This window comes from Kribbella sp. NPDC054772, assembly GCF_053611945.1.
Genome location: NZ_JBSHBJ010000001.1, coordinates 1 through 57,108 on the forward strand (window position 1 = coordinate 1; position 57,108 = coordinate 57,108).

At 68.0% G+C, this 57,108-nt stretch carries 52 protein-coding genes and 1 pseudogene (1 of these 53 only partly in view); 36 read left to right on the forward strand and 17 right to left on the reverse strand.

The window, feature by feature from the left end; translation table 11 throughout:
* Positions 1–45 precede the first annotated feature (45 nt).
* From ACWGID_RS00005 to purD, 6 genes are all read left to right on the forward strand, one after another.
* A complete protein-coding gene (locus ACWGID_RS00005; protein WP_452192865.1) occupies positions 46–1,998 on the forward strand; it encodes a type I restriction-modification system subunit M in 1,953 nt (650 codons plus the stop codon).
* Positions 1,995–3,290, forward strand: coding sequence for a restriction endonuclease subunit S (locus tag ACWGID_RS00010; RefSeq protein ID WP_452192866.1), 1,296 nt, complete (start codon positions 1,995–1,997; stop codon positions 3,288–3,290). The genes ACWGID_RS00005 and ACWGID_RS00010 overlap by 4 nt, the downstream gene beginning before the upstream one ends.
* A 38-nt stretch (positions 3,291–3,328) precedes the next feature.
* Positions 3,329–6,412, forward strand: coding sequence for a type I restriction endonuclease subunit R (locus ACWGID_RS00015; RefSeq protein ID WP_452192868.1), 3,084 nt, complete (start codon positions 3,329–3,331; stop codon positions 6,410–6,412).
* Positions 6,405–7,958, forward strand: a complete 1,554-nt coding sequence (locus ACWGID_RS00020; RefSeq protein ID WP_452192870.1) for a protein kinase domain-containing protein — start codon at positions 6,405–6,407, stop codon at positions 7,956–7,958. The genes ACWGID_RS00015 and ACWGID_RS00020 overlap by 8 nt, the downstream gene beginning before the upstream one ends.
* 189 nt (positions 7,959–8,147) lie before the next feature.
* Positions 8,148–10,127: an AIPR family protein gene (locus ACWGID_RS00025; protein ID WP_452192872.1), complete on the forward strand. Its 1,980-nt coding sequence runs from the start codon at positions 8,148–8,150 to the stop codon at positions 10,125–10,127.
* 83 nt (positions 10,128–10,210) lie between these two features.
* Positions 10,211–11,488, forward strand: coding sequence for a phosphoribosylamine--glycine ligase (gene purD, locus ACWGID_RS00030; RefSeq protein ID WP_452192874.1), 1,278 nt, complete (start codon positions 10,211–10,213; stop codon positions 11,486–11,488).
* A 30-nt stretch (positions 11,489–11,518) separates the two neighbouring features.
* Here purD and ACWGID_RS00035 read toward each other — a convergent pair whose 3' ends face one another.
* On the reverse strand, positions 11,519–12,031 hold the full coding sequence (locus ACWGID_RS00035) for a TIGR04222 domain-containing membrane protein (protein ID WP_452192876.1): 513 nt from the start codon (positions 12,029–12,031) through the stop codon (positions 11,519–11,521).
* Positions 12,032–12,104: 73 nt separating this feature from the next.
* On the opposite strand from ACWGID_RS00035, the gene ACWGID_RS00040 reads away from it, so the two are divergent.
* The 3 genes from ACWGID_RS00040 to purB are packed head-to-tail and all read left to right on the forward strand — an operon-like array spanning position 12,105 to position 14,659.
* Entirely contained in the window at positions 12,105–12,593 is a 489-nt protein-coding gene (locus ACWGID_RS00040; protein WP_452192878.1) for a SigE family RNA polymerase sigma factor, read from the forward strand.
* Positions 12,586–13,197 carry a hypothetical protein gene (locus ACWGID_RS00045; protein ID WP_452192880.1) on the forward strand — a complete coding sequence of 204 codons (612 nt, stop codon included), beginning with the start codon at positions 12,586–12,588 and terminating at the stop codon, positions 13,195–13,197. Before ACWGID_RS00040 ends, ACWGID_RS00045 begins: the two co-directional genes overlap by 8 nt.
* Before the next feature lie 25 nt (positions 13,198–13,222).
* On the forward strand, positions 13,223–14,659 hold the full coding sequence (gene purB / locus ACWGID_RS00050) for an adenylosuccinate lyase (RefSeq protein WP_452192881.1): 1,437 nt from the start codon (positions 13,223–13,225) through the stop codon (positions 14,657–14,659).
* Positions 14,660–14,666: 7 nt separating this feature from the next.
* Here purB and ACWGID_RS00055 read toward each other — a convergent pair whose 3' ends face one another.
* Positions 14,667–15,233, reverse strand: coding sequence for a hypothetical protein (locus tag ACWGID_RS00055; protein WP_452192883.1), 567 nt, complete (start codon positions 15,231–15,233; stop codon positions 14,667–14,669).
* 93 nt (positions 15,234–15,326) lie between these two features.
* Here ACWGID_RS00055 and ACWGID_RS00060 point away from each other — a divergent pair, with 93 nt between their 5' ends.
* The 6 genes from ACWGID_RS00060 to ACWGID_RS00085 all read left to right on the forward strand — a co-directional run bounded on the left by ACWGID_RS00060 (position 15,327) and on the right by ACWGID_RS00085 (position 20,491).
* Positions 15,327–15,683: a hypothetical protein gene (locus tag ACWGID_RS00060; protein WP_452192885.1), complete on the forward strand. Its 357-nt coding sequence runs from the start codon at positions 15,327–15,329 to the stop codon at positions 15,681–15,683.
* A 1-nt stretch (position 15,684) separates the two neighbouring features.
* Complete coding sequence (locus ACWGID_RS00065) at positions 15,685–16,077, forward strand: hypothetical protein (protein ID WP_452192887.1); 393 nt, start codon at positions 15,685–15,687, stop codon at positions 16,075–16,077.
* A gap of 63 nt (positions 16,078–16,140) precedes the next feature.
* Positions 16,141–17,373 carry a glycosyltransferase gene (locus ACWGID_RS00070; RefSeq protein ID WP_452192889.1) on the forward strand — a complete coding sequence of 411 codons (1,233 nt, stop codon included), beginning with the start codon at positions 16,141–16,143 and terminating at the stop codon, positions 17,371–17,373.
* Positions 17,373–19,409: a glycosyltransferase family 39 protein gene (locus ACWGID_RS00075; RefSeq protein WP_452192891.1), complete on the forward strand. Its 2,037-nt coding sequence runs from the start codon at positions 17,373–17,375 to the stop codon at positions 19,407–19,409. Before ACWGID_RS00070 ends, ACWGID_RS00075 begins: the two co-directional genes overlap by 1 nt.
* A 2-nt stretch (positions 19,410–19,411) precedes the next feature.
* A complete protein-coding gene (locus ACWGID_RS00080) occupies positions 19,412–19,930 on the forward strand; it encodes a hypothetical protein (protein WP_452192893.1) in 519 nt (172 codons plus the stop codon).
* 138 nt (positions 19,931–20,068) lie between these two features.
* Positions 20,069–20,491, forward strand: a complete 423-nt coding sequence (locus ACWGID_RS00085; protein WP_452192895.1) for a hypothetical protein — start codon at positions 20,069–20,071, stop codon at positions 20,489–20,491.
* Here ACWGID_RS00085 and ACWGID_RS00090 read toward each other — a convergent pair.
* Positions 20,475–21,053, reverse strand: a complete 579-nt coding sequence (locus tag ACWGID_RS00090; RefSeq protein ID WP_452192896.1) for a TetR/AcrR family transcriptional regulator — start codon at positions 21,051–21,053, stop codon at positions 20,475–20,477. The genes ACWGID_RS00085 and ACWGID_RS00090 overlap by 17 nt on opposite strands.
* A gap of 53 nt (positions 21,054–21,106) precedes the next feature.
* Here ACWGID_RS00090 and ACWGID_RS00095 point away from each other — a divergent pair, with 53 nt between their 5' ends.
* On the forward strand, positions 21,107–22,177 hold the full coding sequence (locus ACWGID_RS00095) for an FAD-dependent monooxygenase (RefSeq protein ID WP_452192898.1): 1,071 nt from the start codon (positions 21,107–21,109) through the stop codon (positions 22,175–22,177).
* Between the two features lie 137 nt (positions 22,178–22,314).
* A complete protein-coding gene (locus ACWGID_RS00100) occupies positions 22,315–23,190 on the forward strand; it encodes a phosphoribosylaminoimidazolesuccinocarboxamide synthase (RefSeq protein WP_452192900.1) in 876 nt (291 codons plus the stop codon).
* A 7-nt stretch (positions 23,191–23,197) separates the two neighbouring features.
* On the opposite strand, the gene ACWGID_RS00105 is transcribed toward ACWGID_RS00100, so the two are convergent.
* Positions 23,198–23,686 carry a hypothetical protein gene (locus tag ACWGID_RS00105; protein WP_452192901.1) on the reverse strand — a complete coding sequence of 163 codons (489 nt, stop codon included), beginning with the start codon at positions 23,684–23,686 and terminating at the stop codon, positions 23,198–23,200.
* A gap of 175 nt (positions 23,687–23,861) precedes the next feature.
* On the opposite strand from ACWGID_RS00105, the gene purS reads away from it, so the two are divergent.
* The 5 genes from purS (at position 23,862) to ACWGID_RS00130 (ending at position 29,723) form a co-directional block, all read left to right on the forward strand.
* Positions 23,862–24,113, forward strand: a complete 252-nt coding sequence (gene purS, locus ACWGID_RS00110; RefSeq protein WP_452192903.1) for a phosphoribosylformylglycinamidine synthase subunit PurS — start codon at positions 23,862–23,864, stop codon at positions 24,111–24,113.
* Positions 24,113–24,784, forward strand: coding sequence for a phosphoribosylformylglycinamidine synthase subunit PurQ (gene purQ, locus ACWGID_RS00115; protein WP_452192905.1), 672 nt, complete (start codon positions 24,113–24,115; stop codon positions 24,782–24,784). The genes purS and purQ overlap by 1 nt, the downstream gene beginning before the upstream one ends.
* 14 nt (positions 24,785–24,798) lie before the next feature.
* The gene (locus ACWGID_RS00120; protein WP_452192907.1) at positions 24,799–26,841 is read left to right on the forward strand and encodes a hypothetical protein; all 2,043 of its coding nucleotides are present in this window, start codon (positions 24,799–24,801) and stop codon (positions 26,839–26,841) included.
* A gap of 1 nt (position 26,842) precedes the next feature.
* Positions 26,843–29,104 (forward strand): phosphoribosylformylglycinamidine synthase subunit PurL, encoded by a 2,262-nt coding sequence (purL, locus tag ACWGID_RS00125; protein WP_452192909.1) that lies wholly within the window; start codon positions 26,843–26,845, stop codon positions 29,102–29,104.
* Between the two features lie 124 nt (positions 29,105–29,228).
* The gene (locus ACWGID_RS00130; RefSeq protein ID WP_452192911.1) at positions 29,229–29,723 is read left to right on the forward strand and encodes a DUF1707 SHOCT-like domain-containing protein; all 495 of its coding nucleotides are present in this window, start codon (positions 29,229–29,231) and stop codon (positions 29,721–29,723) included.
* On the opposite strand, the gene ACWGID_RS00135 is transcribed toward ACWGID_RS00130, so the two are convergent.
* Positions 29,712–30,683, reverse strand: coding sequence for a LacI family DNA-binding transcriptional regulator (locus tag ACWGID_RS00135; protein WP_452192913.1), 972 nt, complete (start codon positions 30,681–30,683; stop codon positions 29,712–29,714). The genes ACWGID_RS00130 and ACWGID_RS00135 overlap by 12 nt on opposite strands.
* Before the next feature lie 187 nt (positions 30,684–30,870).
* Between ACWGID_RS00135 and ACWGID_RS00140 the strand changes: the two genes are divergently transcribed.
* A complete protein-coding gene (locus ACWGID_RS00140; protein ID WP_452192914.1) occupies positions 30,871–33,306 on the forward strand; it encodes a beta-L-arabinofuranosidase domain-containing protein in 2,436 nt (811 codons plus the stop codon).
* On the opposite strand, the gene ACWGID_RS00145 is transcribed toward ACWGID_RS00140, so the two are convergent.
* Both ACWGID_RS00145 and ACWGID_RS00150 read right to left on the reverse strand, forming a co-directional pair.
* Positions 33,299–34,132, reverse strand: a complete 834-nt coding sequence (locus tag ACWGID_RS00145; protein WP_452192915.1) for a hypothetical protein — start codon at positions 34,130–34,132, stop codon at positions 33,299–33,301. The two genes, ACWGID_RS00140 and ACWGID_RS00145, sit on opposite strands and share 8 nt — an antisense overlap.
* On the reverse strand, positions 34,119–34,685 hold the full coding sequence (locus ACWGID_RS00150; RefSeq protein ID WP_452192917.1) for an RNA polymerase sigma factor: 567 nt from the start codon (positions 34,683–34,685) through the stop codon (positions 34,119–34,121). Before ACWGID_RS00150 ends, ACWGID_RS00145 begins: the two co-directional genes overlap by 14 nt.
* Positions 34,686–34,853: 168 nt before the next feature.
* Between ACWGID_RS00150 and ACWGID_RS00155 the strand changes: the two genes are divergently transcribed.
* The 3 genes from ACWGID_RS00155 to ACWGID_RS00165 are packed head-to-tail and all read left to right on the forward strand — an operon-like array spanning position 34,854 to position 36,829.
* Positions 34,854–35,618 carry a DUF1707 domain-containing protein gene (locus ACWGID_RS00155; protein WP_452192919.1) on the forward strand — a complete coding sequence of 255 codons (765 nt, stop codon included), beginning with the start codon at positions 34,854–34,856 and terminating at the stop codon, positions 35,616–35,618.
* Positions 35,619–35,627: 9 nt separating this feature from the next.
* Positions 35,628–36,176: a GNAT family N-acetyltransferase gene (locus ACWGID_RS00160; protein WP_452192921.1), complete on the forward strand. Its 549-nt coding sequence runs from the start codon at positions 35,628–35,630 to the stop codon at positions 36,174–36,176.
* Entirely contained in the window at positions 36,173–36,829 is a 657-nt protein-coding gene (locus ACWGID_RS00165) for a hypothetical protein (protein WP_452192923.1), read from the forward strand. Before ACWGID_RS00160 ends, ACWGID_RS00165 begins: the two co-directional genes overlap by 4 nt.
* On the opposite strand, the gene ACWGID_RS00170 is transcribed toward ACWGID_RS00165, so the two are convergent.
* The 6 genes and pseudogenes from ACWGID_RS00170 to ACWGID_RS00195 all read right to left on the reverse strand — a co-directional run bounded on the left by ACWGID_RS00170 (position 36,808) and on the right by ACWGID_RS00195 (position 42,358).
* Complete coding sequence (locus ACWGID_RS00170) at positions 36,808–38,712, reverse strand: HPr family phosphocarrier protein (RefSeq protein ID WP_452193785.1); 1,905 nt, start codon at positions 38,710–38,712, stop codon at positions 36,808–36,810. The two genes, ACWGID_RS00165 and ACWGID_RS00170, sit on opposite strands and share 22 nt — an antisense overlap.
* 18 nt (positions 38,713–38,730) lie before the next feature.
* A pseudogene (gene dhaM, locus ACWGID_RS00175) lies at positions 38,731–39,141 on the reverse strand (dihydroxyacetone kinase phosphoryl donor subunit DhaM); the annotation flags it as partial.
* Positions 39,138–39,773: a dihydroxyacetone kinase subunit DhaL gene (gene dhaL / locus ACWGID_RS00180; RefSeq protein ID WP_452193787.1), complete on the reverse strand. Its 636-nt coding sequence runs from the start codon at positions 39,771–39,773 to the stop codon at positions 39,138–39,140. The pseudogene dhaM and the gene dhaL, both read right to left, overlap by 4 nt.
* Positions 39,774–39,775: 2 nt before the next feature.
* Positions 39,776–40,780 (reverse strand): dihydroxyacetone kinase subunit DhaK, encoded by a 1,005-nt coding sequence (dhaK, locus tag ACWGID_RS00185; RefSeq protein ID WP_452192925.1) that lies wholly within the window; start codon positions 40,778–40,780, stop codon positions 39,776–39,778.
* Positions 40,781–40,825: 45 nt separating this feature from the next.
* Positions 40,826–41,734 (reverse strand): MFS transporter, encoded by a 909-nt coding sequence (locus tag ACWGID_RS00190; RefSeq protein ID WP_452192926.1) that lies wholly within the window; start codon positions 41,732–41,734, stop codon positions 40,826–40,828.
* A gap of 63 nt (positions 41,735–41,797) precedes the next feature.
* Positions 41,798–42,358: an RNA polymerase sigma factor gene (locus tag ACWGID_RS00195; RefSeq protein ID WP_452192928.1), complete on the reverse strand. Its 561-nt coding sequence runs from the start codon at positions 42,356–42,358 to the stop codon at positions 41,798–41,800.
* Between the two features lie 61 nt (positions 42,359–42,419).
* On the opposite strand from ACWGID_RS00195, the gene ACWGID_RS00200 reads away from it, so the two are divergent.
* The gene (locus ACWGID_RS00200; protein WP_452192930.1) at positions 42,420–44,039 is read left to right on the forward strand and encodes a serine/threonine-protein kinase; all 1,620 of its coding nucleotides are present in this window, start codon (positions 42,420–42,422) and stop codon (positions 44,037–44,039) included.
* A 132-nt stretch (positions 44,040–44,171) separates the two neighbouring features.
* On the opposite strand, the gene ACWGID_RS00205 is transcribed toward ACWGID_RS00200, so the two are convergent.
* The gene (locus tag ACWGID_RS00205; protein ID WP_452192932.1) at positions 44,172–45,311 is read right to left on the reverse strand and encodes an MFS transporter; all 1,140 of its coding nucleotides are present in this window, start codon (positions 45,309–45,311) and stop codon (positions 44,172–44,174) included.
* A gap of 66 nt (positions 45,312–45,377) precedes the next feature.
* Here ACWGID_RS00205 and ACWGID_RS00210 point away from each other — a divergent pair, with 66 nt between their 5' ends.
* The gene (locus tag ACWGID_RS00210; protein ID WP_452192934.1) at positions 45,378–46,124 is read left to right on the forward strand and encodes an ArsR/SmtB family transcription factor; all 747 of its coding nucleotides are present in this window, start codon (positions 45,378–45,380) and stop codon (positions 46,122–46,124) included.
* Here ACWGID_RS00210 and ACWGID_RS00215 read toward each other — a convergent pair.
* Both ACWGID_RS00215 and ACWGID_RS00220 read right to left on the reverse strand, forming a co-directional pair.
* Positions 46,121–46,828 (reverse strand): hypothetical protein, encoded by a 708-nt coding sequence (locus tag ACWGID_RS00215; RefSeq protein ID WP_452192936.1) that lies wholly within the window; start codon positions 46,826–46,828, stop codon positions 46,121–46,123. The two genes, ACWGID_RS00210 and ACWGID_RS00215, sit on opposite strands and share 4 nt — an antisense overlap.
* An 88-nt stretch (positions 46,829–46,916) precedes the next feature.
* Entirely contained in the window at positions 46,917–47,636 is a 720-nt protein-coding gene (locus tag ACWGID_RS00220) for a hypothetical protein (protein WP_452192938.1), read from the reverse strand.
* Between the two features lie 294 nt (positions 47,637–47,930).
* Here ACWGID_RS00220 and ACWGID_RS00225 point away from each other — a divergent pair, with 294 nt between their 5' ends.
* The 3 genes from ACWGID_RS00225 to ACWGID_RS00235 are packed head-to-tail and all read left to right on the forward strand — an operon-like array spanning position 47,931 to position 50,970.
* Positions 47,931–49,217: an ABC transporter substrate-binding protein gene (locus ACWGID_RS00225; RefSeq protein ID WP_452192940.1), complete on the forward strand. Its 1,287-nt coding sequence runs from the start codon at positions 47,931–47,933 to the stop codon at positions 49,215–49,217.
* Positions 49,214–50,152 (forward strand): carbohydrate ABC transporter permease, encoded by a 939-nt coding sequence (locus ACWGID_RS00230; protein WP_452192942.1) that lies wholly within the window; start codon positions 49,214–49,216, stop codon positions 50,150–50,152. Before ACWGID_RS00225 ends, ACWGID_RS00230 begins: the two co-directional genes overlap by 4 nt.
* Complete coding sequence (locus ACWGID_RS00235) at positions 50,149–50,970, forward strand: carbohydrate ABC transporter permease (RefSeq protein ID WP_452192943.1); 822 nt, start codon at positions 50,149–50,151, stop codon at positions 50,968–50,970. Before ACWGID_RS00230 ends, ACWGID_RS00235 begins: the two co-directional genes overlap by 4 nt.
* 1 nt (position 50,971) lies before the next feature.
* Here ACWGID_RS00235 and ACWGID_RS00240 read toward each other — a convergent pair whose 3' ends face one another.
* A complete protein-coding gene (locus ACWGID_RS00240) occupies positions 50,972–52,408 on the reverse strand; it encodes a family 43 glycosylhydrolase (RefSeq protein ID WP_452192945.1) in 1,437 nt (478 codons plus the stop codon).
* 119 nt (positions 52,409–52,527) lie between these two features.
* On the opposite strand from ACWGID_RS00240, the gene ACWGID_RS00245 reads away from it, so the two are divergent.
* From ACWGID_RS00245 to ACWGID_RS00265, 5 genes are all read left to right on the forward strand, one after another.
* The gene (locus tag ACWGID_RS00245; protein ID WP_452192946.1) at positions 52,528–52,749 is read left to right on the forward strand and encodes a hypothetical protein; all 222 of its coding nucleotides are present in this window, start codon (positions 52,528–52,530) and stop codon (positions 52,747–52,749) included.
* A 26-nt stretch (positions 52,750–52,775) separates the two neighbouring features.
* Positions 52,776–53,183 (forward strand): hypothetical protein, encoded by a 408-nt coding sequence (locus ACWGID_RS00250; RefSeq protein ID WP_452192948.1) that lies wholly within the window; start codon positions 52,776–52,778, stop codon positions 53,181–53,183.
* Positions 53,123–55,426 carry a hypothetical protein gene (locus ACWGID_RS00255; protein ID WP_452192950.1) on the forward strand — a complete coding sequence of 768 codons (2,304 nt, stop codon included), beginning with the start codon at positions 53,123–53,125 and terminating at the stop codon, positions 55,424–55,426. The genes ACWGID_RS00250 and ACWGID_RS00255 overlap by 61 nt, the downstream gene beginning before the upstream one ends.
* A 295-nt stretch (positions 55,427–55,721) precedes the next feature.
* Complete coding sequence (locus ACWGID_RS00260; protein WP_452192952.1) at positions 55,722–55,955, forward strand: hypothetical protein; 234 nt, start codon at positions 55,722–55,724, stop codon at positions 55,953–55,955.
* A 146-nt stretch (positions 55,956–56,101) separates the two neighbouring features.
* Positions 56,102–57,108, forward strand: partial view of an FGGY-family carbohydrate kinase gene (locus ACWGID_RS00265; RefSeq protein ID WP_452192953.1) — the 5' portion only. 343 nt of this gene lie beyond the right edge of the window; the window shows 1,007 of its 1,350 coding nt (coding positions 1–1,007); its start codon is at positions 56,102–56,104; its stop codon lies beyond the right edge, outside the window.

The window sequence follows — 57,108 nt, forward strand, 5'->3', positions numbered from 1 at the left end:
AGATGAGAAGAGAGAGCTGTGACCTCAGGACCTACACATTCCCAGATGGCGAACCACATCTGGTCCGTCGCCGATCTGCTACGCGGCGACTACAAGCGCCATGAGTATGGGCAGGTCATCCTCCCGTTCACACTGCTGCGTCGTCTGGATGCCGTGATGGACCCGACCCGCGACGCGGTACGGCGGCGGAACAGCCAACTGGACATGCGGAACAAGCAGCGTCTTCTGGAGAACGCTGCGAAGCTGCCGTTCTACAACACTTCGGAGCAGAACTTCGAGTTGATCGTGCAGGATCCTGACGGTGCGCAGGTCCTGAAGAACATGCGCGACTACGTCAACGGCTTCTCCGAGAACGTCGGGCGGATCCTGGCCCGCTTCGATCTGGACAATCAGATCGTCCGGCTGTCGGATGCCAAGCTGCTGTACTCGGTTGTTGGCAGGTTCGCCGGTATGCGCGACTTGGACAAGCTCACGAACCACGACATGGGGTATGTCTATGAGCATCTGATCCGGAGATTCGCCGAAGATTCCAACGAGACAGCCGGTGAGCACTTCACCCCGCGCGAGGTGATCAAGCTGATGGTCAACCTCGTGATCGCGCCGGATGCCGATACCGTCGCCGGCGCCGGTCAGGTGATCAATATCCTCGATCCCGCGTGTGGCACCGGCGGAATGTTGACCGCGGCGGAGGACCACATCAAGTCCATCAACCCGGGGGCCGAGGTATATCTATTCGGGCAGGAGATCAACGGGGAGGCGTGGGCGACCTGTGAGGCCGACATGCTGATGCGGCATCAGCGAGGTCACATCGCGTTCGGCAACTCGTTCTCCGAGGATGGGTATTCGGACCGTAAGTTCGATTATATGATGTCAAACCCCCCGTTCGGGGTGGAGTGGAAGAAGGTCAAGGACTTCGTCGAGGACGAGGCCGAGCTCGGTCACGGCGGCCGGTTCGGTGCGGGCCTGCCGCGGATCAACGACGGGTCGCTCTTGTTCCTGCAGAACATGATCGCCAAGATGGAGCCGGTCGAGGGCAAGGGAGCCCGGCTGGCGATCGTGTTCAACGGCTCACCGCTGTTCACTGGCGCCGCTGGATCCGGCGAGTCGAACATCCGGCAGTGGATCCTCGAGAACGACCTCTTGGAAGGTATCGTCGCATTGCCGGACCAGCTGTTCTACAACACCGGTATCTCGACCTACTTCTGGGTCTTGTCCAATCGCAAGCACCAACGTCTGCAGGGCAAGGTGATCCTGCTCGATGGCCGGGATCAGTGGGAGAAGATGCCCAAGTCCCTGGGGGACAAGCGCAAGCGGATCAGCGACGCGCAGATCGACCACATCACGAAGCTGTACGTCGATGCTGTCCAGGTTGCTGCCGATGTCGATCACCCCGATCACGGCAGGCTGAAGATCTTCCGGACGCGCGACTTCGGCTACCGGCGGATCACCGTCGAGCGCCCGCTTAAGCAACGCTTCGAGATCACCGAGGACACTCTCGATGCGCTGCAGACGTCCAAGAAGCTGGCGAAGTGGGACGGCCTGCACGGGCTGGTTGATGCGCTGCGCGGCTCGGTGGGTTCTGTGTGGTGGAAAAAGAAGGAAGCCGGCAGCGCCCTGCGACCGGTGATCAGGGAGGCTGGAGGGGTATGGCCGGGCACTGCGGCCCTATTGAAGGCTTTCTGGGCCGTTGTAGCGGTTTCGGACCCCGATGGCGAAGTCCAGCGGGACAAGGACGGCAACGTGCTACCGGACCCCGACCTGCGTGACTACGAGAATGTGCCGCTGGATGAGGACGTCGACACCTACCTGGCCCGCGAAGTCACACCGCATGTCCCGGACGCCTGGATCGATCACGAAAAGACTAAGGTCGGGTACGAGATCCCATTCACCCGACACTTCTACGTCTACACCCCGCCACGCCCACTTGCCGAGATCGACTCCGAACTGCGCGAACTGGAGAAGCAGATCCAAAAGCTGCTGGCGGAGGTGGCAGGATGACGCCTCCGCCCGCCTGGAGGCAAACACGCCTCGATCGAGTCGCGTCCGTCAACGCCCGGATCGGCTGGAAGGCGCTGACGGCCAGCGAATATCAGCCTGACGGATACGTATTCCTCGCCACTCCGAATATCAAGTCGGAGTCGATCGACTTCCAGAGCGTCAACTATATTAGTGAAGACAGGTACGAGGAATCACCGGAGCTGAAGCTTCGGTCCGGTGATGTGTTACTCGCCAAGGACGGCAGCACGCTCGGAATTACCAACGTCATCCACAGTCTGCCGAGGCCGGCAACCGTCAACGGGTCGATCGCGGTACTACGCTCGTTCGATGTGGAGCCGCGGTTCCTGAGGTATTCCCTCGAGAGCAGCCCGATCCAAGGCTTGATCGAGGCATTGAAGGGTGGGATGGGTGTACCCCACCTCTTCCAATGGGACATCAAGAGATTGCCACTGTCTCTTCCGTCCCTCGCCGAGCAGCGCCGCATCGCGGACTTCTTAGACGCTGAGACGGCTCAGATCGGGCGTATGGCTTCAGTCCAAGAGAGTGCTCGAAAGGTTCTGAACGAGAGGCGAGAAGCCGCGATTTTCGATGCCGTCACAGGCCGTCCTGTCAGCGAACGGCGCCCATCGAGGCTGGCATGGGTCGACACTCTCCCGGCCCGATGGCAGGACGCCAAGCTGTCTCATGTTGCGCGAATGGGGACTGGCCACACTCCGAGTCGGAACAAGCCAGAATGGTGGGTCGACTGCACGATTCCGTGGGTGACGACGGGTGATGTCGCTCGAATGCGCTCCGATCGGATCGAGGTGCTTGCCGACTCTCGCGAGAAGATCAGCAAAGTTGGTATGCTGAACAGCTCCGCCGAGATACATCCACAGAACACTGTCGTGCTCTGCCGGACGGCGTCCGCCGGATACTCGGCAGTTATGGGGCAAGATATGGCGACCAGTCAGGATTTTGCGACGTGGACCTGTGGGCCGAGGTTGGATCCCTTCTTCCTGCTTTGGTGTCTACGTGCAATGCGCACCGATCTGCTGGATCGACTGGCGATGGGATCGACTCACAAGACAATTTATATGCCGGATCTTCAGGGGCTGCGGATCCCGTTGCCCAATACCGACGAGCAGGCGGCGATTGTTGGTGAGATCAGGAAGAGCAACGCCGCGATCGATGCCGCGAAGGATGCGATCGAGCGCCAGCTCGAGCTACTCTCCGAGCGTCGGCGAGCCTTGATCACCGCGGCGGTGACTGGCCAGTTCGACGTTGCCACGACGCGCGGAGTAGCGGTATGAGTTCTTCGGCTTACGCCGAGCTTCCATTCGAAGAGCGAGTGGAGGAAGAGCTGCTCGCGAACGGCTGGGAGAGGGCGCCTGGGACCTTTGATGATGAGCTGGGCATCGACAAGGCGGAGATGTATCGATTCATCGGGGCGACCCAGGGGGAGAACTGGGACCGGCTGATCGAACTGTACGGCGGCCAGGATGCTGCGCAGCGTCAGTTCGGGCAGCGGGTCGCTGCCGAGCTCGACTCGCGCGGAGTGCTCGACGTTCTGCGCCGTGGCGTTCGCGACAGGGGGGTCCAGATTGACCTGGCCTACTTTCGACCGGGGCACACCCTTGCGGCTGATGCGCTCGCCGGGTACCACAAGAACGTTCTGACGGTTGCTCGGCAGCTCCACTTCAGCACCCGCAGCCCGGAGATGTCGGTCGACATGGCGCTGTTCGTCAACGGGCTGCCGGTCGCGACCGTCGAGCTGAAGAACCCGATCACCGGGCAACGCGCCGATCACGCCATTGCGCAGTACCGGAAGCGAGACCCGAACGAGCTCTTCTTCGCCAAGCGGGCGCTCGTACACTTCGCAGTCGACCCCGACCGGGCCTTCGTTGCCACCCGCTTGACCGGCAACGACACCGAGTTCCTGCCGTTCAACACGGGCTCGAACGGCCCAGGTGTTTCAGGTGCATCAGGTAACCCGCCAGGGCAGGCCGACAGGTATGGTGTGGCCTACCTGTGGGAGGACATCTGGCAGCGCGACAACTGGCTTGAGATCCTGCAGCGCTTCGTCCACATCTCCACGCCGCAGAAGAACGGCGTGAAGGTGAACCCGCACACCACGCCGCGGATCTTCCCGCGCTATCACCAGTGGCATGCGGTGCAGCAGATGGTTGGGCATGCACGGTTCCACGGCGCTGGGCACAACTACTTGATCCAGCATTCGGCGGGCTCCGGCAAGTCGAACACGATCTCGTGGCTCGCACATCGGCTGTCGAGCCTCTTCGACGCCGCGAACAACGTCGTGTTCCACAAGACGATCGTGATCACTGACCGGGTGGTGCTCGATCGGCAGCTGCAGAAGACGATCTACCAGTTCGACCACACACCTGGCGTCGTGAAGAAAATCGACGTCGACTCGGCACAGTTAGCCGCCGCACTCGACGACAGCACGTCGAAGATCATCATCAGCACGCTGCAGATGTATCCATTCGTCCTGCAGAAGATCGGTGACCTGGAGCTCGCCGACCGGCGTTATGCGGTGATCATTGACGAGGCGCATTCGTCTCAAGGCGGCGATGCAGCGATTCGGCTCAAGCAGGCGCTCGGGTCCAACGCTGTCAGGCAGGAGGACGAGGACGATGTCGAATACATGACCCGCGTACGTGGCCGGCAGCCGAACCTCTCGTACTTCGCGTTCACCGCAACTCCGAAGTCGCCGACGCTCAAGCTGTTCGGCACGTTCGACGAGGAGCGGGTGAACCCGCACACCGGGGAACGGGGTATGTACGTACCGTTTCACGTCTATTCGATGCGGCAGGCGATCGAGGAGGGGTTCATCCTCGACGTCCTGGCGAACTACCTAACGTACGAGACCAAGTGGCGGTTGCGCAACGCTGCCATCGAACAGGTCGAGTCGGGGATTTCCAACCCGGAGGTGGACACGAAGAAGGCGAAGGCGAAGCTGGTCCGGTTCGCTGAGCAGCACCCGAAGTCGCTGGAGCAGAAGGCGAGGCTGATCGTCGACGACTTCCGCGACAACATCGCTGGCCGGTTGGGGGGACGGGCGAAGGCCATGATCGTCACCCCCAGCCGTCAGCACGCTGTCGATCTCTCTCAGGCGATCCGCACCTACGTCCGGCTGTGCGGGTTCACCGACTGCGGCACGCTAGTCGCATTCTCCGGGAAGCTCGCCGATGAGACGACCGGGCTGGAGTTCAGCGAGGCACAGCTGAACGGATTCGCCGAGAGCCGGCTGCCGGAGCGGTTTGCCTATACGAAAGCCGACGATCCACACGCCGACGCCCGCGGTCAGGACGAATACCGCCTGCTCGTCGTAGCGGAGAAGTACCAGACCGGCTTCGACCAGCCGCTGTTGTGTGGCATGTACGTCGACAAGCCTCTGACCGGTGTGGCGGCGGTTCAGACGCTCTCGCGTCTCAACCGGATCCATTCGCTGAAGACACAGGATGACGTCCGAATTCTCGACTTCGTCAACGATGCCGCGACGATTCAGGAGGCGTTCGCGGACTGGTTCGAGCGGACGATCACCGAGCCTACCGATCCGAACCTGCTTTACGACAAGCAGCGCGAGGTCATGGACTACGAACTACTCGTCGCCTCGGAGATGGAGGCATTCGTCAGGGTTCTCGCATCGGCCGGACCGGGCCGGATGCCGGACGCGGCGGAACGCAAGCTCCACGCCGAACTGCACAACTACCTGACGCCGGCCATCGAACGGTTCAAGGCCCTCGAAACCGATGACGAACGCGAAGGCTTCCGCGCGGCGCTTCTCGGCTATGTCCGGGCGTACAGCCTGATCGCACAGATCGTCGACTGGGGCGATCGGGACTTGGAACGCCTCTATCAGTACGGGCGGTTGCTGTTGATCCGGCTGCCGGGTCGGCCTTCGGCGGCAGTAGACATCGGCGACGCGGACCTCAGTCATTTCAGGTTGGAGTTCACTGGGCGGCACAATGTGTCGCTGTCGGGGGCGGGGGACCGTGATGTTCGCGGTCATGCTGCCGACGGCAGCAGGTACACCGAGCCGGAGGTGAAACCCCTGTCGGAGGTGATCGACGAGCTCAATGACCGGTTCGGACTCGACCTCGGTACCTCCGACGAGGTTCTGGTTTATCAGCAGGTCGTCAACCTGGTCGAGGACACAGGGATGCAGCAGATCGCGCTGATGAATGACGAAGCGCGATTCGGGCAGGTCGCCGATGACCGGATGGACGACATCGTGGCCGACAACGCCGAGCGCAACACCGACTTCGTGAAGCTGTACTTCGACAACGATGAGTTCCGCAAGGCGATCAAGGAGGCTGCCCGCCAACGCGCCTACAGGATCATCACCGAGCCCGCGCGTGATGAGGCGCTGGCCCGTTTGCGTACCGAGATGAAACGCGAGACCCGTGACTGAGCGGGAACTGTTGGCCGGACGATACCGGCTGGACGGCCTGCTCGGCCGGGGTGGCATGAGCGAAGTCTTCTACGGGTACGACGAGAGACTCGACCGGCGGGTAGCGATCAAGTTGCTGCGGCAGTCGGTCGTAGTTCCCAGCGTGCCGGATAGCCCGGAGGCGGTCGAGATCCGCGATTCCGCCGATCGCGATCGCAAGCGGTTCCTCCGTGAGATCCGCACCACCGCACAGTTGGAACACCCAGGTGTTCCGGCCGTCTACGACACCGGAGTCGAGACAGGGCCTGACGGCAACCCGCGGGTGTGGCTTGTTATGCAGTTGCTGCGTGGTACGACACTGGAGGCCGTTCTCGACGGCACCGACTTCCACGGCGCACTGCCCAGCGTGCCGTGGGTCGCGGCGGTCGTCGCGCAGATAGCCGCCGTGCTGGCCGACGTCCATCGGATCGACGTCGTGCACCGCGACATCAAACCGACCAATTTGATGCTGATCGACGGCGGCCTGGTGAAGGTGCTCGATTTCGGCATTGCGATCCTGCGTGGTTCTGGCGCGTTACCACGCTTGACACAGGTTGATCGAACGGTTGGCACCCCGGCGTACATGTCGCCTGAGCAAGGTCTCGGCCGCGTGGTCACGGCCGCGTCGGACATCTATTCGCTCGGATGCCTGCTGTGCGAGCTGCTGACAGGTGACGTCCCGTTCCATGGCACGGTCGACACGCCGCTGCGGACGCACCACTTGCAGACGCCGCCACCGTCGGCACTGCAGCGCCGGCACGATGTGCCCGACGAGGTCGCGGCGTTGATGACAGCGATGCTTGCGAAGGACGCCTCAGCACGTCCGACAGCGGAGCAGGTGTACGAGACGCTGCTCGAAACCGCACGCCATGGGAGCGGCGACGGTGAGGATGACACACGGGATCCAACTCGCCCGTTTCGTCGACCACTGCTTGCACCGTCCCGGCCGCGTGCTCGAGTGTCTTCCCGAGGCCCGCTGACCGAAGATGATCTCAGGCAGCTGCAGGGCAACGTGGAAGTGCTCCTCGGCAACAATCGGCCGCAGGAAGCGATCCGGCTACTGGAGGGCGGGGTTGAGCGATCGGCAGACGATCCGGCCTTGGCGCTGAGCCTGCGGCATTCGCTGGGCGCGGCGCTGTACTACGCGGGGGAGTACACACGATCGGCCGGCATCCTCGAAGCGGTCGGACGTGACTACAGGAAGTACCTGGCACCCGGGGATCCTGTGGCGCTCGACTGCGCGTACCACGCCGGGCACGCCTATGCCGAGGTCGGGAAGCCCGGCTTGGCCGTTCGCCAGCTGCGGTACTACGTCGAGAACATCGCGCAGGACAGCGCGAACGCCGACGCAGTACTCCAATCGCGATTCGTCATCGCACAGATGCTCGCGGCTGACGATCATCTGGACGAGGCGTTGAGCGAGCTGCTCAGTGTGCGACCGCTCCTGGTGGCCGCGTTCGGCCCCGACTCGACCCATATCCGCAACCTAGACAAGCAGATCGGCCGGCTGAGCCGGCAAGGGGGATAACCAGTGGAAACAAGTTCCCAGGGCAGACGCGACGATGTTCCGCGGCAGGTCCGTCAGGTTGAGCAGGCATTGCGGAGCGTCTACCTGGACACTGGGCTCATCGATGCGAGTGACCTCGAAGGAAAGCCTGCCGAGGAGCGGGAACCGCGGTTGTTGTCGAGGGCATTGACTGCCCAAGCTGTCCGCATCGTGACCGATTTCAGCCCGACGGACGCTGCCTTCACGGTCATCGACGGTCTTGCTGACCAAGGAATCGACGCGATCGCGGTCGTCACCGGTCCGGATCCGCATGTCTACCTTGTCCAGGGCAAGTGGAGCAAGTCCGGCAGGGCCAGCGCTGAGCGTTCGGCTGTGATGGAGCTCGCAACAGGGCTGCGGCTGATCGACGACGAGGACTTCGCACCTTTCAACCCGCGAGGAAGGCAGCTCGCCGAGATCGCCAAGAATGTCATGGCGGCCGGTCCGGTGCCGGTGACGCAGGTGTACGCACTGATGCGCGCGGACGACGTACCCGAGGGTTTCACACATGCTGTGAACACCTGCGAGAAGGAGTTCAACCAGCATGGCGAGATGCTTCGCCATCGCATCATCCTGAGCGCCGAGATGTGGGAATCGGTCCGTTCGGATCTTGCGCCACCGCCGATCGAGCTCGACGTCGAGCTGTCTCCGTGGTTTGCGATCAGCTCTCCGTACGAATCGTACCAAGGTGTCGTCGAGGCGGCGCAGGTCGCCGATTGGGGCGACCACGGCTCGCACCTGTTCAATCTGAACATCCGCAATCCGCTGGGCCGGACGGCGATCAACAACGAGCTCATCGAGACCCTTACCCGTGAGCCGGCGAACTTCTGGTACTTCAACAACGGCGTCACGATTCTCTGCGAATCGGTGGAAAAGACAAGCCAGTCCATGCGGTTTCCCCAGGCGCGACCGCTGGGGCTGACCCTGCGGAACGCCAGCGTCGTCAATGGTGCGCAGACCGTCCGGTCCGTAGCCGAAGCGGTTGCCGCCGACCCCGACGCCGGATCCGCGCAGATTGGCGTGCGCATCATCGTGACCGGCAAGGCATCTGGCTTCGCGAGACAGACGACCCAAGCAACCAACCGCCAGAACCGCGTGGAGGCTCGCGACTTCATCGCTTTGGACTCAATCCAGGCGGTCATCACCGAGGAGATGCGTGCTGAGCTCGGGCTCGACTACAGCGTTCGACGTGGTGAGCTGGAGCCACACCCGGACACCGGCTGCTCCGTCGTCGAGGCAGCGTCTGCGCTGGCCTGCGTTCACCGGGACAGCCAGTATGCCGCGCGGATCGCGACCACTCTCGACGTGATGTGGGAGCGAGGATCGCAGGGCATCTACGACGTCCTCTTCAGGCCCCGGCCGAGTGTGTACTTGCTTTGGCACGCCGTCCAAGTACTCCGGGCCGTCCGGCTGTGTCTGCACGATGTGCGTCGGCAGTATGAGGGGCGCGGGGCAGCACTGCTTGAGCACGGCGGATATCTGCTCACGCACCTGGTGTTCCGCCGCCTTGACACCGAAGCCATCGGCGAGCCGGATCCGAACGGAGAGTGGGTGATCAAGGCGGTCGAACAAGTTCCGGAGCTCGTCGCCGAGCTGGTGCCCGCGGTGGCCGCCGCGATCGATGATCTGTATACCGAGCGCTCCCAGATCAGGGTCGTGTGCTCGGACGTCGCTCGCTGCCGCGAGGTCTCCGAACGCGTGCTCGGCGGGGCCTCCGGGGCGGCGGACGCTCCGATTCCGGACAAGTATCGTCGCGTTCCAGGACGGCGTAAGCCGCGGCGCCCGAACGCCGTCACGGTTCTCATCGACCGAGCCGTTCTGGCCGAGGGCGAGGTGCTGACACTGACCTCCGCCTACCCGGTGGAGACTGAGGCACTGAGCGAGTGGCTCGCGGCGGATCCGCAGCGTGCTCGCGCAACATGGGTCCCTCATCGCACGAAACCGATTCTCTGGGCTGCCGACGGCAAGCAGTACTCGCCGTCGGGCCTGATCGCGCATATGTGGGAGCTGGCCAACTGGAAGGAGCGTCCCGTCGCCAACCAGGGAACCGCGCGGTGGATGACAAGGTCGGGCGAGTCCCTTGCCGATATGGCGTGGCGGGTTCTACGAGAGCTTGAGGCCTCGGACGAAGACACGGAGGAGGCGCCCTGACCAAGCGACGAAGGCAGCGGGCGCACGGCGGATCGCGGTCCTCCGGCGAGTTGAGCCGTGGAAGCACGCTAGGCTGAGCGCCCGTGAAGGTTTTGGTGATCGGGTCGGGTGGCCGCGAGCATGCTCTGGTCTGGGCGCTGGCCCAGGACGCGGAGGTCGAACAAGTGGTGGCGGCCCCGGGGAACCCGGGCATCGCCGTGTTGCGTCCGGCGTACGACGGGCAAACGATCGTTTGCCGGCCCGTGGACATGGCCGACCACGATGCCGTCGTCGCGCTGGCGCGTGAGCTGGAGGTCGACCTGGTCGTCGTCGGGCCCGAGGCGCCGCTGGTGGCCGGCCTGGCCGACCCGTTGCGGGACGCCGGGATCGCGGTGTTCGGACCGTCTCGCGAAGCCGCGCAGATCGAGGGATCGAAGGCGTTCGCGAAGGACGTGATGGCCACGGCGAGTGTGCCGACCGGCCGCGCGTACGTGTGTACGACGCCCGAGGAGGCCGCGACCGCGATCGACGCGTTCGGCCCGCCGTACGTCGTGAAGGACGACGGGCTCGCCGCGGGTAAGGGCGTCGTGGTCACGTCGGACCGCGAGGCCGCGCTGGCGCACGCGGGCGACTGCGAGCAGGTGCTGATCGAGGAGTTCCTCGACGGCCCCGAGGTCTCGCTGTTCGCGATCACCGACGGCACCACTGTCCTGCCGATGCAGCCGGCGCAGGACTTCAAGCGGCTCGGCGACAACGACGAGGGCCCGAACACCGGCGGCATGGGCGCGTACACGCCGTTGCCATGGGCACCGGACGACCTGGTCGCGGAGATCACCGAGAAGGTCCTGCAGCCGACGATCGACGAGCTCCGCCACCGCGGTACGCCGTTCAGCGGCCTGCTGTACGCCGGCCTCGCGCTGACCTCGCGCGGTGTCCGGGTGATCGAGTTCAACTGCCGCTTCGGGGACCCGGAGACGCAGGCGCTGCTGCCGATGCTGAAGACCCCGCTCGGTGGCCTGCTGTACGCCGCCGCGACGGGCAAGCTCGGCGACCACGGGGACCTGAGCTGGCGGAACGCCTCCTCGGTCGCGGTCGTGGTGGCGGCGAAGAAGTACCCGTCGAGCCCCCGCAAGGGCGACCAGATCGCCGGCATCGACCAGGCCGAGAACGACGACGTCCGGGTCTTCCACGCGGGTACGGCGCTCGACGGGGAGGAGCTCGTCACCGCGGGCGGACGTGTCCTCGCGGTCAGCGCCGTCGGCAAGGATCTCGCCGAGGCGCGGCAGCGTGCATACGCCGCCGTCGGTCAGATCCGGATCAAGGGCTCGCAGCACCGCACCGACATCGCGCTCAAGGCCGAGCGCGGCGAGATCACGGTCTGAGTCGGCCCAGTCTGAGCCAGCCCGTCTGAGTCAGCCCGCGGTCCAGGTGCCGGGCGACGGGCCGATCGTCCCGTCGATGGTGTTGTCGCGGACCGGGAGCATCGGGTCGATCTTCGGCATCCCCGGCAGCGGGTGCGCCAGCATGTCCCGCAGTTCCTGGTCCTCGATCGCCGGTACGCCGAGCACGGCAACCCGCCGTACCCCGGTGCCAGGGTGCTCACGCAGCTCGCGGTAGGTCTTGCTGAACCACCGCAGCCCCCGGAGCTGCCCCTTCGCGCGGACGTCCTTCTCCAGCGCCGTCACGGCCGGAGACGCTGCCACCGCCGCGAGGAATTCGCTCACTCCGATGCCGCTGTCCGGGACGAGATCGAGCGCGGCCGCCTCGACGGGGTACGCCGATTCGACCCGCGCGACCCTGATCCGCTGCCGCTTGTACGCGACCTCGAGCTGCTCGCCGGCCGCGAGCGTGACGAGGACGACCACCGCGGCGCGTTCGCTACCGCCCACCAACCACGCGATCTCGTACGTCGTGAGCTTGTCCATGTACTCAGAGTGACGTTGGATAGGGTCACGCATTCGATGGAACCGGATCGAGAGGTCGGGGGTGTAGGCAGGTATGGAGACGGAGGGGCTGCGGGAGTTCTACCGCGCTCATCAGCCACGGCTGGTGGGCGTGATCTCGCTGCTGACCGGGTCGCGCGCCGAGGCCGAGGACATCGTCCAGGAGGCGTTCGTGCGGTTGGTGCCCCGCTGGGAGAAGGTGTCGCGGTACGACTCACCCGAGGCCTGGGTGCGGCTGGTCGCGATGCGGCTCGCTGCGAACAAGCACCGGGACGGCAACCGGTTCAGCCAGTTGTTCCACCGGCTGCCGACCGAGCACGTCCCGGACCATGCCGACGGGTATTCGGGTGACCTCGAGCGGGCTCTCGCCGGCCTGCCGATGCCGACCCGGCAGGTCGTCGTCCTCCATTACGTCTGTGACCTGAGCGTGGCTCAGGTGGCCGACACCCTCGGGATCGCGGAAGGCACGGTCAAGTCGCGCCTGTCCCGCGCCCGGGACGCCCTGTCCGATTCATTGCTGTTGAGGAGTGACGACCATGCCTGATCTGCAGGAGGACCTGCAGGCGGTGGCCGACCGCCGCGCCGCCGAGTCCACCGGTGACTTCGACTCCGTCCTGACCACGGCGCGTTCCCGCAAGCGCCGCAAGACCGCCGGTCTGTCCGTGCTCGGCGCGGCCCTGGTGGTCGGCGCCGTCGCGATCGTCCCCACGCTCCGGCCGGCGCACGACACCGCGCCGGTGGCCGGCAGCCCCGTACCGACGAACGCGGTCGCGCCGCCCGAGGTCGAGGTGCAGCCGACCGCGCAGGTGCTGCCGAAGGCCAAGCCGCTGGCGCTGACGTCCACGGTGACGAAGGCCGGCGCCCAGTTCGTGGCCTCGTTCCCGGACAAGGCGGTCCGCTCGGCGACGTTCTCGATGTCGCTCGCGTCCTCGCCGAACGCGCCGCTGTACACGCTGGTCGCGAAGATCCCGGGCGACCCGACCACGCCGTACGCGATCCGGCTGACCGGTGAGATGGGCGTCGCGCTCCCGCAGTACACGGGCGCCGGTCCGTACACGCTGGCCGTGCCGAAGGGTATTCCGGCCGGGTCGTACGAGGTGTGCACGCTGTCCGGTGCCCGCCTGTGCGGTCTGGTGACCGTCAAGTAGTCCTCCGCTGTGCCCGTCTGGGAGAATGGGGTTCGTGACCAAACCCCGGATCCCGAACGTTCTCGCCGCGCGCTACGCCAGTGTCTCGATGGCGGAGCTCTGGTCACCGGAGCACAAGATCGTGCTCGAGCGGAAGCTCTGGGTCGCGGTCCTGAGGGCCCAGCAGCAGCTCGGGGTCGCGGTTCCGGACGGGGTCGTCGAGGACTACGAGCGGGTGATCGACCAGGTCGACCTGGGCTCGATCGCCGCCCGCGAGCGGGTCACGCGGCATGACGTGAAGGCGCGGATCGAGGAGTTCAGCGAGCTCGCGGGCCACGAGCACATCCACAAGGGGATGACGTCTCGGGACCTGACCGAGAACGTCGAGCAGCTGCAGATCCGCGCCGGGCTCGAGCTGGTCCGGGACCGTGCGGTGGCAACCGCCGTACGGCTCGGGCAGCTCGCCGCCGATCACGCGGCGCTGGTGCTGACCGGGCGTTCGCACAACGTGGCCGCGCAGGCGACCACGCTGGGCAAGCGGTTCGCGTCGGCGGCCGACGAGCTGCTGGTCGCGGTCGCCCGGCTCGAGGAGCTCATCGAGCGCTACCCGCTGCGCGGCATCAAGGGCCCGGTGGGTACGTCGCAGGACATGCTCGACCTGTTCGGTGGCGACGCGGAGAAGCTCGCCACGCTGGAGACGACGATCGCCCAGCACCTCGGCTTCAACAACGCGCTGACCAGCGTCGGCCAGGTCTATCCGCGGTCCCTCGACTACGAGGTCGTGTCCGCGCTGGTGCAGCTGGCCGCCGGGCCGTCGAGCCTGGCGACGACGATCCGGTTGATGGCCGGGCACGAGCTGGTCACCGAAGGGTTCAAGGAGGGCCAGGTCGGGTCCTCGGCGATGCCGCACAAGATGAACACCCGCTCCTGCGAGCGCGTCAACGGTCTCGCGGTGATTCTGCGCGGGTACGCGTCGATGGCGGGCGAGCTGGCCGGCAACCAGTGGAACGAGGGCGACGTCTTCTGCTCCGTCGTACGGCGGGTCGCGCTGCCGGACGCGTTCTTCGCGCTGGACGGACTGTTCGAGACCTTCCTGACCGTGCTGGACGAGTTCGGGGTGTACCCGGCGGTGGTTGCGCGGGAGCTCGAGCGGTACCTGCCGTTCCTGACCACCACCAAGGTGCTGATGGCCGCGGTGAAGAACGGTGTCGGCCGCGAGACCGCGCACGAGGTGATCAAGGAGCACGCGGTCGCCACCGCACTCGACCTGCGCAAGGGACTCGCCGCGAACGACCTGTTCCATCGCCTCGGCACCGACGGCCGCCTCGGCCTCACCGAGGAGCAGATCGTCGGCATCGTCGGCGAACCACTGTCCTTCACCGGCGCGGCCGTCGCCCAGGTCGGCACCGTCGTCGCCCAGATCGACGAACTCGCCAAGCGCCACCCGGAAGCAGCCGCCTACAGCCCGGGCGACATTCTCTGATCGTTCGTCAGCGGCCGTGCCCGGCCTGCCGCTGGTCCCCGGCGCGAGTCCCTGTGTGCTGGACGGCGCCCTGATCGCCGAGCGGTGACCTGGTGCCCGCCGGCGGTTGGGCGTCGAGGAAACGAGCCGGCTGCTGGACCTGCTGCACGCTCCGGACCGTCTCGGCGACCATGGCCGCGGTGTGCTGCCACGCGGCCCTGAGCTCGGCGGGGTCCGTGGACGGCGGCTCGGTCATCGGCCTCCATTCGGAGTCCCCGGGGCCGTAGCGATCGTGCCCGCCGGTGCTCGGGTTGGGCACGATCGTCTGACTCGACCGGTATCCGATGTAGTTCCCGAGGTCGACCGCCGGGTGTCCCTGGTTGGCCAGCTGGATCAGACCGTTCCGGTCGTCGTCGTCCATCCACTGCCAATCGGCCGTCAACTGGGCGACGACCGCGGCCTGGCGGTCGATCGGGTCCGGTAGCCGCTCGGGCGAGGCGAAGCGGAGCCGGGACTGGGCGGCCTGGGCGCGCTCGAACGCCTCCGGGTACGACCGCCGCATCAGGTCCTCGAAGACTTCCTTGCTCGGAGCCACCAGCCACCTCCAGATCGTTCCCGGCAGTTTCGCAAAAGGTGAGGTCATGCCCCGTCTGTCGGCGGTTCCGGCCGAGGTGACATCCTCTAACCCGTGTTCGTACCGCTCACGTGGTTTCTGGTCGCGCTGTCGCTGGCTGCGATGGTGTACGCCGTTGTGCTGGCGGCGCGGAACAAGCGGATCGACTGGACCGTGCTCGGGGCGCTGGGCGTCATCGAGCTCGGGTTGATCGCGCAGCTCGTCGTCGGGATCGTGCAACTGGCCGGGACCGACCGGGACGTGTCGGGGCCGTTCTTCGTCGGCTACCTGATTGGCTCGCTGATCATCCTGCCGATCGGGGCGTTCTGGGCGCTGGCGGAGAGCAGCCGGTGGGGTGCGGGCGCACTGGCGGTCGCGTGCCTGGTGATCCCGATCCTCGAGCTGCGGCTGCACGACCTGTGGGCGGTCTGAGATGACCGACCCGTCGGCCACGAAGCACGGCCCCGGGCGAATCCTGATCGCGGTGTACGGCGTGTTCGCGCTGGCCGCGACCGCGCGCGCCGGCGTACAGATCGCGACCAAGTTCCACGATGCGCCGATCGCGTACCTGCTGTCGGCGGTTGCCGCGGTCATCTATATCGCCGCGACGGTCGCGCTGGCGAAGGCGACCGCGGTGTCCCGGAAGGTGGCCACGATCGCGATCGCGATCGAGCTGACCGGCGTGCTCGCGATCGGCGCGTTCAGCTACGCCGTACCGGACGACTTCCCCGACGCGACCGTCTGGTCGCACTTCGGCCAGGGCTACGGCTTCGTACCGGTCGTGCTCCCCGTGCTCGGGTTGCTCTGGCTCCGTCGCACCCGGTAACTGCCAGGAAACTGCCAGCCACGCGCAGGGACTGGCTCAGGTTCACCGGACAGCATCGGTGGCATGGAGATTCCAGGTCAGCCTCGGGTCGAGATCGTCGTACCCGTCAAGAACGAGGAGAACGACCTCGGCCCGAACATCCGGCGGCTCCGTGAGTTCCTCGACACCGCCTTCCCGTTCTCGGCCGAGGTCTGCATCGCGGACAACGGAAGTACGGACGCGACCTATGAGATCGGCATGCTGCTCGCGAGCGAGCTGCCCGGGGTCCGGATCGTCCGGCTCGAGCAGTCCGGGCGCGGCCGCGCGCTGAAGCAGGTCTGGTCCGCCAGCACCGCCGAGGTGCAGGCCTATATGGACGTCGACCTGTCCACCAACCTGAACGCTCTGCTCCCACTCGTGGCGCCGCTGCTGGCAGGGCACAGTGACGTTGCCATCGGCACTCGGTTGGCGAAGGGCTCCCGGGTGGTTCGGCGGCCGAAGCGGGAGTTCATCTCGCGCTCGTACAACCTGTTGCTGCGGGCAACGCTGAGCGCGCACTTCTCGGACGCGCAGTGCGGGTTCAAGGCGATCCGCGCGGACGTGGCGCGGGAGCTGCTGACGCTGGTGCAGGACACCAGTTGGTTCTTCGACACCGAGCTGCTGGTGCTGGCCGAGAAGGCCGGGCTGCGGATCCACGAAGTACCGGTGGACTGGGTCGACGACCTGGACTCGCGGGTCGCGATCGCGAAGACGGTCGGCGAGGATCTGCGGGGGATCGCTCGACTGACACGCGATCTCGGTCGCGGTCGGGTCGACCTGGAGCCGATCCGGCAGAAGTACGGCCGGCCGCGGATTCTCGATCCGCGGACCGCGATGGCCGCGCGGGTGCTCCGGTTCTGCGCGATCGGTGTGCTGAGCACAGCGGCGTACGCGCTGCTCTATCTCGTGCTGCGCCAGGGCATGCCGGCGCAGGTGGCGAACCTGCTGGCGCTGCTGATCACCGCGGTCGGCAACACCACGCTGAACCGGCGGATCACGTTCGGAGTGACCGGCGTCGAGGGCCGTTGGCGGCATCAGCTGCGCGGGCTGGTCGCGTTCGGCATCGGCTGGAGCCTGACCGCGGCGTCGCTCTGGCTGTTGCACACCGCGGTCTCCGCACCGCACCAGGCGGTGGAGATCACCGTCCTGACCCTCGCGAACCTGGCCGCCACGGTGGTCCGCTTCAGCCTCTTCCAAACCTGGGTCTTCGACGACGACGCACCCACCCTGCCTGCCTTCGAGCCGCCCGCGGTTCTCGACCAGACCCGGAGTAATTGATGACGACGCTGTCTGATTCTGTCGAGGCCACCCGGCCGCGCTCGATCACCACGCAGTACACGCTGGGCAGGGACAAGATCCTGTACGGCGGCCTGCTCGCGCTGACCGCGATCGCGTACCTGTGGGGCCTGTCGAAGAACGGCTACGCCAACGAGTACTACGCCGCGGCGGTGCAGGCCGGGTCGTCGAGCTGGAAGGCCTGGTTCTTCGGCTCGTTCGACTCGTCGAGCTTCATCACCGTGGACAAGACCCCCGGCTCGCTGTGGGTGATGGGCCTGTCCGGGCGGATCTTCGGGTTCAACAGCTGGAGCATGCTGGTGCCCGAGGCGTTGATGGGTGTCGCGAGCGTCGGCTTCGTGTACGCGTCGGTCCGGCGCTGGTTCTCCGCGAACGCCGGTCTGCTGGCCGGCGCGGTGCTCGCGCTGACGCCGGTCGCCGTACTGATATTCCGGTTCAACAACCCGGACGCGCTGCTGATGCTGCTGCTCTGCGTCGGTGCGTGGGCTGTGACGCGGGCGATCGACTCGGTCAAGCACTCGGCGCGCTGGATGATCCTGGCCGGTGCGATGGTCGGGTTCGGGTTCCTGACGAAGATGCTGCAGGCGTTCCTGGTGCTGCCGGCGTTCGGGATCGCGTACCTGGTGGCTGGTAAGCCGGCCCTCGGCAAGCGGATCGTGGACCTGGTGCTGGCGACCGTCTCGCTGATCGTGAGCGCCGGCTGGTGGGTCGCGATCGTGGAGCTGCTGCCGGCGTCGGCGCGGCCGTACATCGGTGGGTCGTCGACGAACAGCATCCTCGAGCTGACGCTCGGATACAACGGTCTCGGGCGGTTGAGCGGTAACGAGACCGGGTCCGTCGGCGGCGGGGTCGGCAACCCCGGATGGGGTGGCGCGACCGGTCTGCGGCGGCTGTTCGGTGGTGAGTTCGGGTCGCAGATCTCGTGGCTGATGCCGGCCGCACTGCTCTCGACCGTCGTTCTGGTCGTCGCTGCAGGCAAGGCGCCGCGGACGAACAAGACCCGGGCGTTCGCGCTGCTGTGGGGTGGCTGGCTGGTCGTCACCGGACTGGTCTTCAGCTACATGCAGGGCATCATCCACCCGTACTACATGATCGCTCTGGCGCCGGCGTTCGGTGCGGTGATCGGTGGGGCGATGTCGATCCTGTGGCGGCGCCGCGCGGAGTGGTTGCCGCGCGCAACTCTCGCGGGTGGCGCGCTGCTCACGGCCGGGTGGAGTTTCGCCCTGCTGAACCAGACGCCGACCTGGCAGCCGTGGCTGCGCTGGGTGGTGCTGATCACCGGCATCCTGGCGGCCGGCCTGGTCATGCTGCTTCCGGAGCTGAAGCTGCATCGCACGGCCGCCCGTCGTGGGGGTCTGATCGCCGCCACGGTCCTCGCGTTCAGCGCGCTGGCCGGACCAGCGGCGTACTCGATCGACACGATCAGCACGGCGCACGCCGGCGCGATTCCGACGGCCGGACCGGGCGGTATGGGCGGCTTCGGCGGTATGGGCGGTGGCCGTGGCGGCCGGATGGGCATGCCGCCGGGCCAGACCGGCACTGGTACGACGCAGCCGGGCACGGGCACGACGCAGCCGGGAACTGGTACTGGTACGACGCAAGGTGGTGCTCGTGGTGGCGGGATGGCCGGCGGTGGGTTCCTCGGTGGTGGTGGGACCAGCAGCGTCTCCAGCGAGCTGGTGACACTGCTGCAGCAGGGGGCGAAGGGATACACCTGGGCCGCCGCGGCAGTGACCGCGAACGGGGCCGCGCCGCTGCAGATCGCGTCCGGCGAGCCGATCATGGCGATCGGCGGGTTCAACGGCACCGACCCGGCGCCGTCGCTGGCCGAGTTCAAGGAGCTGGTTGCGCAGGGCAAGATCCACTACTTCGTCGGTGGCGGCGGGATGGGTGGCGGGTTCGGCGGCCGGGACAGCGGGACCTCGAGCGAGATCTCCACCTGGGTCAGCGAGAACTTCACCGCGCAGACCGTTGGCAGCACCACCATTTACGACCTCTCCACCGGAAAGGGAGCATGACTATGAAGCAGTCCTCAGAAGCGCAGTTCCAAGCCGCGCGAGCCGCGCAGGCTCCCGGCAATCAGCCGCCCGCCGAGCAGCAGCCGCCCGCCGAGCACCAGCCGGGGCAGGCGGCGGGTGCGGCTGGGGTGGCGCCGTCCGCTCCGGTGCAGCAGCAACCCGCGGCCGCGGGAGGCGCGAAGACCGTGGGCCGGCCAAGCAACCTGGTGCTGGCGGGTGCGGGTTCCATCCTTGCTGTACTGGCGTTCCTCGGCGGTATGGCGGTCGGCCATTCGTGGGATGGGACGAGTAACCAGCAGGGCCAGTTCGGCGGCCCGGGCGGCGGGTTCCGCGGCGGATTCCCCCAAGGCAACGGCCAGGGCACGGGGCAGGTCACAGGTCAGGGCACGGGGCAAGGAAACGGTCAGGGGACTGGCACACTCCCGGGCCAAGGTCAAGGCCAGGGCACCCAGCAAGGGCAGGGAACCCAGCAGGGGCAGGGAACTCAACAAGGCCAGCAAGGGCAGACGCAGACCAGCTGAGTCGCGCCCGAAGCAAGCAGCCCGGCGGGTCCTGAGCGGACACTCGGCCCGCCGGGCGTTGTTCTCTTGACGATCGTCAAGGACGAGACGACACGCGGAATGGTTCACCCGCGCATGCTGCGGGGTAAAGATCGGGTCGTGGAATGGTCGAACGTCACCTGGTTCCTGACCGCCCTCGGTGCGGTCGTCGTGCTGATCACGCGTGTCCGCCTCGGTGGCACAGTGGTGGACGGCACGGGTCACGGCGCGGGCCGGCACGGGTACTCCGCGACCCTGCTGAAGCTGCACACGGTCGTCGGCGTGATCACGCTGATCGGCTGGGTCGTTGCCCTGGTCACCGGTCGGCGGGAGATCGCGCTGGTGATGCTGGCCGGGTGGTGGTTGCTGACCGTCGTCGGATTGTTGCTGCTGACCAGATGGTTGCCGAGCGGCGGCAGACATTCGGAGGACACTCAGAGTGACGCCTGGGGTTCAGGGGCCGGGCTCTCGGTCCTCGGTCACGTCGGCATGCTGGTCGGCGTCTGTTACTTCACGTTCGTGGCGGTCACCGAGCGTCTTTGAGTCCCGCCACGAGCGCCGTCACGCAGCGTCGTACGGCGGTCTCGAACGCTTCTGGTGAGAGCGTTGCCCCCGTGCCGGCGACCCGGTCGTACATCAGCCCGTCCAGCATCGCGGCCACCGGCCAGGCCGCGGCGTCCGGATCGGGGACGCCGAGCCCGGTCAGCGTCTGCGCGAGAATCGACCGCAGCTGTCGCCCACCCTCGTCGATCGCGGTTCGCAGTTGCGGCTGCCGGCTCGCTTCCAGGGACAGCTCGTACCGCGCGACCAGGTCGTCGCGCCGGTGTTCCGCGAGCCCGACGGTCATCGTCACGATCAGCTCGAGCGGATCCGTTCCGCCAGCCGGCATGCCGCCGATGTCGCGCGTGAGCATTCGGCTGACGCAGGCGGTGAGCAGCGCGTCCCGCGTCCGCAGGTAGTACGACGTGGAGCCCGGTGGCAGGCCGGCCTCGGCGTCGACCGCACGGTGCGTCAGGCCGCGGAGACCGCGGGTGGCGACGAGGTGGATCGCGGCGTCCGCGATGGCGTCCCGGCGATCCGCGCCGCGCGGAACCTGCTTCGTCACGCTGGACAGTCTCGCACTTCCGCACCGAACTCTACAGATGTAGAGTCAAGAATATGGGTACCGGGAGCAAGACGGCGATCGTGGCCGGAGCGGGAATCGGAGGGGTCACTGCTGCTGTCGCGCTGCAGCGGTGCGGCTGGCGCGTCACGGTTCTGGAACGCGCACCGGAACTGGGTGAAGTGGGCGCCGGCATCTCGGTCTGGGCGCCGGCGGTCGCCGTCCTCGAGGAACTCGGGGTCAAGGGCGTCGAGCAGTCGTCGATCCCGTCAAAACCGGCCGGGATGCGCAAGCCGGACGGCCGCTGGGTCGTCGGTGCCACCGACCTCGGTGTGGAGATGCCGGTGATGATCCACCGCGCGCAGCTGCACGACCTGATCACCGCCGAGTTCGGCCCCGCGGTGACGGTCCGGACCGGGTACGACGTGAGCTCGGTCGACCAGGACGCGGACGGCGTCACGGTCAACGACGAACTCCGGGCCGATCTCCTCGTCGCGGCCGACGGGATCCGCAGCGTGATCCGGGGAACGCTGTACCCGCAGTACGCCGGACCGCGGTACTCCGGGTTCACGGCGTACCGGGGGGTCGCGGATGTGGATCTCGACGACGGCGGCGGCGAGACCTGGGGCCCAGGGCAACTGTTCGGGTTCGCGCGGCTGATCGACGGGCGGTACTACTGGTACGGGACTGCTAACCAGACGGCCGGTGCGACCAGCGAACCGACGGTGTTCAGAGACTGGCACGACCCGATCCCACGGCTGATCTCCGGCAGCGAGAAGATCCTGCAGAACGACATCTACGACCTCACGCTGCCCTTGGTTCCGTTCGTGCAGGGCCGGGTCGTACTGCTCGGCGACGCGGCGCACGCGATGACGCCGAACCTCGGCCGCGGTGCGTGCTCGGCGATCGAGGACGCCGGTGCGCTCGCCCGGCACCTGCAAGGCGCGACGGATCTCCCGGCCGCGCTGGCGGCGTACGACGAGGAACGCCGGCCCGCGACGACCAAGCTGGTGAAGCGGTCCCGGAGCCTCGGCCGCCTCGCTCAGACTGAGAACCCGGCGGTCCGCACACTGCGTGACGGTGTGTTCGCGCTCGGCGGCAAGCTCGTCGCCCTGCGGCACCGCTAGCGGGCGGACCTGCAGCACTCACCAACCAGCCCGGCCGACGCAGGCTCACGCTCAGCCGCGCCCCGATGAACCCCGATGAGCGAGGTTGGTGAGTGCTGCGCGTCCGCGCCCCGGTGATGGATGGAACAATCACCGGCGTGACCACACCTCCGCAGGCGCCCGAGATCCCCGGTGCGAAGCACATCCACTCCGGGAAGGTCCGGGACCTCTACGAGCTGGAGTCGGGCGACCTGTTGATGGTCGCGAGCGACCGGCAGAGCGCGTTCGACTGGATCCTGGAGACGCCGATCCCCGACAAGGGGAAGGTGCTCACCGCGATGAGCCTGTGGTGGTTCGAGCAGCTGAACGTGCCGAACCACATCATCTCGACGGACGTTCCGGCCGAGGTCGCCGGGCGGGCCGTGGTGTGCGAGAAGCTCGCGATGTTCCCGGTGGAGTGCGTGGCCCGCGGGTATCTGACCGGCTCGGGCCTGCTGGACTACAAGGCGACCGGTGCCGTGTGTGGCATCCCGCTGCCGGACGGACTGGTCGAGGCGTCGCGGCTGGACACCGCGATCTTCACCCCCGCCACGAAGGCCGAGCTCGGTGAGCACGACGAGAACGTCTCGTACGACGCGGTCGTCGCGACCGTCGGCGCGGACATCGCGGCCGCCCTGCGCGACAAGACCCTCGACATCTACACCCGGGCGCGGGCGATGGCCGAGGAGCGGGGGATCATCCTCGCCGACACGAAGTTCGAGTTCGGTGCCCGCGCCGACGGGACGATCGTGCTCGCCGACGAGGTACTGACGCCCGACTCGAGCCGTTTCTGGCCGGCCGACCAGTGGGAGCCGGGCAAGCAGCAGCCGTCGTACGACAAGCAGATCGTGCGGGACTGGCTGCAGTACGACTCGGGCTGGGACCGGACGTCGGGCGAGGCGCCGCCGCGGCTGACCGACGAGGTGATCGAGCGGACCCGGGCGGCGTACATCAACGCCTACGAGCAGCTGACGGGCCGGAAGTTCCAGGGCTAGGAATGGCCTAGACCACACTCACGCCGAGCGCGAGCAGGACGAAGCGGGCGCCGCGGCCGACGAGTACGGACAGCGCGAAGACGATCGTCCGCATCCGCGAGGCGCCGCCGATCAGCGCCACGCCGTACAGGGGTGGGATGCCGACGAACGCGCTCAGCAGCGTCACCGGGATGCCCCAGCGGCTGTCGCTCATGGCGTCCAGGAGGCGCTTGCTGACGTCGCGGTTCCACTGGACGAAGCGGCCCCAGCGGGTGTCCAGGTTGACCGGCTTGGGTTCCTTGGTCTTGCGGGCGGCGTACCCGGGGCGGTAGCGGACGGCCAGGAACATCGCGACCTTGCCGATCGTCTGGCCGATCGAGACGCCGATCGCGGCGACCACCGGGTTCAGCGCGTGGGTGGCGCCGAGGGCAAGGACGTATGCCTCGGCGTTCAGCACCGGTACGACGGCCGACCCGATACCGAAGCCCACCGCGAGGACCAGTTGCCACACCCACATGACATCGAGGCTAGGCGTTCGGCCGGCTGTTGACAGGGAAGTTAGGTCTACTTCGGGGAGCGACCAGGGTCACACCCGAGCCCCGCCGAGCGCCGGATTCTGGTCCAGGATGCGGCGATCCTGGCGCCGGTCGGTAGGATTCAGGCGTCACCCCGGAACGGAACTGGAGTAGTCAGTGGCTCGCGTTGTCGTCGACGTCATGCTCAAGCCCGAGATCCTCGACCCGCAGGGCAAGGCGGTGCACGGCGCGTTCGGCCGGCTCGGCTTCGACGGCGTGGCCGACGTCCGGCAGGGAAAGCGCTTCGAGATCACCCTGGACGGTGAGGCGACCGAGGAGCGCGTCGCCGAGATCCGGAAGGCCGCAGACACCCTGCTGGCCAACCCGGTGATCGAGGACTACGTCCTCCACGTCGAGGGCGACGTCTGATGAAGATCGGAGTCGTGACCTTCCCCGGGTCACTCGACGACGTCGACGCCCGCCGCGCGGCCGCGGTGGCCGGTGCCGAGGCGGTCGCGCTCTGGCACGGTGACGCCGACCTGCACGGCGTGGACGCGGTCGTCCTGCCCGGCGGCTTCTCGTACGGCGACTACTTGCGCGCCGGCGCCATCTCGCGGTTCGCGCCGGTGATGGAGACCATCATCAAGAAGGCCGGCGAAGGCCTCCCGGTGCTCGGGATCTGCAACGGCTTCCAGGTGCTCTGCGAGTCGCATCTGCTGCCCGGCGCGCTGATCAAGAACCACCACCGCAAGTTCATCTGCAAGGACCAGCCGCTGCGGATCGAGAACAACCGCACCGCCTGGACCAGCGACTACGACGCCAACCACGAGATCACCATCGTGCTGAAGAACCAGGACGGGTCGTTCGTCGCCGACGAGGCGACGCTGGACCGCCTGGAGGGTGAGGGCCGGGTGGTCGCCCGCTACCTGGACGAGAACCCGAACGGCTCGTACCGCGACATCGCCGGCATCACCAACGAGCGCGGCAACGTGGTCGGCCTGATGCCGCACCCGGAGCACTGCGTCGAGACGCTGACCGGCCCGACCACGGACGGCCTGGGCTTCTTCACCTCGGTGCTGAAGGCTGTCGTCGCCTCCTGATGGGGTTCACCAGGGTGCGGTCGCTCCTGGGCCGCACTCTCTTGCTGGCCGTCGCGTTCGTGCTGGCCGCCACTGGTACTGCGGCCGCGCAGCCGTCGGATGAACCGCCGAAGGTCGTGGTGATCGGCGTGCCCGGGCTGACCTGGTACGACGTCCAGGCCTCGCCGGAGCTAACCGCACTGGTGAACCAGTCGAACGTCGGCTCGATGAGTGTGAAGACGGCCGGTCCGCACACCTGTCCGATCGATGGTTGGCTGACGATCAGCGCCGGGACACGGGCGTGGGGCAATGTGCCCGACTGGCAGTGCGGTGACCTGCCCGCGGTGACCAACGGCAAGGTGGACGGCTGGCAGACCTACGTGGACCGTCAGGCGGAGCACCACACCGGTGCGCCGATCGGTCGTCTCGGACAGACCGGATACCCGATCTGCGGCTTCGGTCCGGGCGCTGCGGTCGCGCTGGCAAAGACCGACGGCACTGTGACGAACTGGCAGCCAGAGTTCGACCAGGCCCGGTTGGGTAGTGCGGACTGCGGTGACGCGGTCGTGGACGCCGGTGCGCTGCCGCCACGTGAGGGACGGGCCGAGGCGCGGCAGAAGGTCGCGCAGCTGGTTGCCCAGGCCCGTGCGGCGGGCGGCTGGGTGCTGCTCGTTGGTCTGAGCCAGGAGATGCTCAACGCGCAGAAGCAGACGCTGGTCGCCATGCAGCTGCCGCCGGACAACGGCGCGCGCTGGCTGACCAGTGACAGCACCCGACGGCCCGGCCTGATCCAGCTCACGGACGTCACGGCGACCATCCTCCGGGGCCGGACTCCCGCAGTGGTGGACCCGGCAGGCTCCGAGACGGCGGGCCCGCTGGACGGCAACGAGATCCACTCGACGGGCGGCGTGCACACCGACGCGGCCGCTGTGATCGACGACCGGATGGACGCGAACGAACGGTTCGAGAAACCCCGGCCCGTGCTGTTCGCGGTCGCGTTGACGATCGTGGGCGCCGAGGTGCTCGCGCTGGCCTGGTTCTTGCTACGGCGATCGCCCGCGTCCCGGCGTACCGCTGTGTTCACGTTGTTGGTGCAGGGCGGGTTCTACATCGGGGTGTTCCTGTCGCAGGTGACGCTGTGGTGGCGCTGGCCGTCGCCCGGGTTCTCCTTGTACTGCGTGGTGATCGGGATCAGCGTGGTGTCCGCAGCGGTCGCGCAGGTGGTGTTCAAGAGGTACGCATTCCTCGGGCTGGCGCTGGCGGCGTATCTGCTGTTGCTGGTGGACGGCGTGCTCGGGACACCTATGCAGGTCGGCAGCCTGTTCGCCGACGGTCCGGTGATCGGTGGGCGCTTCTACGGCTTCGGCAACTCGACCTTCGCGACGCTGGCGGTCGGTGCGCTGGTCACTGCCGGCTGGGCCGCGCAGAAGCTGATCAACAAGAGCAGAGTGCAGGCAGCCATCGCAGTCCTCGCGATCGGCGGCGCTGCGATCGTCGTGGACGGCAAGCCGGGCTGGGGGACCGACTTCGGCGGCATCATCGCGCTGACCCCGGCTGTCCTGCTGATGGCCTGGCTGACGTGGCGCGGGAGCATTTCACTGCGCGCACTGATCGGTGTGGGCGTGGCCGGCGTACTAGCGGTCTCCCTGGTCGCCTACCTCGACTACCTGCGTCCGGCCGACGAGCGCAGCCACTTCGGTACGTTCGTCGCCCGCCTCCTCGACGGTGATGTCGACGACGTCCTGATTCGCAAGCTGCAGATGGCGGTGCAGTTCTTCACCGGCCCGTCCGGCTGGCTGATGCTGATCGCCGTCGTCCTCTGCATGCTCGCCACGGTGTTCCCGGACCGTGTGCCGTCGCAGGCGTACCGGGAGTTCTACAGGAGTCAGCCGATGATCCGGCCGACCCTGCTGGCGTTGTCGACCTGCGGTCTGGTCGGCATGCTCCTCAACGACGCGGGCGTCGCCCTGCCCGCGATCATGGCCGGCTTCGCCGTCCCCGTGCTGGTGGCCCACCTGGTCGCCTCCCACCAGCCAGCTACCGTTTCACCTGAGTCCCACCTAGTGCAGGAGTCCTGAAGTGTCGACCGACACCGTTAGCAACGCCAGCAGCACCCCGGACGTCGAGCAGCCCTGGGCCGAGCTCGGACTGAAGCCGGACGAGTACCAGCGCATCCGGGACATCCTGGGCCGCCGCCCCACCAGCTGCGAGCTGGCCATGTACTCCGTGATGTGGAGCGAGCACTGCTCGTACAAGTCGTCCAAGGTGCACCTGCGCAAGTTCGGCGAGATCCCGCAGGAGACGCCGGCCGGGAAGATGCTGGCCGGGATCGGTGAGAACGCCGGCGTCATCGACATCGGCGAGGGGTACGCCGTCACGTTCAAGGTGGAGTCGCACAACCACCCGTCGTACGTCGAGCCGTACCAGGGTGCCGCGACGGGTGTCGGCGGGATCGTCCGCGACATCATCGCGATGGGCGCTCGCCCGGTCGCGGTCATGGACCCGCTGCGCTTCGGTCCGCTGGACGCCCCGGACACCAAGCGGGTGCTGCCGGGAGTCGTGTCCGGCGTCGGCGGGTACGGGAACAGCCTCGGGCTGCCGAACATCGGTGGCGAGGTCGTCTTCGACCCGACGTACCTCGGCAACCCGCTGGTGAACGCGCTCTGCGTCGGCGTGATGCGGCACGAGGACCTGCACCTGGCCAACGCGACCGGTGTCGGCAACCAGATGATCCTGTACGGCGCCAAGACCGGCGGCGACGGGATCGGTGGCGTGTCGGTGCTCGCCAGCGAGACCTTCGCCGAGGGCGGTCCGACCAAGCGTCCGGCGGTCCAGGTCGGCGACCCGTTCATGGAGAAGCTGCTGATCGAGTGCACACTCGAACTCTTCGCCGCGAACGTCGTCGAGGGGATCCAGGACCTCGGCGGTGCGGGCTTGTCCTGTGCGACGTCGGAGCTGGCCAGCGCGGGTGACGGCGGCATGCGGGTGGACCTGGACAAGGTGCCGCTGCGGGACGCGTCGCTCGCGCCGGAAGAGATCCTGATGAGCGAGTCGCAGGAACGGATGATGGCCTGCGTGACGCCGGAGAACGTCGAGGCGTTCTTGAAGATCTGCGCCAAGTGGGACGTGCAGGCCGACGTGATCGGTGAGGTCACCGGGACCGGACGGCTGGAGATCGACTGGCACGGTGAGCGCGTGGTCGACGTACCGCCGCGGACCGTCGCGCACGAGGGCCCGGTGTACAACCGTCCGTTCGAGCGGCCGGCGTGGCAGGACGAGCTGCAGGCCGACGGCGCCGAGAAGTTGCCGCGGGCAAGCAGTGGCGCGGAGCTGCGGGACACGCTGCTGAAGCTGGTCGCTTCGCCGAACCTGTGCGACAAGTCCTGGGTGACGGACCAGTACGACCGGTACGTGCTCGGCAACTCGGTGCTCGCGCAGCCCGAGGACAGCGGCATGATCCGGGTCGACGAGACCAGCGGCCTCGGGGTCGCGGTGTCGACCGACTGCAACGGGCGGTTCGCCAAGCTGGACCCGTACACCGGTGCGAAGCTCGCACTGGCCGAGTCCTATCGCAACGTCGCGACCACCGGTGCGCGGCCGGCGGCGGTCACCGACTGCCTGAACTTCGGCTCGCCCGAGGACCCGGCGGTGATGTGGCAGTTCACCGAGGCCATCCGTGGCCTGGTCGACGGTTGCAAGGAGCTGGGTATCCCGGTCACGGGCGGCAACGTGTCGTTCTACAACCAGACCGGTGAGACGCCGATCCTGCCGACCCCGGTCATCGGTGTGCTCGGTGTCATCGACGACGTGACGCGGCGGACGCCGATCGGCTTCACGCCGGAGATGGAGGGCCACCAGCTGTACCTGCTCGGCGCGACCGAGGAGGAGCTGTCCGGGTCCGAGTGGGCGCACGTCGTCCACGGGCACCTCGGCGGGCGGCCGCCGGCGGTCGACCTGGAGGCCGAGAAGCAGCTGGCCGATATCCTGATCAACGCCTCGCGGGACGGGCTGATCGACGCGGCGCACGACGTCAGCGACGGCGGTGTCGCGCAGGCGCTGGTCGAGTCCGCGCTGCGCGGCGGCGTCGGCGCGCGGGTGTGGGCGCCGGACGGGCTGGACCCGTTCGTGTTCCTGTTCGCCGAGTCGGCGGGCCGGGTGGTCGTCGCCGTACCGCGGACCGAGGAGGTGCGGTTCACCGACATGTGCACCGCCCGCCGTTTCCCGCACGCGAAGATCGGCGTGATCACCGGCGACACCCTCGACGTCCAGGACCAGTTCGAGGTCCCGCTGACCGAGCTCCGCACCGCCTGGACCGCAACCCTGCCCGCGGTCCTCGGCTGACCGGCTGCTGAAAGACCCGGGCGCCTGCGGTGCCCGGGTCCGAGGTGCGGCCGGCCGTCGCGAGCCCCTTGGGCCTGCCCTGCCGTCTGGCACACTCGGAGGGGAGCGAGTGAGGTGAGGCGGAATGGCGGAGCGGCGGCCGGTGAAACCGGGCGATCTGATCGGGTTCGCGGCAGCGGCCGGTCAGGAGGCGCGCGAAGGTGCGGCGCGCCGGCGGATGGCTTCGGTGCGGCTGACCGACGAAGAGCGGCGGATCGCCACCGACGAGCTCGCTGAGCAGTTCGCGGTCGGGCGGCTGGACGAGGGGGAGCTGCACCGTCGGGTCGACCTGCTGGGTGACGCCGTCACGCATGGCGATCTGCAGCCGATCTTCGCGGGGCTGCCGACGCCCTCGCTGTACAAGCCGCCGGCGCGGAAGCCGGGGAAGTGGCGGTGGGCTGCGTTCGCCGGAGCGGTGTGGATGGCCGTGCCGTTCGTGCTGGCCGGGCTGCTGTTCCTGGTGTTCGGTCGCGAGATCGTGGCCGCAATCTTCGGGCTGCCCGCGCTGGCGTGGGTGTTCTACACGTACCGCTGGGCCTCGCGACCGGCGCGGGACGAGCGCCGGCAGTCAGGACCCTAGCGTCGATTCCCGTGTGATCAACTGCGCGGGAAGCTCGAGTACGCCGTGGTGCGGGTTGCCGGCGATGGCTTCCAGCAGCAGCGTGGCGGCGCGGCGGCCGAGGTCGTCGAGGCGGAGGTCGACCGTGGTGAGCGGCGGGCGGCTGGCGAGCGCCATCACCGGCCAGTTGTCGTATCCGGTGACCGCGATGTCCTCGGGGACCGAGCGGCCCAGCTCACGCAGGCGGTCGCAGACGCCGCGGGCGATCTGGTCGCTGCCACAGGTGATCGCGTCCGGGTGCTCGCGCAGTACCAGGTCGGTGGCCTGGCGGCCCCAACGTTCGCTCCACTCGCCGAAGAGCGGGTCGATGCAGAGCGCCGGGGCGATGGCTTGGGCCCGTTCGGCGGCGGAACGGTGGTCGGCAGGCCCGGTGATGTGGGCGATCCGGGTGCGGCCGAGGCTGCTCAGGTGCGTGATCGTCGCGGCGGCACCGGCCGCGTCGTCGACGATCACCGAGGCGTCCGCCGGGTCGGTCGAGGCAGCGAGCGCATAGACGACCGGCAGCGGTACGTCGATCGGCGCGCGTGGCTCGGTCCGGCGGCCGGTGACGACGATCCCGTCGACGCCCCGGGCGACCAGGGAGCGCAGGTAGGACTGCTCGCGCAGTGGATCGTCGCGGGTGTCGCAGAGGACGGTGGCGAGCTCGCCCGCGCTGAGCACGTCCTCGACGCCGCGCATGATCGGGATGCTGAACCGGCCGGAGCTGTCGGTTGTCAGCAGCGCGACCGTGTACGTCCGCCCGGACGAGAGCGCGCGGCCGCGGGCGTCCGGGGTGAACCCCAGTTGCGCGGCGGCCCGGCGTACCCGATCGCGGGTCTGCGGGCTGAGCTGGCCGGTGTTGTTCAGGGCCTTCGAGGCCGTCCCGGCGGACACCCCGGCGAGCGCGGCGACGTCCGTGATCCGCACCGAGGGTCGCTTCATTCTGTTTCCTTCCGGGTTTCCGTCGCAGCCTAGCAGGACGGCCGTCACAACCCGCTTGACCTGGGCTTTGATCTTGACCAGGGCGGCGCTGAGTCCTACGTTGTCAACGACGGAAAACGTGTGCGGTATTTCCGTTCGGTGTTTCCGTCGGTGTGATGTCCGCCCCCGTCACCCGAAAGGCCCTGTCATGCCCGAACCCAGCCCACAAGGAATGCCTCGTCGTGACTTCCTCGGTGTCTCCCTCGCTGCGGCGGCTGTCGTGACCGCCCTCGACCCGGCCCACGCCGCGGCCGCGCAACCAGATGGCCCGCCCGCCGGGCGCGGCGGGCACTACGTCCCGCAACGCGCACCCCTCCGGCCGGTCCCGTTCCAGAAGCTCCCACCCGGCGCGATCGAGGCCCGCGGCTGGCTCGCGCAGCAACTCGATCTGCAGGTCCACGGCCTCTGCGGCCGGTACGACGAGATCTCGGACTTCCTGGTCTACGACACGAACGGCTGGGTCGACCCGACGCAGGGAGCCTGGGAAGAGTTGCCGTACTGGCTCCGCGGGCTCGCGGATCTCGGGTACGTCACCGGCGACACCGGCGTACTGACCCGGACCGAGCGGTGGATGAACGGCATCCTCGCGACGCAGACGCCGGACGGGTGGTTCGGTCCGGAGCGGCTGCGGACCTCGCTGGAGAACGGACCGGACTTCTGGCCGGGGATGCCGCTGCTCGGCGCGTTCCGGTCCTGGTACGAGTACTCCGGTGACGAGCGGATCCTCCCGTTCATGACGAAGTACCTGCAGTTCCAGAACACGCAGCCGCCGGAGGTGTTCAACCGGTCGTGGGGTGCGTTCCGCTGGGGCGACAACATCGACAGTGCGTACTGGCTGTACAACCGGACCGGTGACGCGTGGCTGCTCGACCTGGTGACGAAGATGCACAGCGGCTCGGCGGACTACGTCAACGGCATCCCCACCTGGCACAACGTGAACATCGCGCAGGGGTTCCGGGAGCCGCTGCAGTACTGGCTGCTGTCCGGCGACGCTCAGCACCGCGAGGCGACGTACCGGAACTATGCGACGGTGCTGGGGATGTACGGGCAGTTCCCCGGTGGTGGGTGGGCCGGGGACGAGAACTCGCGTCCGGGGCTCACTGATCCGCGGCAGGGGTTCGAGACGTGCGGGATCGTCGAGCTGATGCACAGCTGCGAGCTGCTGACCCGCTTCACCGGTGACGTCGCCTGGACGGACCGGTGCGAAGAGCTGGCGTTCAACTCGCTGCCGGCGTCGTACGACGCGCAGCAGAAGGTCATGCACTACATCACCTGTCCGAACAGCCCGCAGCTCGACGACCAGCGCAAGCACGGGCAGTTCGAGAACCCGTTCGCCATGCAGGCCTACAAGTACGGCGTGCACCAGTACCGGTGCTGTCCGCACAACTACGGCATGGGCTGGCCGTACTACGTGCAGGAGCTCTTCCTGGCCACCACGGACAACGGTCTGGCCGCCTCGATGTACGCCGCCAGCAAGGTGACCGCCACGGTGGGAGCCGGCGCTGGTGAGACGGTCACCGTGGTGCAGGACACGGAGTACCCGTTCTCGGACACGATCACGTTCACAGTCACGACGCAGCGACCAGTCCGATTTCCCTTCTATCTAAGGCGTCCTGGCTGGGCTCATGACGTCTCGGTGAAGGTCAACGGCGAGCCGGTGCGCGTCAGTGGCGCGTGGCTCAAGCTGGACCGCACGTGGCACACCGGTGATCGCGTCGAGCTCACACTGCCGATGCGAACCACTACTCGGGTCTGGAGCGACAACCACGACTCGGTGACTGTCGACCGCGGTCCGCTGACCTACTCGCTGAAGATCGACGAGCGGTACGAGCAGATCGGTGGCACGGAGGAGTGGCCGGAGCTGTCTGTCTACCCGGAGTCCGCCTGGAACTACGGCCTCGTCGCGGGTGCCGGCTTCGAACTCGTGGAGCGTGAAGCGGGCGAGAACCCCTTTACTACAACGGGTGTACCGCTGGCGCTAACCACACAGGCGCAGCGGATCCCGCAGTGGGAGCTGGACACCGAGGACGTGATCGGCATGCTGCAGGCCAGTCCTGTGCGTTCGGACGAGCCGGTGGAGACGGTCACGCTGATCCCGATGGGTGCCGCTCGGCTGCGGATCGCCTCGTTCCCACAGGTGTCTGCTGACGGCGGGGAGTGGAGCTACCGCACCAGGTACAGCGCCTCGCATGTGAACGACGGCGACTCGCTGGAGGCTCCGGACTGGGGACGCGTGCCGAAGGCCTCCAACGACACGTCCATCCCGCGCTTCACCTGGTGGGACCGCCGGGGTACGACGGAGTGGATCGAGTACGACCTGCGCTCGGTGCAGGAGCTGTCCGAGGCGTCGGCGTACTGGTTCGACGACACGGGCTCTGGTCAGTGCAGGGTGCCGGAGTCGTGGCGGGTGCTCTGGCTCGATGGAGAGACGTGGCGGCCGGTTGAGAACACCACGCCGTACGACGCGGCGGTCGACAAGCTCAATGCGACTGCGTTCACGCCGGTGCGGACGCAGCACATCCGAGTAGAGGCTGTGCTGCGTCCGACGTACTCCGGAGGTCTTTTGCAGTTGAAGTTCAGCTAGCCGGCTTCGGGCCGACGTAGAGGCTGATCTCGCCCTCCGCGTAGGTGACGGCGTCGTGGACGTACCAGTTGTCCGGAGCAGAGTCCTTCGGCTTGGAGTCCGCGGCGCCGTCGGTGACGTACTCCACCAAACGGATACCGCGGCCCTCGAGCAGCGGGCGGATCTGCGCGACGGTCTTGTTCTTCACCGTGAGGCCGGCCAGCACCTCGCCCTTCTCGGTCGCCGACGACGAGGTGTGCCGGTACACCTCGTCCTTCTTCGCCGCGCGGCCGAACTCGATCTCGGTCACGCCCTTGTAGTTCCGCGGCAGCTCGACACCTTCCTGGCAGCCAGGGTCCGAGGCGTTCAGCGTGCCGTTGCACAGCTCGCCGGCCTTCACGATCCGGAGCTGCGACATGTCGTGCTCGTCGCGGCCGCTGAAGCTGATGATCCCGCCGACCCCGGGCGGGCTGACCGGGACAGCGTGGACCGTCACGTTCAGGCCCATCTTCTTGAACTCGGCGTTGTAGCGCTCCGGGTCCGCGGTCGGGTCGACCACGCGGACGATCAGCGTGTTCCCGTGCTGGGTGAACGACAGAGCCTCCGGCTGGTCCTGGTGCGGACGGTTGACGAACGCCCCGGCGACCACGCCGCCGATCAGCAGCGTGCAGGCAGCAGCCAGCACCAGGCGGCGCGGTGACCGGCGTGGGGCGAGCGCCACGACCGGAGCGTCGATCTGCGCGGTCACGGCGTCGGCCATGTCGGTCCAGGCGTCGTCGGAGACCTGGTCGGTACTGCGCAGCGGGTCCAGGCCACGGACGGCCGCGTCGATGTCATGCGTCTTCATGGGAGACCTCTTCGTTCCGGGCGACCGCGGTGCGGTTCGCGATCGGGGCGGTGAGCAACTTGGCGAACCGCTTGCGGGCGCGGTGCAGCCTGATGCGTACGGCGTTGCGGGTGATGCCGAGCACGGTCGCTATCTCGACGGTGTCGAGTTCCTCCCAGGCGACCAGTGACAGCAGTTCGCGGTCCTGCTCGGGCAGGGCCCGGAAGGCGCGCGCTGCGGGGGAGTCGTCCAGTGACGACTGCTCGGGGGAGTCGGTGAGCTCATCGCGCAGCTTCGTCGCCAGTGCGTGCCGTCGGCCCTCACTTCGGCGGTGATTGGCGAGCACCCGCCGAGCCACGCCGTACAGCCAGGGTCTGGTCTGTGGAGGGAGCGGTATGTCGTCCAGCCGGCGCCAGGCCACCAGGAACGTGTCGGCGAGCAGGTCAGCGGCGTCGTGGCCGCTGTCGGTCCGGCGGCGCAGGTAGCCGAGTACGGCGTCCCGATGCGTCGCGAAGACCTCTTCGAACCGCTCCCGGCGCGCATCTGGTGGTGAGTGCACGAGTCCCTCACTCACCGGCCCACTCCGAGCCTCGATCGGTATCAGCGTCATACCCGGTAGATGTCCGGCTGCCGGTCGGTCCATTTCACCCGGCTCAGGTTGCAGCTTCCTGCACTGTTCCGTGTGGGTTCGATGACCACCTGTCCTGCGACAATCACGGTGGGGCAAGTCGAGGGGGGACCTGTGACTGACAACCCTGTGCTGGAGCAAGTGCTCCTGCAACACCTGCAGTTCGCGCCGCTGACCCGCGCGGAACTCGTCCGACGGGCCGGGTCGACGGACCAGGAGGTCCAGGCCACGCTGGACGAGCTGGTGAGCGGAACCTTCGTCGTACGGCGCCCGCAGGACGGACTGCCTGCGGAGTACGAGCTGACTCCCGCTGGTGTGGTGCGACTGAAGACGGTCCAGGAACTGTTCAGCTCGCCGTTCGCGGCCCTGGGCAAGACCATCGGCGGCGCCATCATCGAGGCCAAGCGCAGACCCGCGGGGGAGCGGCCCAGGCCGAGGGCGCGGCAGACGGTGCAGGACATGGTGCGGGACAAGGTTCTGGACAAGCTGCTGTTGAGCGACGCCGACCGGTTGCTGTGCTCGACAGCCCTCGGAGAACAGTTCGGCCTCGGCCGCATCGACAAGCCGGAGCTGGACCGCCGCACGAACCTGCTGTACGCCGCGAAGACCCGCGGCGACCTGACTGCGGTCTTCGACGGACTGCCGGACCCGGTCCTGGACAAGCCCTCTGCCGTCCTGCCCGGCGTCCCGAAGTGGCGCAAGGTCGTCTTCCAGCTCGCGTTCTGGCTCTCCGTCCCGTTCCTGTTCTCAGGCTTCGCCCTGGTAGCCACGCACCACGACCTAGGCGACTTGATCGGCGGCCTGATCATGCTGGCCGGAGCCGGCACCTGGGACTACTTCGCCTGGACCTGGGCCACCAAAGGCCGCCGGTCCGACTAGCCTGTGGGGGTGGAGGCTGTGTTGCGGGTGGCGGTGGGGGCTGATGGGGCTGCGGTGGCCGAGTTGGCTCGGGCGGCGGTGAGGCAGCAGTTTCCGGCGTACTACGACGCTGTGGAGACTGCCAGTGCGGCTGAGCACATCACCACGCTGGACACCGCACTGATCGACGACGGCACCTACTACGTGCACGAGGCGGGTGGTGAGATCGTCGCCGCCGGTGGCTGGAGCCGTCGCAACAAGCTGTTCAACGCGAGTACGGCGGGAGCTGACGAACGGCTCCTGGACCCGGCGACCGAACCGGCACGGATCCGCGCGATGTTCGTCCGAGCGGACTGGACCCGGCGTGGACTCGGCCGCGCGATCCTGACCGCGTGTGCCGACGCCGCGCGGGCAGAGGGGTTCACCCGACTGGCGCTGATGTCGACACTGCCCGGCGTACCGCTCTACAAGGCCTTCGGCTTCATCGAGGTGGAGTCCGCCGAGCTCCCCATGCCGGACGGCGTCGTGCTCGCCGGCGTGGCCATGGAACGACCGATCGATCTGGAGGAGACCGCATGACCGCAGGTACCACCGTCACCGCCCCCGATGGCGCCGAGGTCGTCCTGGGTGAGATCGGCACCCGCGTGCTGCTGAAGAACTCCCGCGTGCGGGTCTGGGAGGTCTCACTGCAGCCCGGCGAGGCCCAGGGCTGGCACCTGCACCACAACCCGTACGTCGTCCTGTGCCTGTCGACGTCGCCCTGCCACATGGACTGGCTGGACGGCAGCCCGGCGCGGCAGCTGAGCGAGACCGTCGGCGGCTCGGTGTACCGCCCGGTGTCCCCGGTCCACATGCTCACGAACGACGGCGACGCGCCGTACCTGAACCGGCTGATCGAGGTGCTCGACCTCGGCGAGGAGGCCTCCGGCGACCCGTTCTTCGGGGTGGCGGGGGTCCCGGCCGAGTCCGGGTTCGAGCAGGCCGGTGAGATCCCCACCAAGGTGGTGGTCGACGAGGACGACGTACGCGTGCAGCACGTCACCCCGGAAGCCGGTGAGTCGTATACCTGGCACACCGGCGCCTACCCGGCCCTGGTCGTCGACCTGGACCTCGACCACCCGGATGTGACGTATCTGGAGCCCGGCGAGACGTACACGCTGCCGGCCAAGCCGGACCGCACGTCCGGCTTCAACCTGGTCGAGCTGCGCTACTACACCAAGCCGCGCACCTGATCCGCGTCCCGAGCCGCCAGTACTGCGGCAACGTCGACCTGACCGAGGTCGGCCTGCCGTAGCCGGGCTTTGACCAGCGGTACCTGCGGCCCGACAGCACTCAGCTCCGTCACACCAAGAGCAGCAAGCAGTACGGCGGACTGCGGGTCGCTGGCGAGGTCACCGCAGACTGCGACTCGCACACCGGCAGTGCGAACGACGTGGTCGATCAGCTGCAGCACAGCGGGATCCAGACCGTCCGCAAGCGCTGCGACCGCGGTGTTGGTGCGATCCGCGGCGGTCGTGTACTGCGTCAGGTCGTTGGTGCCGATGCTGACGAAGTCGAGGTCCTTGGCGAGGGTGCCGACGCGCAGCGCGGCGGCCGGGACCTCGACCATGATGCCGGCCTCGAGACCGTCCCGCGGGCCGAGCTCCTCCAGCGCCCAGGCGACTTCCGCGGCGTTCGTGACCATCGGGAACATCACGTGCACGGGCGTTTCGGCCGCCGTACGACGGATGGCCTCGAGTTGGTCGCGGAGCAGTTCCGGGCGACGGCGGAACACGCGGAGGCCGCGCTCGCCGAGGAACGGGTTCGCCTCCTTCGCCTGAGGGAGGAACGGGAGCGGTTTGTCGCCGCCGATGTCCCACGTGCGGATCGTGATCGGCTTGTTCCCCAGGGCCTGGGCGATCGCGAGGAACGCCTCGACCTGCTCGTCGACGGACGGAGCCGTCCGCCGGTCCCCGAACAGCACCTCGGTACGCACGAGACCGGAGCCGTCCGCGCCGCGAACGTCCACGGCGTCCTGGACCGCGCCGACATTCACCAGTACGTCGATCGTCCTGCCGTCCCGCGTGGTCGCCGGCTCGTCGGCGGTCTCGACGGCGCGCCGCCGCTCGTCCTTCCGCTCGGCGATCGTCGCGCGGACGGTCGCCTCGTCCGGCGCGACCTCGAACGACCCCGCCCGCGCGTCGAACGCGACCGTGACGCCGGCCGGCACCGCGACGTCCCCGATCCCGGTGATCAACGGGATGCCGCGCGACCGCGCCACGATCACCCCGTGCCCGGTCGTCCCCGCCGCGCGAACCGCGATCCCCGCGATCTGAGTTGCATCCAAGGTGGCCGCCGTCGCCGCATCCAACTCCGCAACCACAAGAATCCCCGGCACCCCACCACCGCCCGGAGCGGGTGCGTTGTCTTCGGTCGGTGCGACGAGGGAACGGAGTACCCGGTCGCGGACTGCGCGGACGTCCTGGGCGCGTTCGCGCTGATAGGGATCGTCGAGCTGCTCGAACGTCTCAGCGAGCCGGTCATAAGCCTGCTTCCACGCAACCGGCGCCGCAGCCCCGCCCAGAATCACCGCCCGTACCTCGTCGAGAACCTGCCGATCCGTCAGCAGCGCAAGGTGCGCCTCGAAGATCCCACCGTGCTCAGGGCTGCCGTCCCGCAGCTCCCGCAGCTCGGCACCCGTGGTCTGCAGAGCCTCGTCGAGCCGCCCAGACTCGTTGTCACCGGCAACATATTCACCCAGGTCGACCTCCGCGCCGACCGGGACGGCGGGCCCGATCGCCACGTCCAACCCGGACCCACCAGCAGCCGGCGCGGCCTTCTGCACCGGCTCGTCGCCGAAGTTCTCCGCCGCGAGCTTCTCGATCGCCGCCAGCACCTCATCGACCTGCGCACCGCTGGCTCCGACCCGCACTCGATGCCCCTGCTGAGCATTCAGCGTCGCCACCATGCTCAGGCTGCCCGCATCCACCGGTCCTCGCCCGGTGTCCAGATCGGTCAGCGTGACCGCGGCGTCGTACCCGTTGACCAAACCGACCAGCCGAGCCGCAGGGCGTGCATGCAGCCCGTGCTCGTTGCCCACCACCACGTCCACTGTGCGATCAGCCTCGGCCACCACGGCAACCGACGCTGCCGTCGAATCGCCCAGGTGATCCTGTTTCGCGACCAGACCACGCTGCGCCTCAGCGACCACAGCATCGAGCCCGGCTCCGGTGGACGCCGTGACGACGGCGGCCACCAGGCCCTCGACCAACGGTGCGCTCGTGAGCCGCACGCGTTCGGTCAGCTCCGGATCCACGAACTCCAGCGCCATCTCCGCGCTGAGGATCGCCGACCCGAGGTCGAGCAGTACGAGTACTCCGTCCGGGCTGTCCGCGGCGGTGATCGCCTCGGACACTGCCATCGCATCGGTCCCGAACGTGGTCGCGTCCAGCCCGGCCGCCACCGCGATCACCGGGCGCTTGTCCTCGGCCACCATCTCCGCGGCGAGCCCGACCGCCGCATCAGCCAGCGCGCGGCTGTGCGACACCACCACGATCCCGATCATGGCAGGGTACGAGCCGCGGACTCCAAGATCAGCGTGGTGCTGGTCGCCCCGGGATCCTGGTGCCCGGCGCTCCGCTCACCGAGGTAACTCGCCCGGCCCTTCCGCGCCACCATCGGGATCGTCTCGTCCCGGCCGATCGCGGAAGCCTCCGCCGCCGCGGTCAGCGCCGCGGCGAGCCCCGCGCCGCCGGCGACCGTTGCGTCGTACGCGTCCAGCGCCGGCACCCAGGCGTCGTACATGGTCTTGTCGCCGCGCTCGGGCTTGCCGCGGGCCAGGACGCCCTCGACACCGGCGTGCAGCGCCTTCCCGACCGCCTCGGCGGTGATCGGTTCGACGCCGGCCAGCGCGGTCCCGAAGCGCAGGAAGAACGTGCCGTACAACGGCCCGCTCGCCCCGCCGACCTTGCTGACCAGCGTCATACCGGACTTCTTCAGCAACTCGTCCGGGGAGTCGAACGGCGTCTCGTCCAGCACCGCGACGATCGCCTGGAACCCACGGTCCATGTTCGCGCCGTGGTCCGCGTCCCCGATCGCCGAGTCGAGCTCGGTCAGGTACGCCGCGTTCTCGTGCAGCACGCTCGCGCAGTCCCGTAGCCAGTTGCTGAAGTTGTCGGTGGTGACTTCTTCGCCCATGCTCAAGCGCCCCAGCGTAGGCCGGGGGTGTTGACCGGGGCGTCCCAGAGGCGTACCAGTTCGTCGTCGGCCTTCAGCAGGGTGACCGAGCAGCCGGCCATCTCCAGCGAAGTGATGTAGTTGCCGACCAGCGAGCGGGCCACGGTGATACCGGCCCGGTCGAGCAGCTGGGCGACCTCGTTGTACATCAGGTAGAGCTCGATCAGCGGCGTACCGCCCATGCCGTTCATGAAGGCGATCACCGAATCGCCTTGCTGGTAAGGCAGATCGGACACCACCGGGTCGACCAGCATGGCGGCGATCTCCCGCGCCGGCGCCAGCGGCAACCGTTGCCGGCCGGGCTCGCCGTGGATGCCGATCCCGACCTCCATCTCGTTCTCGGCCAGGTCGAACGTCGGCTTGCCCGCGGCCGGGACGGTGCACGACGTGAGCGCCATCCCCATGCTGCGGCCGTTGTCGTTGACCTTCTTCGCGAGGTCCGCGATCTCCTGCAGCGGGCGGCCCTCCTCGGCGGCCGCGCCGACGACCTTCTCCAGCAGGACCGTGACGCCGACCCCGCGGCGGCCGGCCGTGTACAGGCTGTCCTGGACCGCGACGTCGTCGTTGGTCACCACCGACAGCACTTCGGTACCGGCGTCGGCGGCGGCCAGCTCGGCGGCCATCTCGAAGTTCATCACGTCGCCGGTGTAGTTCTTCACGATGTGCAGTACGCCGGCGCCCGAGTCGACCGCCTTGGTCGCGGCCATCATCTGGTCCGGCACCGGGGAGGTGAACACCTCACCCGCGCAGGCCGCGTCCAGCATGCCCATCCCGACGAAACCACCATGCATCGGCTCGTGCCCCGAACCGCCACCGGAGATCAGTCCTACCTTGCCCGGCCTCGGGGCGTCCTTGCGGTACACGATCCGGTTCTCCAGATCCACCCGCAACCGATCCGGATGCGCTGCTGCCATCCCCCGCAGCGCCTCACTCACGACATCACCAGGGTCGTTGATCAGCTTCTTCATACACCCCATCTGAGCACACACCAGACCGGAACGGGAGTCCCTTCCTCACGCGGCCGCCACCGGCTGCACCTCGGACAGCAACGGAATCGCCCGGATCGATCGGCTGACGGTGAGCGCGACGGCGCAGAGGGCGAGCAGCGCGCCGAAGAACAGCAACGTCGGCCGTGCTCCGGCAGCCGTGAGCAGGACACCGGCCAGCAACGGCGCCAACGGGTTGGTACTGGTCGCCAGGAAGCCGATGGCGCTCTGCGCCCGCCCCTGGAAGTTGTCCGGGGTGATCAGCATCTGGTAGCCGAACAGACCCGAGTTGAATGCGGGGAGCAACAGCAGCGCGGTGAACAGCAGCACGATCAGTACGGCGGGCTGCCGCGTGAACGCGGTGGCGGTGAACGTGAACGCCGTGATCCAGCTGCTGGTGATCGCCAGCCGCCCGGTCCCGAACCGGTCGAGCAGCTTGGGCGCGACGATCGAGCCGACGATGCCACCGACACCCATTCCGGTCTCGAGCAAACCGATGATCGACGCCGGCGTACCGGCCTGCTGGAGGTCGAGGACCAGGACCAGGAGGGTGCCGAGCGCGGCGAAGTTAATCCCGGTCGCGACCAGGGCGATGGTCAGCAGCGCCGGCTGCCGGACCAGCCAGGCCAGGCCGGACCGGATTGCCCGGAGCATCGGTTCGGGGGCTTCCCCGGCCGGCTGCGCGGGCGGGAGCGGCTTCCGGATCGTTGCGAGCAGCACGGTCATGACGAAGTACGAGACCGCGTCGACGGCGACCGGGACGATGCGGCCGATGTACGCCGTACCGACGAGACCTGCCTTCGCCGGGGAGCCGGTGATCGACATCGCGATCAGGACGAAGACGAACGAGCTCATCGCTGAGCCGAAGCCGCTGACCGTCTGACCGATCAGCAGCTTGAGATAGTCGCCGTTGTGCAGGAGCCCCCGAGCCGACATAGCCGGGAGGCTATGGCGTCATCAGGTCCGGTGGCAGACCTGATGCAATGCAGGTTGATGCAATTAGTCCTTGGGACGGAGGAGCGGGCGGACGACCTCGCGGGCGTCGTGGATCCGGGACTTCACGGTGCCCAAAGGTGCACCGACCTCGGCGGCGATCTCCTCGTACGAGAGGCCGTAGACGTCGCGGAGGACCAGCGGGGTGACCATCTGGGGGCGGTCGCGCTCCAGGGTCTCCAGGGCCTCGAGGAGGTCCAGGCGGGTGCCGGCGATCACGCTGGTGGTGCGCGGGTCCGGCTTCTCCATCTGCTCCGGGTTGTGCGCGGCCTGCGCGGAGCGCTTCAGCTTCCGGTACGTCGAGCGCGCGGAGTTCGCCGCGACCGAGTGCACCCAGGTGGAGAAGCTGCTGCGTCCGGAGTACGTGTTGATCTTGGTGGCGATGTTCAGGAGCGCCTCCTGGGCCGCGTCCTCCGCGTCGGCGGAGTACGGCAGGACGCTGCGGCAGATCCGCAGGACGCGCGGATACACCTGCCTCAGCAGGTCCTCCATCGCGTTCTTGTCACCGGCCTGCGCCCGCTCCGCGAGGGTCGCAAGGTCGTCGGCCGGGCTGGTGCTCTCGCTCATCTGCGCCTTTGCTCTCGATCGGCCCCGGAGAGGGACACTCCAATGACCCATAATGCCCTGTATGGGGGTCCCAACCAGACTCGGTCGGTACGTCGTGCGCCGACGCCTGGGCGCAGGCGGTTTCGCTACGGTATGGCTCGCTCACGATGAGCAACTGGATGCCGAAGTGGCGATCAAGGTGCTCGCCGACAACTGGGGGCACGACGAGTCGGTCCGGCGGCGGTTCCTCGAGGAGGGCCGGTTCCTGCGCCGCGTCGAGTCCGAGCACGTGGTCCAGGTGCACGACGTCGGTGAACTGGAGGACGGGCGCCCTTTTCTGGTCCTCACGTACGCCGACCGCGGCACGCTGGCCGACCGGTTGAAACAGAAGCCGCTGCCGCTCGCCGAGGCGGTCGACGTGGTCGTCCAGGTCGGGCGAGGCCTGCAGGCGCTGCACCGGCGCGGCCTGCTGCACCGGGACGTCAAACCGGCGAACGTGCTGTTTCGCAGCACCGACGACGGCGAGCGTGCCGTCCTGTCCGACCTGGGCCTGGGCAAGTCGCTGGACGAGATCTCCCGGATCACGATGCCCGGCGGCACCCCGTCGTACGTCGCTCCGGAGCAGGCGCTCGGTGAGCGGCTGGACCAGCGCGCCGACCAGTACTCGCTCGGTGCCGTCGCGTACGCCGCTCTGACCGGGCGCTCCCCGCACCAGGTCGACGGTCTGGGCGCGGCGAGCCGGGTGAAGGTGGCGGCGCCGCCGAGTTCGCTCGGGTTCGTGCTGCCGGAGCCGGTCGACGCGGCGATCGTGCGGGCCCTGGACCCGGACCGGGAGAAGCGCTGGCCGGACGTCCAGACGTTCACTCGCCAGCTGGTCGGTGGACTCGACGAGACCACGCACGACTTCCCGCTGCGGCTCCGCGAGACGGTGACCGTTGCCTCGGCCGCCGCCGACACTGCTGACACCGCCGACACCGACGCCGCCGACGACGCTGACGACCTGGACGCGCGGACCGCGTTCAGCGACGAGAACCAGCCGACGGTCGTGAAGACCGCCGAGCCGTCGGAGGTCGTTGCCGCCGAGGCGGAGACCGTTGCCGTCGAGGCCGATGCTGCCCCGAAGTCCGATGCTGCCCCGAAGACCGACGTACCGGATGCTCCGCCTGCTGGAGCGGCGCCGAAGAAGCGGCGGGGGCTGTGGGTGGTCGCCGCGCTGCTGGCGCTGGTCGTCGGTGGCGGGGCCGGGTACGCCGGGCAGTGGTACCTGTCCGGTCGGCAGGCGATCGAGGTCTCGGAGGGCGACTTCTCGGTGACGCTGCCGCGGGCGTGGGCGCAGTCGATGGCGCAGACCAACTGGCAGGCACCCGGCGGTTCGGAGCAGGCGCCGGCGTTCCGGGTCAGCAAGGACGTCAACTGGTCGGAGCGGTCGCCGGGGGTCTTCGTCGGAGTGGCGGGCTCGAAGCTGGCGCTGCCGGACAGCAAGCAGTTCGGCTGCAAGGAGGGAGATCCCTTCCCTGGCAGCGTCAATGGCCGAACTGCAACGAGCCGATTGTCCACAGAATGCGCCGGGACGGATATGGTGCTGTTCGAACGGGTCGTCGATCACGGGGACGGCGGCTCGCTGCTCGTCCAGGTGATCGTGCCCGGGTCCGACGTCGATCGGGCCACGGAGATCGCCGATTCGGTGAAGTACTCCGACTGAGGATGTCCCCATGCGTTTTCCGACCGAACGGTTTCGGCCGTCGCCGGCGCTGCTCCAGTCCGCACGACGCAGGTTCTACCGGCTGCGCTCGACGATCTTCCGCACCATCTGGCCCGTCGACTGACGTCTCACTTATTCAACGGTCATCCAGGTGATGGCCAGACCCACGGTCCACAGGCCCGCGCCCAGCCACGCCAGCGTGTGTAGTCCGCTGACGAAGTCGGGGGAGTGACCCACGATCGCGCCGTACACGCCGATGCCCAGTGCACCGACGGCCTGGCGAGCGGTGTTGTTGACCCCGCTGGCGAATCCGGCTCGCTCCGACGGGAGAGCAGCGATGGCGGCGTGCACGACCGCAGCGGTCAGGAAGCCCATGCCGAGTCCTAGACACAGTTGCACCGGTACGACGGCTTGGTAGCCGCTCGTGTCGTGGACTGCGAGCAGACAAGCCGATCCGATCACGCCGAGGACCAGTCCGATCGACATGGGGAGCCGTGGGCCGTAGCGAGCGGTGATGCGGCCGGAGACCGGTCCCAGGACAGCTAGCGGCAGGAAGAGCGGGATGAGCTCCAGTCCGGCCCGGAACGCCTTCTGGGACAGGTGTTCCTGCAGATAGAGCGTCAGTACCAGGACAGTGCCGAGGCCGACGAAGTTCATCAGGCCGGCGACCACGTTGGCGCCGACGAAGTCCGCACCGATCCGCAGTCGCGGTTTAGCGCGCTGGTGGCTACTGCGCTTCGGTATGAGCCTCCAGGCCAGTGGGAGCGCGATAGCGATGATCGGAAGGTTGACGAGGAACACGGCTTGCCAGCCGAAGCCGCTGACCAGTGCGCCGCCCAACAGTGGCCCGGACGGCAGCGCCAGCGCCCCAGCGCCGGACCAGATGCCGACGGCACGGGCCCTTGCCGCGCTGTCGGCGTACAAGTCGGTGATGACGGCAAGAGTGCCTGGTAGCAGCAGTGCGGCGCCGACGCCTTGGACAGCGCGTGCCGCAACGAGTAGCCCGATGTTGGGCGCAGTACCGCACGCCAGTGAGGCAAAGCCGAAGACAGCCAGCCCGGCGAGTACTACGCGCCGATGGCCGATCCGGTCGCCCAGTGCCCCGAACACGAGCAGTAGACCGGCCAGAGTGATCACGTATGCCGCCACAACCCACTGCTGGCCGCTCAGACTGGTCGCCAGATCGATGCGGATCGTTGGCAGGGCCACGTTGACCACCGTCACGTCCAGCTGGATCAGGAAGATGCCGACACACAGCAACGCCAGGAGCATGCTTCCCAAGTTCCCACTCGGACAGTTCGGGCCACGTCGAAGTGTGCTGGTGCCAGCATGGGAGTCATGGACGGAGATGCCGATGTAGCCCGTGTCGCGGCGCTGATGGCCGAGCCGGCGCGGGCGAAGGTCCTGATGGCCCTGGCGGACGGTCGGGCGCTACCTGCGTCGTTACTGGCCTCTGAGGCCGGCGTGTCACCGCAGACTGTCAGTGCGCACCTGCGGAAGCTACTGGACGGCGGTCTGGTCGCGGTGGAGCGCTCCGGACGGCACAGGTACTACCGCCTCTCCGGCGCCGAAGTAGCCGCCGCTGTGGAAGCCCTGGCCCGCCTAGCCAAGCCCCAGCCGATCACGTCTCTCCGCCAGAGCACCCGAGCCGCAGCACTCCGCGAAGCCCGCACCTGCTACGACCACCTGGCAGGCCGCCTAGGCGTAGCGCTTCTGGAAGGCCTGGTACGCCGCGACGCCCTGACCCGCACCGACGGCGGCCGAGGCACCACCCGCCGCCCACAAGACCCGCTGGCCCAGCAACTCTCAGATGGCCCGTACGCCCTGGGCCCCAACGCTCCTGAGGTTCTGGCCGAGCTGGGAGTACACCTGCCCACCCAGCCACCCCGCCGCGACCTCCTGCGCTTCTGCGTCGACTGGAGCGAACAACGCCACCACCTCGCCGGCCACCTGGGCGCCTCCATCACCGACACCCTCCTGACCCGCAACTGGCTCCACCGCCGCCCCCACCACAGAGCCGTAATCCTCACGCCAGCAGGCCACAAAGGCCTGGCGCAGCTGGTCCCCGAGCTGCAGAAGCCTTAGATCGAGGAGTCGTCGCGCGTCGCCGACTCCGCGGCATGCTGCAAGATGTCCTCGAGGGCTTCCCGGTCCTGCGGCAGCCCGGTGACACCGATCTCGAAGGTGCACAAGCCGTCCGGATTCGCCACCCAGCGGATGATCACGTATCGGAGCGACTCTTCCGGCACGTAGGTGTAGACGAGCGTGGCTTCCTTCGTGTCCGGGTCCACGGTCGTCGACTTGATCGAGAGCATCTGGGCGGCCGGAATCGTTCCCAGGGCGACGAGCCTCGCTTGCATCGAGTCCGCCGGTGGGCGCCGGATGGTGAACCCGGCTTCCATCCGGATCCAGCGTTTCCCGGTGGGATCGGTGTAACGGCCGGTCTTCGGCGGATCAGGCTGGGTGAAGCTCCACGTTCTCGGCACGCGGACGTGCACGGTCGAGTGCACGACGCCGGTCACCTCGAAAGCGCGCGTCTTGTACTCGAGATCGTTGACATCCAGGGCCTTGGTCTTGTCCTCGACCACAGTCTTCGGTGGCGGCGTCGGAGTCGTCGGCGTGGACGGCGTACCCGGGGTGGACGTGGTCGGCAGTGGGGCTGCGGTGCCGGCGAGGCTGGGCTCGGCGGTGAGGAAGAGGCCCACCCCGTACCCACCGGCGCCACCGACCCCGGCCAAGGCCAGCAGGCCGCCGCCCAGAAACGCCCGCCGCGACACGCTCCGCACCACACCCCCACTTTCCACAGCTCTCCGTACTGAAGACCCCTGAGCCCCCTCTCAGGTTGCACTACACAGGTAACGATTCTGTGAAAGCCGCTCAGCTCACCTCGTGGACGGAGGTGGTGGCGTGTTGGAGGACTTCGGCGAGGCCGTCGGCGTCCTGGGGGAGGCCGGTGATGCTCATCTCGACCGTGGCGAGAGGGCTGTCGTTCATGGCGATCCAGCGGACGATCACGTAGCGGAGGGTCTCGCCGGGGATGTACGTGTAGATCAGGGTGGAGACGGTGCGGGGCTGGCCGTCGTCGCCGAGGATTTGTTCGTTGTCGGCTTCGCTGACGATGCGTACGTCGTTCTCGGGGGCCTGGGACTTCTTCAGGTCGACGACGAGTTTGGCGCGGTGGTCGGCCGGTGTCATGGTCGCCGGCTGGTCGGATTCCACGCGGACGGCGCGCTCCCGCAGCTTGTCGAGGAACTTCACCTCGCCCGGGGCCTTCGGGTCGCGGGTCTGCCGCCAGCCCTGGGGGATGTCGACGGCCAGCTGGACCGGTGAGAAGTCCTTCGGGTTGACCGTGAAGCTACGGCGGACGTACTCCAGGCCGGTCTCGAGCGGTTCGAGGTTGTTCGGGACCGGTGTCTTGACCGGGAGCGGCGTCTCCGACGGTGTCTCGGACGGCAACGGCGTGACCTGACCGAGAGGCCCCGCGGTCCCGGCTGCGCTGGGCGTGGGCGTGTCGAGGCGGTCGCCGGTGTAGTAGCCACCGCCGACGCCCAGCGCGAGAGCCAGCAGCAGGAGGCCGGCCAGGAGGACTCGTTTCACCTGCGCACCGGTCCGCAGGTGGACGTGACGGCACCGCCGGGCCGCGGTACGAGGTACGGCGTACCGGCCGGTCGAGGGCAGGCAGTCACGGGCACGGCGCCATCTTCTCAGGCGACCCAGGTCCGGGCCCAAAACCCCTGTGGACGGCTTTTCGCACTGCCCCGGACTGAATCCTTTCAACGAGGTCTTGACACCCTCCCGGGCCGTACGTAGCGTCCCGCGTGACGAAAGTAACACGATCTTGCGGTTACTTCACATTCTCAGCCGGTATCTCGGCGCTTCAGGGAGGCACCCATGGCACTCGATCGGTCTGTCAGCCGCAGGCGGCTCCTGCAGCTGCTCGGCGGCGCTACCGTCACCGCTGCCGCGTCCGGCACGTTGGCGGCCTGTGGCGGAGGCGGCGGTTCGTCGTCCGGCGGCACGCTCAAGGTGATCGGCGTCGGCGACCAGGAGGCTGCCCTGCGCAAGGTGCTCGACAGCTACAAGACATCGCACTCGGGTTTCGACTTCAACCTGTCCGTCGCGCCCACCGATCAGGTGCAGACCGCGCTGCGCACCCAGCTCGGCGGCGGCAACGCGCCCGACGTGCACGTCGTCTATCCCGGCAACGGCAGCGCGATGTCGATGGCCCAACTGGCCAAGGCCGGACTGCTCACCGACCTCAGCAGCCAGTCGTGGACGCAGAAGATCCCGAGCGGGTTCAAGGGCGCGTTCCAGAACGAGGGCAAGACCTACATGTTCTCGCCCGGCTCCAGCATGCTCGGCGCGATCTACAACAAGAAGGCGTTCGCCTCCGCCGGTGTCGAGCCGCCGACCACCTGGTCGGAGCTGCTGAGCGTCTGCGACAAGCTGAAGAAGAAGGGCATCGTCCCGATCGCGGTCGGCGCGCAGACCCCGTGGATCACCCAGCTGATCAACTACGCGCTGGTCCCCGCGACGGTCTACGCCAAGACCCCGGACTTCGACGACAAGATGGCCGCGGGTACGGCGTCCTTCGCGGACTCCGGGTGGGTCGACGCGATGACGAAGTACCTCGAACTGCAGAAGCGCGGGTTCTTCAACGACAACCCGAACGGGACGACGTACGAGCAGGCGACCTCGATGGTCGCGACCGGAAAAGCCGCGATGGCGGTCCAGGTGTCCGCGGTGCTGGCCGCGTTCCGGGCCGCGGCGCCGTCGCCGGACGACCTGTCGATGTTCCCGTTCCCGGCCACGGATGTGGTCGCGGACAACTGGATCCCGGCCGGCGTGGTGGTCGGGATCGCGGTCAGCGCGAAGGGCAAGAACGCCGACCAGGCGAAGGCGTTCCTCGAGTATTGCGGTCAGCAGGAGAACCTCAACGCGTGGGCCGGCGCCGTGTCCTGCGTGCCCTTGTACGGCGATGCGAAGGTCGACCCCGCGCTGACCTCGTTCCTCCCGTCGCTGAAGGCGAACAAGGCGGTCCCGTTCATGGACCAGCGCTGGCCGAACGCCGAAGTACAGCCGACGCACCTCGCCGTCGTCCAGCAACTGCTCGGCGGCAAGACGACAGTGCCGGACGCCCTGAAGAAGATGGACGACGCCTACAAGAAGAGCGCATGACGGCATCGGCGGTCGAGGTCCGGACGGACGCGGCGAAGCGGTCCCGGAGGCGGAGCGGGCGTGGCGGGATCGTGCCGCCGTGGTGGTTCGCGGTGCCGGCGATCCTGGTGTACGCGGCGGTGGTGCTGTATCCGAGCATCGCCGGCGCAGGGTCGGCGTTCACCGACTGGTCGGGGATCGGCAACGCGAAGGCGTTCGTCGGAGTCGACAACTTCAAGCAGCTGGTGCATGACGACCAGGCGCTCGGGGCACTCCGCAACACGCTGTTGCTGACGGTCGCGATCGTCGTGGTGCAGAACGGGCTCGGGTTGTTGCTGGCGCTCGGTGTGCACACGGGGATCAAGAGCCGGATGGCGTTGCGGCTGGTGTTCTTCGCGCCGGTGGTCGTGAGTCCGGTGATGGTGTCGTTCCTGTGGAAGTTCGTGTACAACCCGGCGCCGGACGCGGGACTGAACGCGGCGCTGGGTGCGGTCGGGCTCGGTTCGCTGCGGCAGGACTGGCTGGGGAACCCGTCGATCGCGTTGTGGTCGGTCGCGTTCACGGTGATCTGGCAGTGCGCGGGGTACTCGATGGTGATCTTCCTCGCCGGTCTCGAAGGCGTCCCGGCCGAGCTGCACGAGTCCGCGATGGTCGACGGCGCGGGAACGTTGGCGCGGTTCCGGCACATCACCTGGCCGTTGCTCGCGCCCGCGGTGACGATCAACGTGATGCTGTCGACGGTGGGCGGATTGACGTTGTTCACCCAGATCATCGCGATGACGAACGGCGGTCCGGGGTACGCGACGGACACGTTGTCGACAGTGCTGTACAAGCAGGCGTTCGTCTACGGGAAGTTCGGCTACAGTACGGCGGTCGCGCTCGTGCTCGCGCTGTTCGTCGCGGCGGTGTCGTTCCTGCAGATCGGGTACCTGAGGTCGAGGGAGACGACGGCATGAGATACCGCCCGCGGACGTTCGTGCTCGAGCTGGTGATGATCGCGGTCGCGGTCGGGTTCCTGTTCCCGGTGTACGTGCTGGTGACGCTGGCGTTCAAGGACCCGCAGCAGATCGCGAACCGGCCGCTGTCGTTGCCGTCGCCGCCGAGTGTGGCGAGCTTCGGTGAGGCGTGGCGGTCGGCCGGTCTCGGGTCGGCGTTGCTGAACAGCACGCTGATCACCGTCGCGAGCGTGCTGCTGCTGATCGCGCTCGGGTCGCTGGCGGCGTACTTCCTGGCCCGGACGGTGACGCGGCTGAGCTACAGCCTGTACATCCTGTTCCTGGTCGGGATCATCCTGCCGTTCCAGTTGGGGATGATCCCGCTGTACCAGCTCGTCGACAACCTGGGGCTGCTCGGGACGTACCAGGGCATGATCCTCTTCTACACCGGGATCCAGCTGCCGTTCACGGTCTTCCTGTACACCGGCTTCATCCGCTCGCTGCCCGCGGACTACACGAACGCGGCCCTGATCGACGGGGCGTCGCACCTGCAGGCGTTCGCCCACGTGATCTTCCCGCTGCTCCGGCCGATCACCGGGACGGTGCTGATCCTGAACGCCGTACAGATCTGGAACGACTTCTTCACCCCACTGCTGTACCTCGGCGGCTCGGGCCACGAGACCGTCCCGGTCCGGGTGTTCGCCTTCGTCAACCAGTACACGTCCAACTACGGCCTGGTCGCCGCCGGCCTGATCCTGGCCGCCCTCCCGATCCTCCTCCTCTTCCTCTTCCTCCAACGCTACGTAATCCGAGGCTTCGCCTCCGGCCTGAAGGGCTGAGCTAATAGGCCTCGATGCGGTCGAGGCTGATGACCGTGCTGCTTGACGCCGGGTTCTTGTCGCCGGTTACCCGGACCTTGAGGGTGTGGGGGCCGGCGGCGAGGGCCGGGCTGGTGTACATCAGGTGTTCGCCGACGCGGATCGAGCTGTAGTAGTCGATGCGTTGTTCGGGGCCGCCGTCGATGGAGATGGCGGCGATGCCGTTGCCGGTGTCGGCGACACTGAGGAGGGCTACGCGGGTGCCGGTGAACTTGATCGTGGCGGTCGCGTTCGTCTCGCCGCTCCAGTGGTCGTTGCCCCAGAAGCACTGGTTGCCGCAGCCGGATCCGGAGCTCCAGTTGCCGGCGTAGGTGACGGTGCTGTCGGTGTCGTTGATCCAGTAGTTCGACGAACCGGGGTCGCCCGACGGCAGGTTCTGGGTCGCGCCGGCGGCGAGTGGCCGCCCGAGGTTCGGCGTACCGTCGGCGTTCCAGGTGATCTTCTGGACGCGGGTGGTGCGGAACGAGTACGTGTAGGTGCTGGTGTTCTTCCCGTGGTACGCGATCCAGTCCTCGGTGCCGTCCGGGGACTTGAAGAACGAGTGGTGGCCGGGGCCCCAGACGCCGGTGTCGTCGTTGCGGGAGAAGATCGGTCCGGCGTGCTGCACCCAGTTCGCCGCGACCATCGGGTCCGCGCCGTTCGCGATGCTCTTCATCCACAACTGGTAGTCCGGCTTGCCGGTGTCGCAGGTGGAGTAGGTGAGGAACGTGCGCGTCGCGCCGTACAGCGGGGTCGGGCCCTCGCGGACCTCCGAGCAGCCGCCGTCCGCGGGGATCGCGACCCGGTCTCCTGTGGCGGTCCACGGGTTGCTCATCTTCACGATGTACAGCTGTGCCGGTCCGCCCTGGCCGCGGCCCGGGCCGGTCCAGACGAAGTACTGCTGGCCGTTGACCGTGATCGGCTCGCCGTCGATCGCGTACTCGCCGAAGTCCGCGATCTTCGCCTTGAAGCTGTACGGGCCGAGCGGGTCGTCGCCGGCCGACTCGAGCACGTACATCCGGTGGTTGGCGTCCACGCCGTCGGAGGCCGTGTAGTAGATGTACCAACGGTTCCCGACATGCCGGAACGCCGGCGCCCACATCTGGGTGTTGCGCGAGGTGTCCGAGTCCCGCCAGACCACCTGCTCCGGCTGCACGAGCAACGTGGCAAGACTCGAGGACGACCAGATCCCGATCCGGTCGCCGCGCGTGGTCGCGACGTAGTACTTGCCGTTGAAGAACATCAGCGACGGATCCGCGGACGGATTGATTGGGTTCCGGAAGGTCTGGGACGCCAAGGCGGTCTCCTGCTTCTCGACGGCTGGGGCGTTCGACGCCGAAACGCTGGTCAGCAGTACGGCGACCAACGCGCCGGTAAATGTGCTGGCCAACGTGGCGAGGACAGGGCGGAAGAACCTCATGGCTCACCTCTCGACACCGGGGGGCGGACCGGTCTCGCTTTCGGTTGTACCGTCCGTTTGCCATCGTTGTAAACCCTTCACACCGGAACCGAAACACCACCGCCGGCGTCGTACCGCGCATGAAGCTCAAGGTCCGCGTCGTGCACTACCGGCACGACTGCTGGTACGCCGACATCGACGACGCCGACGACCGGCAGCCCGACAACCCCTTCTGGTACGCCGACCGGTGCCGTACCCAGGCGGAGGCGATCGCGCTGGCGTGCACCGAGCTGGCCGCCCTCGACCGCGCGCTCGCGACCGGCACCGACCCGCATCGGATCAGCGAGATCCTGGCTGCTTGATCCCCCGGACCGGGCATCATAGGGCGATGCTCGGGGAATCGGACGGCACCACTGGCGACGCCACGATCGAGCAGATCGGCCGGCGCCGGACCTTCACCAACACACTCCAGCTCGCCGTCGTCCTCGCGATCGTCCAGGTGCCGATGCGCGCCGCGGTCCACGAGGCGGCCGGATCGGCCCTCGGCTGTGAAGTGCCCGGCCGGCTCTCGCTCCTCGTCGACGCGACGTTCGTGATGGCCTACGTGTACGCCGCGTTCCGCGCGTACAAGTACGTCAGGTTCGTCGATCGCCAGTCCTGGCAGCGGATCGCGGCCCTCGGGTTCGGGGTCGTCCTGGTCGCGGCCGTGCTCGACGTCGGCGAGGACCTCGTGCTGTGGAGCGACTTCGGCTCCGCCCGTGCGCCGACCTCTCGGCGGGCTGGATCACCTGGCTGATGCGCGCGGTCTTCCTGGCCGGTGCCCTGATCCTCGCCGGCTGCCTGCTCGCGACGAGCCGCCGCGGCCAACGCAAGTGGTACGGCGTGGCGCCCGTACCGCCCGCGACGTTCCGCCGTGCGAAACGCGACCACCGCGATGCCGGACGCCTCGTCATCACCTGCTCCGGCGGCGGCATCCGTTCGGCGTCGTTCTGCCTCGGCGCATTGCAACTCCTTCGCGAGCGCGGCCTGTACGACAAGGCGTCGACCGTGATCGGTGTCAGTGGCGGCGGCTACATGGCCGCGGCCTTCCACGTACTGCGTCGTACCTGCGCCGACCCGTTCTCGCCGGGATCGCCGGAGCTGGCGCGGTTGCGCCGGCAGACCCGCTACCTGTTGTCGGGTGGGCGGGCGATGTTCCGCGCGGCCCTGTCGGTGCTCTTCGGGCTCGTCGTGAACCTCCTGCTGATCGGCATCATGCTGCGCGCGATCGCGTGGGTGCTGGGCTGGTTCCTCGCCGACCAGAAGGTCGTCGTCTCGCAGAGCTCCGAGATCCACGTCGACTGGCGTCCGAACGACTCGTGGTTCTTCGTCGGTCTGTCGGTGGCGCTGCTCGCGGTCAGCGCGCTGATGTTCCTCATCGAGAAGGTCTGGGACCGCTGGGCCCGGATGCCCGACATCGTCCGGTCGATCCTCACCACGATCGGCAACGTGACCCTTCGGTACGGCGTACCGGTCGCGGTCCTGTTGCTCGGTGTGCCGGGAGGCCTTTATCTGTTGGGGAAGATCCCCGGTGATTCCGCGGATTCGCCGAGTCTGCCGTCGGCGCTCCTGGCGTTGGTGGACCCAACGAAACAGGGCGTGGCGTCGTTCAGTGCGCTGGTCGTCGTCCTGATCGGGCTCGGTAAGACGGTGTGGAACGGCTTGATGGTCGAGGGGAAGGCCGCGACCGGGATGCGCGCGAAGCTGCTGGTGTTCGCCCGCACCAAGCTCGCGCCGTGGGCCGGCAGCGCGATCATCGTGGTCGCCGCGGTCATCGTGCTGCTCCGCTGGACGGGCGGGTACGCGACCGACACGACGTACCAGGAGGACTGGAACGTCGCGCTGGTGCTGGCGGCGATCGCGCTCGCGATCAAGGTGCTCACCGACGCGAACCGGACCTCGCTGCACTCGTTCTACCGGGAGCGGTTGTCGCGCGCGTTCCTGGTCACGCGCAAGGACAACGGCGCGGCGGTCGCGCTCGACTACCACCTGCGGCTGCGGTACTCGGACTGGGCGAACCCGGTCGACGGCGGCCCGCAGCTCGTCATCGCGGGCGTCGCGAACGTCGACGACCCGGACTTCGTGCCGACCCAGCGGGGCTGCGTGCCGTTCGTGTTCGACGCCCACCAGATCGGCATCGTCGGCGACCGGTCGCTGCCGGACGGCGGGCAGCGCCAGACGGCGGACTACGAGCGCGAGGCCGACGTACTGAAGCGTGAGGTGACGGTGCCGGCCGCGATGGCGATCAGCGGCGCCGCGCTCAGTCCGCTGACCGGGCGGGCGAACAGCCGGACCCGGCCGGTGCGGCTGTTGCTCGCCGTACTGAATGCGCGGCTGGGCGTCTGGCTGCCGAACCCGTACTGGAACAACCGCAGCGGTCCCGCCTTCCCGGAGCGTCACGGGTTCTTCCCGAAGCTCCGGCGGTACGTCGGCAGCGTGATCGACAAGCCCGGGCCGTACCGCCTGCTGCACGAGGCGGTCGGGTCGCCGTCGATGTACGAGCGCCGGATCTACGTGACCGACGGTGGTCACTACGACAACCTCGGACTGGTCGAGGCGCTCCGCCGCCGGCCGGCGCAGGTGATCGTCATCGACGCCTCGAACGACGTCGAGGACCGCTTCACCGCTCTCGCCGAGGCGACCGCGACGGCCCGGATGGACCACGGCATCGAGATCGACATCGACCCGTCCCCGATGATCCGCGGCAGCAAGCCGCGCGCGGACCGGGCCTGGGCCTACGGCATCGCGACCCATCCGGTGGAGGACGGCGAGGACAAGCCGTACAAGACCGAGATCTTCTTCGTGAAGGCCGTGCTGGCCGGCCACCTCGACTGGGACCTGGAGCAGTACTCCGTCGAGCACGCCGACTTCCCGCGCCGCACGACCGGCGACCAGTTCTACGACGAGTGGGACTTCGAGGCCTACCGCTCGCTGGGCTATGCGTTGACCGAGTCCCTCACCGACCACCATCGCGTCCAGGCCCGCCTCGACGACCTGTAACCCTGCGTATCCACAGAATTACCTGTGAATAAAGCGGTCCGGCTGTGGATATGTGGACGGTTGCTGTGGACAACTCTCCGCGATCTGTGGAGAAGGCAACTAAAGCGGGTGCCGATGCACGTGCAGTCCGCCAGGTGAGAGCACGCTTGCCGGGGGGTGGCTGCGGTGGTGAGATAAGTGGCCGTGTGCAGACCGAAACTTTACGAAGATTTGTTCGTGACGTTCGGCGCGCCAGGTCGTTGATCTGTCAGCAGTCGCGATCAGCGGATCGCTGGGGAATCCGAAGGGGCCGCTCGTGCACAAGTTCAACCCGCCACCCGACTGGCCGGAGCCGCCCAGCGCGAGCTGGCGACCGCCGGTCGGCTGGACACCGGACCCGACCTGGCCCGCCGCACCGGCCGGCTGGGGTTTCTGGACCAATCGCAGCGGCCGCCGCAGCAGCGGCCCGATCGGGGCGTACGGCGCCGTCGACGCAGGCCGGCTCGAACTGGCCACGATGGACCCGTCCCTGATCCTCATGCACTCCTGATCGCTGCAGTTCCAGCTCCCGGCTCCCGTTCGCTCACCGCGGACGGGAGCCGTTGTGTGTCCGGGTTCGGACCAGGGGTGGCGCGTTCTTATCGTTTTCTGGTGTTATGTTATCAACACAGATAACACTCACTTGGGAGGCGTTCAGTGGCCTGGATCGGTCTCGACCTCGGCACGCAAAGTGTGCGGGCCGTGCTGGCCGATGCCAAGGGCCGCGTTCTGGCCCGCGCAACGCGCCCGCTCGCGAGCCACCGCGACGGCGTCCGGCACGAGCAGGATCCCCAGTCCTGGCTGAGCGCCGTCGACGCGGTCCTGGCCGAGGTCGGCGCGGCCGGGCTCGAGGGCATCGCGATCTGCTCCACCTCCGGCACCTTCCTGCTGACCGACAGCACCGGCCGGCCCGTCACGCGAGCGCTGATGTACGACGACGCGCGCGCGGCCGCCCGTCGCGGTCAGATCGTGGACGCGGATCCGGATCGCTGGGCGACGAGCATGCAACCGACCTGGGCGCTGCCGAAGATCCTCGATCTGGTCGCCGACAGTGACGACCTCGCGGATCGCCGGGTCGCCCACAGCGCCGATTTCGTCGCGGCGCACCTGGTCGGCCATCCGGTCGCCACCGACACCAGCCACGCCCTCAAGACCGGCTACGACCTGATCGCCGAGTCCTGGCCGGCGGCGGCCTTCGACAAACTCGGCCTCCCGCTCACCCTGTTCCCGGACGTCGTACGGCCCGGCACCGAACTCGGCCGGACCCCCGAAGGCGTGCCCGTCTACGCCGGCATGACCGACGGCTGCGCCGCTCAGATCGCTGCCGGCGCTCTCGCACCCGGCGCCTGGAACTCGGTCCTCGGCACGACCCTCGTGCTCAAAGGCGTCAGCGCCGACCTGATCACCGACCCGACCGGTGCGGTCTACAGCCACCGTCACCCCGACGGCGGCTGGCTCCCCGGCGGAGCATCGAGCACCGGCGCCGGCGTACTGACCGAGCTTCTCCCCGGAGCCGACCTCGACGCTCTGGACGGGCTCGCGCACCCGATCGACGCGGTCACCTACCCGATCGCGAAAACCGGCGAGCGGTTCCCCTTCGTCGCGCCGCAGGCCGAGCGCTTCACCCTCGGCAGCACCCCCGACGACTTGCACACGTACGCCGC

Excerpts from the sequence above, each read along its gene's own strand:
- ACWGID_RS00225 (WP_452192940.1), top strand. The coding sequence starts at position 47,931 with ATGGCACTCGATCGGTCTGTCAGCCGCAGGCGGCTCCTGCAGCTGCTC.
- ACWGID_RS00130 (WP_452192911.1), top strand. The coding sequence starts at position 29,229 with ATGGCGGAGCGGCGGCCGGTGAAACCGGGCGATCTGATCGGGTTCGCG.
- ACWGID_RS00230 (WP_452192942.1), top strand. The coding sequence starts at position 49,214 with ATGACGGCATCGGCGGTCGAGGTCCGGACGGACGCGGCGAAGCGGTCC.
- ACWGID_RS00165 (WP_452192923.1), top strand. The coding sequence starts at position 36,173 with ATGACCGCAGGTACCACCGTCACCGCCCCCGATGGCGCCGAGGTCGTC.
- ACWGID_RS00045 (WP_452192880.1), top strand. The coding sequence starts at position 12,586 with ATGCCTGATCTGCAGGAGGACCTGCAGGCGGTGGCCGACCGCCGCGCC.
- ACWGID_RS00095 (WP_452192898.1), top strand. The coding sequence starts at position 21,107 with ATGGGTACCGGGAGCAAGACGGCGATCGTGGCCGGAGCGGGAATCGGA.
- ACWGID_RS00040 (WP_452192878.1), top strand. The coding sequence starts at position 12,105 with ATGGAGACGGAGGGGCTGCGGGAGTTCTACCGCGCTCATCAGCCACGG.
- ACWGID_RS00145 (WP_452192915.1), bottom strand. The coding sequence starts at position 34,132 with ATGAAGACGCATGACATCGACGCGGCCGTCCGTGGCCTGGACCCGCTG.
- ACWGID_RS00210 (WP_452192934.1), top strand. The coding sequence starts at position 45,378 with ATGGACGGAGATGCCGATGTAGCCCGTGTCGCGGCGCTGATGGCCGAG.
- ACWGID_RS00010 (WP_452192866.1), top strand. The coding sequence starts at position 1,995 with ATGACGCCTCCGCCCGCCTGGAGGCAAACACGCCTCGATCGAGTCGCG.
- ACWGID_RS00140 (WP_452192914.1), top strand. The coding sequence starts at position 30,871 with ATGCCCGAACCCAGCCCACAAGGAATGCCTCGTCGTGACTTCCTCGGT.
- ACWGID_RS00065 (WP_452192887.1), top strand. The coding sequence starts at position 15,685 with ATGACCGACCCGTCGGCCACGAAGCACGGCCCCGGGCGAATCCTGATC.
- ACWGID_RS00005 (WP_452192865.1), top strand. The coding sequence starts at position 46 with ATGGCGAACCACATCTGGTCCGTCGCCGATCTGCTACGCGGCGACTAC.
- ACWGID_RS00035 (WP_452192876.1), bottom strand. The coding sequence starts at position 12,031 with ATGGACAAGCTCACGACGTACGAGATCGCGTGGTTGGTGGGCGGTAGC.
- ACWGID_RS00250 (WP_452192948.1), top strand. The coding sequence starts at position 52,776 with ATGCTCGGGGAATCGGACGGCACCACTGGCGACGCCACGATCGAGCAG.
- ACWGID_RS00080 (WP_452192893.1), top strand. The coding sequence starts at position 19,412 with ATGAAGCAGTCCTCAGAAGCGCAGTTCCAAGCCGCGCGAGCCGCGCAG.
- ACWGID_RS00235 (WP_452192943.1), top strand. The coding sequence starts at position 50,149 with ATGAGATACCGCCCGCGGACGTTCGTGCTCGAGCTGGTGATGATCGCG.
- dhaL (WP_452193787.1), bottom strand. The coding sequence starts at position 39,773 with ATGGGCGAAGAAGTCACCACCGACAACTTCAGCAACTGGCTACGGGAC.
- ACWGID_RS00105 (WP_452192901.1), bottom strand. The coding sequence starts at position 23,686 with ATGTGGGTGTGGCAACTGGTCCTCGCGGTGGGCTTCGGTATCGGGTCG.
- ACWGID_RS00195 (WP_452192928.1), bottom strand. The coding sequence starts at position 42,358 with ATGAGCGAGAGCACCAGCCCGGCCGACGACCTTGCGACCCTCGCGGAG.
- ACWGID_RS00200 (WP_452192930.1), top strand. The coding sequence starts at position 42,420 with ATGGGGGTCCCAACCAGACTCGGTCGGTACGTCGTGCGCCGACGCCTG.
- ACWGID_RS00245 (WP_452192946.1), top strand. The coding sequence starts at position 52,528 with ATGAAGCTCAAGGTCCGCGTCGTGCACTACCGGCACGACTGCTGGTAC.
- ACWGID_RS00135 (WP_452192913.1), bottom strand. The coding sequence starts at position 30,683 with ATGAAGCGACCCTCGGTGCGGATCACGGACGTCGCCGCGCTCGCCGGG.
- dhaK (WP_452192925.1), bottom strand. The coding sequence starts at position 40,780 with ATGAAGAAGCTGATCAACGACCCTGGTGATGTCGTGAGTGAGGCGCTG.
- ACWGID_RS00075 (WP_452192891.1), top strand. The coding sequence starts at position 17,373 with ATGACGACGCTGTCTGATTCTGTCGAGGCCACCCGGCCGCGCTCGATC.
- purQ (WP_452192905.1), top strand. The coding sequence starts at position 24,113 with ATGAAGATCGGAGTCGTGACCTTCCCCGGGTCACTCGACGACGTCGAC.
- ACWGID_RS00070 (WP_452192889.1), top strand. The coding sequence starts at position 16,141 with ATGGAGATTCCAGGTCAGCCTCGGGTCGAGATCGTCGTACCCGTCAAG.
- ACWGID_RS00205 (WP_452192932.1), bottom strand. The coding sequence starts at position 45,311 with ATGCTCCTGGCGTTGCTGTGTGTCGGCATCTTCCTGATCCAGCTGGAC.
- ACWGID_RS00190 (WP_452192926.1), bottom strand. The coding sequence starts at position 41,734 with ATGTCGGCTCGGGGGCTCCTGCACAACGGCGACTATCTCAAGCTGCTG.
- purB (WP_452192881.1), top strand. The coding sequence starts at position 13,223 with ATGGGGTTCGTGACCAAACCCCGGATCCCGAACGTTCTCGCCGCGCGC.
- ACWGID_RS00240 (WP_452192945.1), bottom strand. The coding sequence starts at position 52,408 with ATGAGGTTCTTCCGCCCTGTCCTCGCCACGTTGGCCAGCACATTTACC.